Origin of the sequence: Streptococcus sp. S784/96/1, from assembly GCF_902729355.1 — a bacterium.
In the GTDB taxonomy this organism is placed as follows: Bacteria; Bacillota; Bacilli; order Lactobacillales; family Streptococcaceae; genus Streptococcus; species Streptococcus caledonicus.
The window spans coordinates 1-57,671 of the sequence record NZ_CACVCC010000010.1; the positions used below are offsets into that span (position 1 = coordinate 1).

The following is a 57,671-nucleotide window of genomic DNA, read 5'->3' on the forward strand; positions in this document are numbered from 1 at the left end:
TACTTGTATTTTGAATTCAGGTGGATACTTTGTAAATTTACTTCCTTTTTTAGCCATGAGAAAAGAACCTCCTTATAAGAACAGTATAGTACTTTTTATACTGTCCATTATAAGGGGTTCTTTTCAAATCAGTCTTCTTTATTATTAATTTTAATTAGATAACACCTTGTGCTGACATTGCTTCTGCGACTTTGAGGAATCCTGCGATGTTAGCACCTACAACCAAGTTACCTGGAGCGTCGAATTCTTCTGCTGCTGCCGCTACATTTTCATAAATGTCTTTCATGATGTTATAAAGTTTGGCATCCACTTCTTCGAATGTCCAAGCTGTGCGTCCACTGTTTTGAGCCATTTCAAGAGCTGAGACGGCAACACCACCAGCGTTTGCAGCTTTCGCTGGACCAAATGATACGCCTGCTGCGTGGAAAACGTCAATCGCTTCAAGGGTTGATGGCATGTTAGCACCTTCTGCAACTGCGATAACACCGTTACGAACAAGGGCGCGTGCGTCAGCGTCATTTAGTTCGTTTTGAGTTGCACATGGGAATGCAAGGTCAGCTTTGACTGTCCAAATATTATTATCAGATGACGATGGTGTGAAATGAGCGTTTGGATGGTGTTCAATGTATTGAACGATACGAGCGCGCTCTACTTCTTTAAGCTGTTTCAAGGTTGCGACATCAATACCATTTTCATCGTAGATGTATCCTGATGAATCTGAACATGCGACAACCTTAGCACCAAGCTCGTGAAGTTTTTGGATAGCGTAGATAGCCACGTTACCAGAACCTGAGACGATAGCTGTTTTACCAGCAAAGTTTTCACCACGCGCTTTAAGCATTTGCTCAGCAAAGTAAACCACTCCGTAACCAGTTGCTTCTGTACGAGCCAATGACCCACCGTAAGTTAACCCTTTACCAGTCAAGACACCATTTTCGTAACCGTTGAGGCGTTTGTATTGACCAAACATGTAACCAATTTCACGTCCACCAACACCGATATCTCCAGCAGGAACGTCCACATCTGGACCAATGTATTTTTGAAGTTCAGTCATGAAGCTTTGTGTAAAGCGCATCACTTCAAGGTCTGATTTTCCTTTAGGGTCGAAGTTTGATCCACCTTTACCACCACCGATTGGCTGACCAGTCAATGAGTTTTTAAAGATTTGCTCAAATCCAAGGAATTTAATGATGGATTGGTTTACAGATGGGTGGAAACGAAGTCCGCCTTTGTAAGGTCCGATTGCTGATGAGAACTGCACACGGAAACCGCGGTTAACTTGAACTTGACCTTTGTCATCAACCCATGGCACACGGAAAGAAACGATGCGCTCTGGTTCAACTAATCGTTCCAAGATGTTTTCGTCGATATATTTAGGGTATTTATCAAAAACTGGCACCAATGAATCAAAGACTTCTTCAACAGCTTGTAGGAATTCAGCTTCATGTCCATTTTGTGCTTTTACTTTTTCAAAAACGCTAGCAACGTATTCTTGACCTCTTGTCATAATTTGCCTCCATTATCTAAATAATACGATATCTCACACTTTTCAAAGCCTATTGGCTCACGTTTTATAGCAATAAACGAGGTGAGAAAAATAACTACAGTAAATAGTATAAATTTTCAGAATATTTTTGTCAAGTATTTTTGAAAATTTAGCGGAAAAAATCAAAAAGTATGTCAGATTTTCTGACATACCTATGCAAATTATAGACGGATCACTTCGACTTTGTAACCATCTGGATCGGTAATGAAGTAATACTGAACATCTTTACCTGGTAATCCTTTAAGGTCTGTGACGTCATAGCCAGCAGCTTTGTGGGCTGCATGTGACGCTTCAAGGTCTTCGACACCAACAGCCAAGTGACCATAACCGTTGCCAAGTTCATAACCTGGGTGGTCATAGTTGTAAGTCAATTCAAGCTCAAATTCTTCACCTTCTGTTTGCATGTAAACGATGGTAAACTTGTGTTCTGGGAAATCCATGCGGCGGGCTTCAAAGAAAGGAAAAGCAGTTGAGTAAAACTTCAATGATTCTTCCAAGTTTTTAACACGGATACAAGTGTGTAGTAATTTCATAAAATCCTCCTAGTCATAATAACAATATTGTAAAATAATAAGAGTTTTTTGACAACTTTTCAGCATTTTTCTATAATAAAAATAAATTCATTGTATGAAATGATTGACTGTTGTGCTGAGCCGTTTGTTACAAATGTTTCTATGGGGATAACAGATTATTAGTAAGTCACCAAGATGACCGATTAAGTGTTACACCACTTTGTTATTTTAAAACATCACTAAAGGAGAAATGATGAAAACACTTTCGTTAATTATTAGCATTAGTAGTCTTATTTTAGGAATTTTCCTGTTTAACCATCCATTTGCGGCTGTTGGCACAATCGCTTCGGTGATTGCCTTTGTTATTTTTGTAACTGGGCTTAATCAGTTGCGGCTTTATTTTTATTTAACAAAAACGCATCGTTCGCTTCGTTTACTCGTAAAAGCTAGCCTTTCTACACTTGTTGGATTTTTATTGATGACCAGCTCTGCCTTTTTCCGAAGCAATCTTATTCTTTCCATGTTATCGCTATGGTTGCTTATTTTAGGGATTTCACGTTTGATGATGGGGACTAGCTCTCTACAAAATCGTAATGATAAACGGCAAACCTGGGGCATTCTTGGCATCGGGTTACTTCTCTTTATTGCACCAGTCTTTTCTTCTGTTTTTATCGGAAAATTCTTTTCTCTAATTTTTATCATAATTGGTGCTTCGACCATGCTATTGGGCAAACGACTCTAAATGATAAGAATGATATCTATATCATAATGTTCTCGCAAAAGTGTGTTGTTGCGGGAATTTTTTGTTATTGGGTTAAACGGTCTATTTCTTTTGCCAAGAGTAGACTACTAGGAGTATTGTTAACCTCTTTAGCATATTTTGGTAAATTAGGCCAATCAGTTGTAATTAGGTTTTGGAAAGCGTCTAAGACTGTTTTCAGTTTCCTATTTTTAGCGTATATTCCTACTTGGAAATAATCAGCTCGCTTGGCAAAGTCATATTGGTCAAAATCCATTGGGATAATGAGGGATGGAATCGTGTTGGCAATAGCTTTGTAGAAAATCCCTGCTGCTCCATGGTGAATCACATAGTCTATATTGGGCAGATAAGTATCGTAACATGATTTTAATATTTTGTATGTTAAAAACATGAAATCACCACTATTAATCAGATACAAAAAAACTCAAAATGACTGCTAAAAAAGTATGTCTGTTTATCAGTCATGTGACTATTTTTACAGACATACTTTTTTGTATAGGCTACCTTATCTTGCGTATCAAACCTTTAATATTTCTTTAGAATCTTAATAATGGTTATTCCTTTTTGTTTGGTTTAGACAGACTAAAAGCAAGTTTGCTCATCATCAGTAAACCTAAACCAACTAAGACATTCCAAAATGCTGATTCTCCTCCTGTTTTAGGTAATTTTCTGCTAGTGGAGAGTTGAACTGGTAATTCGGATGTTTTACGGTAGTTCACTTCTTGGCTAAGATTCATTTTTGGAGCATTTATCTGATACTGCTCTTGTTCTTGAAGTGCTGATTCGTTATGAGTATCAGTGGTTTCTGAATCTGATTGGATGTCCCGTGCTTTTTGAGCCCCAGCATCTTCTGTACTAATTTTTGGTATTTTATTAGTAGTTTTAGAGTTGTCTTCGTGGTTTGTTTTTGGCAATTGTTCTTCTAATACCGTTACTGTAAACTCTTTTTCTACTGATTGTCCATACTGATCTTTCAAAATGACTTTAAAGGTTACTTTTCCTTTTTTGCCGTATGCAATAGGGACGCTCCAGCTAGCGGTAATACCTTCAGGTAATTCCAAGAGACCGTTCAAATCATAAGTTTCAGAAATGTTGATTGTTTCTTTTCTCAATGTTGCGTTCAGGTGTTTATCGCTTATCACTGTAAAGGTGAAATCTTTTTCATTGACTTTACCATTTCTAAACAGTCTGACCCTAGCGGTTACTTGCTCTGGTTTTGAACTATCTGGAACTGTAATCGGACGAATTAGAGTAGCGCTAACATCCTTAGGTAAATTTAAAATCTGTGTGATGTCATTAAGCTCATCTTTTTTGAAAATTTGTTTAGTCAACTCGGCTGTGATAGATGAGTCTTGGTTAGAGGCTAGTTTAGCGGTTAAAACTTGGGTTGTCTGGCGACCAAAAATGTCTGTTAAGACAATTGTTGTTGTGACTTCACCCTTATCACTAATTGAAGTTTCAAGAATGTCAACCTTAGCATGTTTAGGAACATCAATCAGTTCAGTTATCGTTGTCAACTCATCTGCTGTGATGACTTGTTTTTTCAATGTCGCTGTTAGATCAAATGGTTTTTCACCGATGATGTGTGTTTCTTCTGTAACATTTCCGGCCTTATCAACTGCTTTAATCCGAACGACATAAGTATTAGGGGCTTCTTCCAGTTTATAATAGCTCAAAGGCTTTTCGCTGTCAAAGTCAAACGGTTTACCATTGATGGTGATGATGTTGTTAGGGGCTGTTTCGTCCCAACTCCAAATATTGTCCTCTAGTTCGATTTCAGGAATATCCGTTTCAGCCATCGTTGGCTTTAAGTTGGTTTTAATTGTCGGAGCTTGATTATCCTCTTTAACTGTTAATCTGATTGTTCTCGCATTTTCTTGGTCATCCATCAGTTTGATTTTGATTTCATCATCTTCTTTAACAGCTAATTCATGTTTGAACGGTTTTTCGTTATCACCCTCTTTTTGGTATTGGTAATGGGTTGCGATATTGTTGCCGTTTACGGTTAAGACCCATTTGGGGCCGTTATCTGCGACGGTTCCCTCCAAAACAACACGTCCATTTCGAGCATAGATAGTGCCGTCGATACTAGTTAATGCACCATCAGCCATATTGTCTTCGTCATCGTATAAATCAATCTGATTTTTCAACTGCAAGCGTGGCGCGTGCTCATCGTAGTAGAGGATATTGCCTTCTTCCATGACTAATTTATCGTCTTTATCGTAAATTTTGATATTGATGATGTTAAAGCCTTCTTTGATGAGGACGGGAAAGTCGTCGTAGTGGTATTGCCCAGTTGCTTCGAATCGTTTGCTAAATATTGGAGCATAGTCTTTTGATTGTCCCATCTCGGGATCTGTCGCACTCTTGTTGGTTGTAGTTACGACAGCATAGTGCCCTTCTTGGATAGCCATATTCAAATCATAATAAAGCTTCCCATCTTCTTCGTCAATCTTGCTTCTTCCGGTATATTTACCATACATAGCCCAGTTGAACATGTTGATGTAGGCAGGTTGGTCTTCAATCTCTTTTTCTTCATGGGGTTCTGACTTGATATCCTGATCAAAGAGGGATTTTATGGCTTCGTCTAACAGTGACAATCTACGGTGAGGTTCGTCTTTCTCTTTGTTTAGAATAAATTCTTTTTCTTTCGATGGGTTGCCGGCAAAGTCCATAGCTTGCACTCTCAACCGATAAGCGTCCAATTTATCAACATCTTTGATTTCATAGGTATTCTCTGCGACTTTATCAACAGAAACACTTTTGCCGTCTGCCATGGCAAGTACTTTCCAAATCTTATGATTATCGGTGGTTTTGATGGTAACTTTGCTCTTGTCCTCATTCAGTTCAGCAGTCATGGTAGGGTCAGTATTATCTATCCTAAATGGCAGGTACATTGTTTGAACCGGAGATGAGTCATGGATTTTGGTTCGAATACGGTAGTAATATTGTCCCTCTGGAACCTCCTCATCATCAGCTATTTCAGGATTATAGACTTTCCCTTCCCACCTGAGGTCGGACTCTATTGCAGCATTTGCAGCGTTAGCATGGTTAGCCTCGGTCAACGTGCTGTAGAATAATTTGCGTTTGAAATGTCCTGTTTGAACAACTTGTAGCACCTTGCTACTCTCTTCTTTTCCATCAACGATGGCCACTTCGTAATCACGAACATTTCTCAAGAATGATAAACGAGGCACAACGTTCCGGCTGCTTGCTTCAGAAGTATCACGGCGGTTGGTAAAGGCGATGTTATCAGGGTTTGGAACATCACCTTTATTTTCTACACCTTTTTCAAGATAGCTAACAACATTATGACCTTTTCGGCCTTCGTAGGCTGTGAAAAGTCCAGTTAGCCCGGCTTGGTTAGATTTCTCCCATCTAGGGGCATCAATCGCAGGCTCAGCACTCCAATCGCCCTTGAAGCCAAAGTAAGGTAAGGAGAGTTCAGGATGAGTTTTATCTTTTGGTACAAAGTAAATAAAGCCTTCAACAAAATCATCTTTAACCTGTCCAGTTTTCAGTTTGAAAGTGACAGTTGCAGAACTATTTGGTTGAATTAGTACCTGGTGGTCACTGGTTAACTCCCCGCCATCAACTGCTATAGGGTGAACTTCGTTAATATGTTCTGTAAAGTTTCCTGCCTCATCTTTAGTGAAAATGGAACTGGTGGCTTCGCGCTCAGTTTTGGTTTTCTTGATAACAGTCTCAGACAGAACTTTACTGTGTTTGATGTCAAATTGTTGCGCAGTATCTCCAAAATTGTATAGGGTTGCGGTAAATGTCACCTCATCAGATTTGATTTCTTTCAAGGTGACAACGCCTTTTTTGCCTGTTCCAGTTGCAAATACTTTAGTGGATAAAGCGGCATCAGCATCAACTAGACCAGCACCTTGTACTCTTGGAGAGTATTCCAAATCACCAGTAGTTGAACCGAGATCTTTTAGAGGCTTAGCAGTGTTCATGAGCAAGAGCTTGTTAAGTTCTACATTTGAAAATTCTTTGTAAAATCCTAGACGTTCTTTGCTACCAGTGATGCCTTTAATTTTATCGGAAAGGAGCGCGCTGACTCCTGCAACATATGGAGATGACATAGAGGTTCCTGACATCACACCGTAACTGCCATCGTTGAAAGTCGAACGAATGTCTTGACCTGGAGCGACTAAATCAGGCTTAAGCTCTAAATCGCTGGTCGGTCCCCAGCTAGAAAATCCTGCAATGCGGTCATGTTGTGAGAGCACATAGGGTGATTTTTCGGTAGTGAATCGAAGTTTGATGGTTTTTGTATCACCGATATTGGCGATTGGTTTGACTAATTGTTCACCAGCTTTCCCAGAAACTGAGACATACCAAAAATCAGAAGTTCTAATATGTTCGTAGGACGTAATGAATTTATCTCGATAATCTTCACGGCTAGCATGTAGAGGAGCATTGATCAGAATAGCCCCAATAGCTCCAGCATCTTTTAGACGTTCAGCTTTTTTATAAACAGCATCTTCACCACGATAGATTAAGGCAACCTTTCCTTTAAGCTTGTCTCCTAGTGTTTCAACATCTTTTTGCGTAGCAAGGTTAGCATTAACCAGTTCAACAGTCTGTTCCTGTCTTGGTTTGAGGTCTTGGGTGGCTTTTCCGACATTCCAATGTGGGTAAGATTCCCCATCGACAATCATGTTTTCTGCGTACAGCACCTTGTTTTGAACAGCTCCAACGCCGATAGCTTGAGGAGTTGCTGCAAGAGCAACCATGGCGGCACTATCTTTCATCGCTAAACCACGGTTAGCATAATGGTCATAGGTGCTACTAGAGGTAGAAGAGGAGTAATTTCCGATTGAGGAGACAATAACCACCCCTTTATCCACCGCATTTTTGATTGTTTCACCATGGATATCTCCAGGTAATCCAGACCCCTCAAGTCCCAGGCTTAAGTTAACCACATCTGCCCCGTGTTCAACGGCATCATTAATCGCGTGATCCACTGCATCGTTTGCTCCTGGCGAGATTTTTTGAGTACTGTCAGAAAAGGTTTTGTAGCCAAGCAGTTGCGCATTGGGAGCAACACCGATAACACCGTTAGGATCTTTACTATTTCCTGCTAAGATACCTGCGACATGTTGTCCGTGAGGGTCTGGAACGTCATCCCTTAGTCGAAAATTCCCCTCAGTATAGTTATAACCGTGAGGAATTTTAGCGGTAAAGTCGGTGCTCCCGTCTTTTTTCTCAGACGGTGTTAGTTTGCTAGAAGAAACAGCGTCATCGTCTAATCTCAAGTCTGGATGACTGGTATCGACTCCTGAATCAACCAGTGCGATAATTTTACCCCGCCCATCAACATGGTGTTTTTGACGAACATCTTTCAACTCTTCTAACGCCTCTTTCAATGGTGCTTGATCAGAAGAGACTGTATTTAATTCTGACTCTTCCTTGTTCGGAGTATTAGCTTGTCCAATCTCGTTATTGATCAGAGGTTGTTCAACTTCATCAGCCCATGCCACGGATGTGCTAGCGCATCCGATTACAACAGATGTTGCAACTGCAACAGATATTTTTTTATTCATGATATTCTCATCTTTCTAAGTACCTCCATTCACAGAATAAATTAAGATGATTAAGATTAAAAATTAAGAATTAAATTCCCTTATTCACAACAATTTTATTAAGGCTATTAAAACGAGGGTCTCTTAATTAGACGGTATTGTTCTTCTTTGTGCAGTGTTTTATGACATTTCTTCGGAACTAGAGGGAATAGAGCTAAGCTCAGAAAATATAGCATAATTGTTTACTGGAGTTAAGAAGGGACATATCGTTGAATGAAGAGTCAATGTTCGCCAAAGAAAATCACAATCAGGACATATTTCAGATCAAAGACTGCATATTAAATAGATGTTTTGCATAAAAACTACCCCAAAAGCTTATGCGAACAGTGTTCTAATAGTCTCAATGAGATCAAAGATAAATAGAGCCAAAAGTTACCTCTCTAAGTAATAGCAAGTGCAGCACTCAATTGATATTGCTTAGAAAGTGACTAACTTTTATGCAGGGAATCTGCCTTCTCTAGTTGTTCTCGTGATCTAGATTTAAGGTGTGAATATCGGATACAATCATATTTTACTAAGAAGTTATTTAAATTGTCAAATTTAAATATTTCACTGCTGTATCTGTAGAAATAAGTCAATAAATTGGGTAATTTGTGTAGATTTCCGAACTCTCACTGAAAAAATAACTTCCATAGATTAATAGGGAAACAAAAAAACAAGGATTCCTTCTAAAATTTAAGTAGATTCCTCGTTTTTGGGCTTAATTTTGATTGACTGGTTTCATATTAATCACAAAGATTGATAATGTATCTTATAACATGTAAAAAACAATGGCGATATATTGTAAGGCTGAAGCAAGCAAAATGAAAAGGTGCCAAATCATGTGGAAATAGGGTTTCTTCTTAGCGTAGAAAATAGCTCCAACGGTATAAGATAGTCCTCCTGCTAACATCAGTGCCCAAAAGATGGGACCTGTTTGTTGCAGGATGGCAGGTAGGATAAAGACGACCAACCATCCCATGATAAGATAGAGGGCTAAACTAAATTTTTCATTGATGCGCTTGGCAAAAATTTTGTACAAAATTCCAAAAATTGTGATCCCCCATTGTAAAACGATTATGGCATAACCTAACCAACCATCCAACAAGGACAAGGCTACTGGAGTGTAGGAGCCAGCAATTGCAATGTAAATCATACTGTGATCAATGATCCTCAGAACGTATTTATGGGTCGAGCCATAGGACATGGAATGGTAAATCGTTGACGATAAAAACATTAAAAAGAGGCTAATCACAAAAATAGACATTCCTACCGCAGCTCTCAAATGGTAGGCATTATATGCGTGAATGGCCGTAATTGGCAATAAGGTGAGCATGGCAACAGAACCAATTGCATGAGTGACACTATTAGCCACTTCCTCGCCAAATGAGAGTTGTTTACTGAGTTTTAACGTTCTAGTCATTGTTTTGTCCTTCCATTTCTAAGGTTAATAGCCGAGCTTTGTAATAGAGTTTTAGAGCGTCGCAGGCTGTCTTGATCACCTCAGGAACGTCCCTGTCCGCCTCATTCATGCAAGACGCAAAATCATCGTACATCTCCTGAGAAGAATAAGTTTGCTGCAAGAGGTTAAGGGCTTGACTGATTTCCTGAATGGAAAAGACGTTTTTTAAGAAGGTAATGGCAATCAAGCGAGCCAACTGCTTCTTCTGATATTTTTTCTTAATCGGCTTATCTACATAACCGTGTTTGACATAGTTATTAACCATGGATGCTGTTAACCCTTTATCAGTTAGGCTTGTCTTAACTTGGGTCAATTCATTGACCATCAACAACACTTGATCTAAATAAAGATCAAGATTGGGGAGTTCATGCCAATAAGGAATTTTTGTCATGATATATCCTATCTAGTTTTGATAACTAGATTATACCATTTTATAAAAAAGGTGCAAGAAAAAAGTCGCTAATGAACGACTTTTAGAGCTTTAAAGGCTGTGGGCTTATTTCATCTGATGGCTGTAAAGTAAACTTAGCATACCAGTTAACGTAAAGCCTATTCCAATCCAAAGGAAACTCCAAGGAGAAATACTTGCAGACCAGAGGGTCATGGTCAGAGTTCCTAACGGCATGAGTATGATAGCCACGGTATAGATGGTTGAAATCACGCGTCCCATATAGGCCTTTTCAACGCGCTGTTGAACTTGACTGAAAAAATGGATATTGAATATTGCCATACTGGCTTCAGACAGAAGGTTGCCAGCATAAGATAGGTAAACTGGTAATTCTAGCACAGCTGCAAGTCCAATAATGCAAATACCAAGGCCGCTTATCATTAAAAAAATAAGCATATTGTGTGTCTGATTTGACACTTTTCGAGCTAAAACAGCTCCGATTAAAGCTCCTATGGCTGCCATTGTTAGTAAAGTTGCATAGGCAGTGTCGTGGTTAAGGATTTGATTGCTAAAAGGTAATAGAAAACCTAACATAGCCGCAAATATATTAACCAGAGAAGCGATTAGAAGGAGAAAGAAGACGTCTTGCTTTCTGCAAATATAGGTAAAGCCTTCCCAAATATCACTCAAAATACCTTTAACATCAATCGTTTCTGCTCTGCTATTCTCCTTAGAAGCATCAGGTTGATGGATGAGATAAAGTGCGAGAAAGGATAGCAAAAAAGTGACGCTATCAATGACTAAGGTCATGCGGATACCGACGCATTTTAAAATCCAATAGGCTAATAGCGGGGCAGAAACCTTGATGATTTGGACAGCAGTCTCTAAATCCGAATTATAACGGACCAAATTATTTTTGTCGACAATTTCTGGGACGTAGGCCTTGTATGATGGACTTGAAAAGGATGATGAAATCGCTAATATCACATTAACACCAATAAGGGCATAAAGCATGGCTGTCTGATTTGGTAGAAAGGCGACGAGCAAGCAGACAACTGCTCCTAGCCCATCCGTCCATAATAAAATTTTTCGTCTGCTAAAACGGTCAGAAATGGCACCACCAAATGGATTGAGGATAATTGACACCAATAACTCAGCGATTTGATAAATCCCTAAAAATTGTTGCCCTATGGTTCCCATTGTCGCCATAAAGGTTGTGTTGCCATAGTCGAAAAGAACATCACCAAGTTTATTGATGGCACGGCTAAGTAAGAGTTTTACCGCATTTTGATTCATAAAAATGACCTCCTAAAAATGATAGTTCTAGTCTATCGTCATTTTAGGAGGTTTTGATATTATTTGTAAATATGGGAATACTTTTCGAGTTGACGTTTCAAGTGCTCTTGGTAGGTTTCTTGATGATAAGTAGCTCCTATCCAGTCAAAAATTTGAACTACTTGCCTCATTTGCTACTCACCAGTTTTATCCCCTGAAGCATAGGCTAGCAAACCTTTAAAATAAAGCTGGAGAATACGGTGATAGGCATTACGCTCATTGTCCAACATGGGCATCAGTTTGTCGTGATAATGCTTCGCAGCTGTTAAATCTCCCCTGTCAATACAGATTTCGATAACATTAAGTAGCGTCGCTTCGATAAGATTTCGGTGGGTCGCAATATCTTGGTAAAGTTCTTTACGCTGCAAGACCTCATCAACTAGTCGATACATATAACTTGTTTCATAAAACTTAAAGAGATTGCCAATCAAAATCAATTCAAAAATGGTCCAATTCTCAGTGCAAAAGAGGTGATCACTGACTTGGTCTAGGTCTTCTTGTCTCATCTGACGACTAGGGTTCAAATCACAAATCATCCCACGGAATAAAATAGCATTGAGGCGTGCGACCTTGTTTTCTTGGTCTGCTAATACTTTGTTTTCCTCAGCGACAACCATTTGCTCTAACCGTTTAATGTCTTTACGGTAATGAGCGCGTGCTAGTTGTGACATGAGCTTAATCTGTTCGGCACGCTCATAGTGATTGACTCGCCCCATAAATTCATCTGGTGTCACATTGATTTTTTCTAAGGCATCGAAAAATTTAGTCACGGATAAGTCTGACTCCTCACGCTCAAAGCGGGATAATTGTGAAACCGATAGACCGTCTCCAGCAACTTGTGATAACTTCATTTGCCTATCTAAGCGAAAGGTTCTAAAAATGTCTCCGTAATGTGTCATGTCACCTCCATTGACTAGGCTATCAACAGCCTAATGTCCCATTTTAAACGCTTCTCTTACTCCACCTGCTCGCTCAAGGTCTCCCATTCTTCCATTAAGACCAGTTGTTCTTCCTGAATGGCGTCTAATTCTTTTTGGAGGTCAGCGAGTTGACCGAGATCGTTGGTTGTTAGCATGTCATCATTGATAGCCGTCTCCCGTTGCTCAATGACGTCAAGGCGTCCTTCGATTTCTGCGATGCGTCTTATGAGTTTGCGGAGCTCTTTTTGGTTGGCTTTTTGGCTTTGATAATCGCTGGCACCAGCTGATGGAAGATCTTCTATAACAGCGATATCTTCGCTTGCTAGTCTTACCAACTCCTCCTGCTCTGCTTTTTTCTCCAAATAATAATCGTAATCACCGAGGTATAGGGTTGCGCCAGTTTCAGAGATTTCAAGGACTTTGCTTGCAATTCGGTTAATGAAATAACGGTCATGGCTGACAAAGAGGAGGGTGCCATCAAAGTCAATCAAGGCATTTTCGAGGACCTCTTTACTATCGATATCTAGGTGGTTGGTCGGCTCGTCTAGGATGAGGAAGTTGTTATTCTGCATGGACAATTTGGCGAGTAATAGACGCGCTTTTTCTCCGCCAGAAAGCATGCTAACGGCTTTTTTAACGTCATCTCCTGAAAAGAGAAAGGCTCCCAGACGGCTTCTAATGTCAAGCTCTGGAGTGGTTGGAAAGTCATTCCAGAGTTCATCAAGGACGGTGTTGGCCGGTGTCAGGGATGATTGAGTCTGATCGTAGTAACCTACCTCGACGTTTGCCCCATAGACTGCTTCTCCTTTGATAAAGGGAAGCTTACCGATGACCGATTTGATAAAGGTGGTTTTACCGATACCATTTAGACCGACAACGGCAATAGCATCCATTTTCTTAACATCGAGTGAGATGGGTTCTGCCAAGATGTCCCCGTCATAGCCAATCGCTGTGTCAGTAACCGTTAAGACCACATTTCCAGAGACTTTGTCCGAATGGAAGGTCATGTTGGCTGATTTTTGCCCTGCTGTTGGTTTGTCAAGCCTTGTTATTTTCTCAAGCTGTTTCCGTCTCGCTTGCGCACGTTTGGTGGTTGAGGCGCGGACGATATTACGCTGGACGAAGTCTTCTAACTTTGCAATTTCCTTAGCTTGTTTTTCGTAATTTTTTTCCTCGGTCGCTAATTTTTCAGCTTTAAGGTCCATGAAAGTTGAGTAGTTCCCAACGTAGCGATCCAGGCTATGTGGATTGAGGTCATAGGTGATTGTAGCCACCTTATCCAAGAAATAGCGGTCGTGGCTGACGATAATCAGTGCCCCTTGATAATTGACCAGATAATTTTCCAACCAAGCAATGGTGTCAATGTCTAGGTGGTTGGTCGGTTCGTCCAGAACGAGTAATTCAGGTTTTTCAAGTAGCATTTTAGCGAGGGCAAGGCGCGTGTTTTGGCCACCAGATAGCTCTGAAATGGTCATGTGCCACATGCTCTCATCAAACTTAAAGCCGTTTAAAATCGCTCGGATATTACTTTCATAGGTAAAACCACCATGCAGACGAAAATCCTCAGATAGCTTATCGTAATCTGTCATCAGTTTATCAAGGTCTGAACCGACAACTTCTGCCATTTGTTCTTCCATACGGCGCAGTCGTTTTTCATCTTGCCTAAGGTCATCAAAAACGTGTAGCATTTCATCATAGATGGTATTTTCTGAGACAAAGCGACTGTCTTGGGCAAGATAAGACAAACTCAAGTCACGTTTGGTATTGATCTCCCCAGATGTTGGCGCTTCTTCACCGACTAAGATTTTCAGCAGTGTCGATTTCCCAGCTCCATTTCGTCCAACAAGGGCAATGCGATCACGCTCGTCAACTTGAATATTGATATTATTAAAGAGAACGTCTCCCGAGAAGGAACGTTCTAACTTGTTTCCACTTAAAATAATCATGCTTTTAGTTTACCAAAAAACAAGGAAAAAATCATGGGTTTGTTGAGGAAAAAAGGGATAAAAATTAGTCTAAAGCAGAAGAGCTCAAACCTATTTTTTCTGTATTTTAGTTAATCAGCTAGCCAATCGCTTTTTAAAAGGCCGTAGCAAATATAATCATAAATCTTACCCTTTACTTTCATAGCTTGCCTAAAAGTACCTTCATAGCTCATGCCAGCTTTTTCAATCACACGACCAGAAGCAATATTTTCAGCTAAGAAACCTGCAACAATACGGTCAAAGTCTGCTTGGTCAAAGAGAAAATCTATAACAGCAGCTAGAGCCTTAGTCATCACACCTTGGTTCCAATATTGTTTACTGAGAATGTAGCCAATTTCAGCTTCGTTGACATTGGTTCGTATGGAGACAACACTGATGTCACCGATCACGACTGTCGGATTATCATGCAGGGTTATCGCCCACCGAAATACCTCGCCTGATGAATAATCCTTCACGCGCTCAGTCAGAAATTCTTCTGTATCAGCTAGCGTCTGATGAGTCTCCCAAGGAACGTACTGAGTATTTTCAACATCAGAAGCCCAATTCTGAAACATGGCTTTAGCATCTTCTAATCGCCACCGTCTCAAAATGAGCCGGTTTGTTTTGATTGTCTGGGTACCAATAGGCTTCATAAGGATTCCTCCAAGAAATTTTAGTCTATTTTACTATAGAAACACCGAGTTGTAAATGAACATATATCAATAAAATGTGGTTTTAAATTATCGTTTTCGAGCTTTTTGTATTGTTTACTCTCTCTTCCTATGTTACAATGATCTAGTAAGTTTACTTACACAGAGTAGATGATTCGCGTTAAGTGTGTGTGAATGGGATGTTGTCGCACAACGAAGCCTTATGGCGCGGTGAATCATTGCATCCGCTGTTAATCAAGAACGCTTGATGTAACAGCTCCAATAGAAAAGGAGCCTTTTTAATGAAAACTTTTTTCAAATTGCCTAAACTGACCACGCAACGCCTCGTAACGTTAGCAATGTTAGTTGCCATTGCCTTTGTCATCAGTCAATTTGACATTCGCATTATTCCTAATCAGTTACAATTTACCTTTACATTCTTGGTAAATGCTGTTATTGGGGCTATTGCTGGTCCAATCTGGGGCTTTTTTAGCCTTGCTATTCTAGACTTATCTACTATTTTTCTGTCACCAGATGCAGCTAATTTCTTGCCAGCTTGGACATTGATGGAAGCGACTACGGGTCTTCTCTACGGCCTTTTATTTTATGGAAAAGAGCTGAGCTGGACATCTAAAAAGAATTGGATTTATGTCAGTCTTGCCATATCAATCATCATGTTATTCAGCACCTTTATCATGACTCCATTGCTGTTACAAATTTACTTTAATTATGGATTTGTAGCACAGTATATCGCTGGTCGATGGTTGAAAATCTTTGAACTTCCTATTCGTATCATCGCCACTATGGCCATTCTCCCACAATTACAACGTATCCCTGAATTGCGCAAATTAATGGGACTAACTAAATAAACAAATAAAGAGCGTTCATCCCCGCTCTTTTTTCGTTTAATCCTGCCAGGTGTCTTGATTCTCTTTGAATTTCTTCAATAATTGTAGCCCATCAGATGTGATATAACCTTGTACCTTAGCCACCTTGATTAACTCAGTGTAGTTAGATAGGGTGACCAACTTGACCTCTGCTTCTTCAAAGTTTTTAGCTGCCTTTGGCAATTCATAAGTGAAGATAGCTGCTACACCAAGCACATCGGCGCCTTCACGTTTAGCAGCTGCAACAGCATCAAGCACTGACCCACCAGTTGAAATCAAGTCCTCAATGATGACCATTTTTTGACCTTTAACCACGCGCCCTTCAATCTGATTTCCTGCTCCGTGATCTTTTGGTTGGCTACGGATATAGGCAAACGGCAAATTCATCTTATCAGCAATAATGGCACCGTGAGGAATACCCGCTGTCGCTGTTCCTGCAATCACTTCCACTTCTGGGAAATGTGCTTTGATCTGTTCAACAAAGCCATTTTCAATGAGTGTGCGTGTTTCGGGATAAGACAACGTAATACGATTGTCAGTGTAAATCGGTGACTTGATACCAGAAGCCCAAGTAAACGGCTCCTCAGGTTTCAAATAAACTGCCTTAATATCCAATAAATCTGATGCGATTTGCGCTGCTAATGTCATCATTTCTCCTCCTCTAGCATCTCAATGCTTGATGTAAAGTATTGTTCGATAAAATAAGTCTGTGACTGAATAGCTTCAAGCGTTAGATTTTCTCCTGGAGAGGTTAGTATCCATTTGTCTTCCACATCATCTTTACGATGAATGATGGCCACCAATTCTCCGAAAAAAGTCGTCAAAGGCTGTGAAACATGCTGAGAGATAATGTAAACATCTTGCTCCTCACCATCTCCTGCAAACAATTCAGGAATGTAGCCATAGTTAACAGGATAGCTATTTCCAAAATGATCTCGAAACCCCATAGGTCTATCAATGATGACCTGATAACTCTTTCTAACCATTCCACTCTTCCTTAATCGCTTGGTAAGCCGTCACAGGATCCTCTGCCTGTGTAATCGGTCGTCCTACAACGATATAGTCTGAGCCGATGATTCTCGCTTCGCTTGGTGTCATGACGCGTTTTTGGTCGCCAATAGCAGAACCACTAGGACGAATCCCTGGTGTTAGGCAGACGAAGTTGCTTGATGTAGCAGTTTTGATGGCTTCAACCTCATGAGCTGAGCAGACGACACCATCTAGACCTGCTTCTGCTGTTTTACGAGCGTAGTTGAGGACAGAATCTGTTAGACTGGTCTGAATATTTTGGTCAGCCTGCATTTGTGCTTCAGATGTTGATGTTAATTGTGTCACGGCAATCAAGATTGGTCCTTCTCCCAACCCTTCACGCGCAGCCTGCATCATCTCAACGCCGCCAGCCGCATGAACATTGGTCATATCAACCCCCAATGTTGCCAGCACAGCCATTGCGGAACGCACCGTATTGGGAATATCATGCAGTTTCAAATCAAGAAAGATTCTGTGACCTAGTGACTTGATATAGGTCACAATGTCAGAACCACAGGCATAGTAGAGCTCCATCCCCACTTTGACAAAGAGCTTTTCCTCCTTAGGAAATTGGGCTAGAAATCCCTTAACATCCTCAAACGTTGGGAAGTCAAGGGCAATAACAGGACGATTTTCTCGCATGGACTAGGTTTCCTTTCTACAATAAAAAACCTGTCCCAGAGAGACAAGGTTTACGCCACAATAGACCTAAAGCGACACCAGCTTTAACTCTTTTTCTTTGTCGTACGACCAATCCTCAGAAAGGTCACCTTGTCAACCTCTCTGGATTGACTTAAAGGTTAATTTACTAAATTATAGGTTAGTTTTTGAGGAAAGTCAAGAAAAAATGTGAGATTAAACTATTTTGCGAAACCATTGGGCAATGCGATACCTTGTCAGCAAAGTCAGCAATATCAGAATTGCCAGACAAGGAAATACGAGGTGAATTCCGAGAGAAAACCACGTAGTTGTATCGACTAAATTTAGCGAGCCTAGAATAATGTCGTCTCTAAACCAAGGAGCAACAAAACAGTAATCTTTTGATAATCTTCCACGATATGAGCTTGTAAAATACTATCAAAAATCACGACAGCTAATAAGAGAAACATGCTGATAAATTATAGTTTCAACCCGAACTGCATGGATTTATTAGGACATCATAAAAAACTCTAATGGACAATCGTTTTATCAGAAGCCATTTTTTTATTTATACCTTTCTCACATATACTATACCATGTTTATCACAAAATACAAACGATTACAAGACTGTGTGCAAAAAAGGAGCCCGTTCCTAAGAACGGATCCCCATTAGTCTAGTTAACCATTTTCTCTGCATCTTTGAGTTTAACAGAGACAATCTTAGACACTCCTGATTCCTGCATGGTAACGCCATAAATACTATCAGCAGCTGCCATTGTCCCTTTTCGGTGGGTCACAACGATAAATTGACTATCTTTGTCAAAGCGATTGAGGTAATCGCCAAATCGTTTCACATTTGCTTCATCAAGGGCGGCTTCAACTTCGTCCAAAATCACAAACGGAATCGTTTTAACGCGAATAATTGCAAATAGCAAAGCTAGGGCTGATAGTGCTTTTTCTCCACCCGACATGAGATTTAATGACTGAATTTTTTTACCTGGTGGTTGCACAGAAATTTCTACTCCTGCTGTCAATAAATCTCCCTCTGTCAAGATAAGATCAGCAGTCCCTCCTCCAAACATCTGGGTAAATGTTTGCTTGAAGCTTTCGCGAATGGCTTCAAACGTTGATTTGAAACGCAGTTTAACTTCATCATCCATATCATGAATTGTATCCAGTAGCAAGTTTTTAGCGTGAATCAAATCATCTCTCTGCGTACTTAAGAAAGTTAAACGTTCAGAAACGTCATCATATTGGGCGATAGCATCCAAATTGATTGGACCTAATACTTTGATTTGACGACTGAGATCGGAAAGGTTTTGACGCGCTAAAGCTAGATTTTCCAGTGGATTAGCTTGAATTTTAGCTTCCTCAAAACTCATCTGATAGTCTTCGGTTAATAAACGTGCAAAGCTCTGCAATTTTTCAGAGAGATTAGAAATCTCAGCCTCCAGTTGTGCTTGCTGACGAATCAATCCTTCATTTTTATGACTTGCTTTTTGTAATTGTTCTTCTATATCCTCGAGACTTGCTTCACAGTCTTCAACTTCAAATTTTAGGCGAATCAAAGCTTGTTCAGCTTCAGCGTGGCGCCTACCGGCTTCTTCTAATTGTTTTGACAGAATCGGCAATTGCTCTGTATCAATAGTTGAAGGCGCAGCAGTTATCCAATTTTCCAAAGTAACGATTTCTTGATCTAAAGAGCTAATTTCAGATAAGATACGATTAAGGTTTGCTCGTTCAAAACGCTCTTCACTCATGTACTCTCGTTCTTCAAGACGATATTGCGATAACTGCTGATTGAGTTCGGTCACCTTAGCAGTGATACTATCTTTATCTCTCTTGATTTCTGATAAATTATCAGAAACTTGTTTTTTCTCTTTTTCAATAGCTAAAAGCTGTGCTAATAAGTTCGATTTTTTTTCTTCTAATTCATGAGTGGCTTCTTGATCTGATTGGTTCTGAAGAGCTGTGCATAGCTTACGAACTTGTTCTAAGCGCTCTGATACTTGCTTATAGGCAAACTGGGTAGTCTGTTCTGATAATCTAGCTTTTTCTCCAGAATCTTTAATTTTGACAAGTTTGTCCTCGGCCTCGCGAAGTTCTTTTTGACTCTCTTCAACGATTTTTTCCTGTTGGCGTAAGCTATTTTGTAATGAAGATAATTCTTGCTCTAAAGCATCTAACTCAGGTTTAATAAAAGTCGTTGAATTTTGACGATTAGAACCGCCAGCAAAAGAGCCTCCTGGACGAATTTCAGAACCATCAAGTGTTACCAAACGAACTTGGAAATTGACTAAGCGAGCTGCTGAATTAGCATGATCAATGGTCTCAAAAATAGCCGTTGTTCCCAACAGATTTTCAAAAATAGTAGTTAATCTTGGTTCAAAAGTCACTAAATCATTCGCAAATCCAAGAAATCCATTGGCTGTTTCAAGTTTTTGTCGATTAAAACCTGAAACTTCACGGGATTTAATCGTCGTTAGAGGTAGAAATGTTGCACGTCCAGAGCGATTTTTTTTCAAAAAATCAATACCAGCTTTTGCAGAAGCCTCATTCTCAACAATGATATGTTGACTAGAACCACCAAGAGCAATTTCGATAGCTGTTTGGTAAGTCGTCTCAAATGTCAAGTGTTCACTAACAGCACCGATAATGCCTCCAATCTGAGAGGCGTTTTGCAACACTGCCTTAACGCCAGCAAAAAAGTTGCTGTGATTTTTTTGAATGGCCAAAAGAGACTGCTGACGCGCTTCCTTGTTTTTAACTTGGTCTAATAAGTCAAACATCTTTTGTTGCTGAGTTTGGTAATTGTGTTGAATGTGTTCAAGCTTTTGAGCAACTGTCTGATATTCTATTAAAAGTGTTTGGACCTGATTAACAATTTCTTGGTGCGCATGTTTTTTTAGCTCTTCATCCTCTTCAAGATCTGCTTTTTCAGCTAAAAGTCCTGCAAGTTCAGTTGATTTACTTTCGAGAGCTTGAATTCTATTATCAATTTCAGCTTGTGTGGATGTCAGTGCATTAGAAAGGTCAGCTTCTTTTTCCATGAGCTTGACAAAGTCTTCACGAAGATTTTCTATTAATTGATCTGGATCCGTCGAAAATTTTTCTAGTTGAGACTCTATAGAACAAATTTCAGATTTTTTGATATGCAATTGTTCTGTAATTTCTACCAAGAGAGCTTCTTTTTCAACTTTGGAATGTTCAAGAGACTCTTTATCAGCTTTCATCTGATTGAGACGTTTACCTGCATCAGCCTTTTTCTCTTCATTTTGACTTGATTCAAGTGTTAAAAGATCAATTTGCCTTTGTAAATCTGATTTCAAACGTGTCAAATTCATAAGCTCAGTTTGGTATTCGGAGCTTTGATTATTCAATTCATGACGTTTGGTTTTTAATTTTTGATTTTCTTGTTCTAAATAGTCACGTTGTTGATAATAAGCTGTCAGTTCTTCTTTGGTTTGGGCTAAATCATTTTCCTTGCTCTGCCATTTTTCCCTAAAAGTAATTATATCATGAACAAGGATATCGAGTTGGAGAGCTTTTCGCTCCGTTTCTAATATTTGGAAACGCTTAGCCGTTTCAGCTTGTTTTTCAAGAGGTTTTAGTTGATTATTAAGTTCATAGATAATATCTTCTAAACGGTCGAGATTGTCCTGGGTCTGATTCAGTTTGGACTCAGTCTCTTTCTTGCGAGTTTTGTATTTGAGTACTCCCGCCGCTTCTTCGAAAATTGCACGCCGTTCCTCAGGTTTTGAATTAAAGATAGTTTCCACCCTACCTTGGGAAATAATCGAAAATGAGTCTCTCCCTAGACCTGTATCCATAAAAAGATCATGGATATCTTTAAGACGAACTTTTTTACCATCAATTAGGTAATCGCTATCCCCATTACGATAAATATGGCGCTCAACTCGGATTTCTTCTGGTTTATCAGCAATAAAACCATCTGAATTGTCCAATATTACTGTCACTTCAGCATAATTTAAAGGTTTTCGATTTTGCGTACCAGCAAAGATAACATCTGGCATCTTTCCGCCACGTAAGCTTTTGGCCGAAGATTCCCCCAAGGCCCAACGCAAACTTTCTGTGATGTTTGATTTTCCAGAACCATTTGGTCCAACGACCGCTGTAACCCCTTGATCAAATTCCACTTTAGTTTTATCAGCAAAAGATTTAAATCCTTGCATTTCAATTTTTTTTAGAAACATAATGTCCTCAGTAAGAAAAGTTGTGGTTCAATAACCACTTTGCAATATTATTGTAATTGTTCAAGTGCATTTTTAGCTGCTTCTTGTTCAGCTAATTTTTTCGATTTTCCTTTACCTCTACTTAATTTTTCGCCATTAACTAAAACAACAATCTCAAAGACTTTATCATGAGCTGGACCTGTTTCATTAATAACCTGATAGGTAATCGTTACTTCTCCATTTACTTGAAGCAGTTCTTGTAAGCTGGTTTTATAATCTTTAACGCGTTCATAATTACCAATTTCAACTTGCGGAATCATCACTTGATTTAAGAAGTCTTCAACTTCCGAGATACCTTTATCTAGTAGTAAAGCTCCTAAGAATGCTTCAAACAAATCACCTAAAATTGCTGGTCGATTACGTCCGCCAGTTTTTTCTTCACCACGACCTAACTTGATGTGATGTTCAAAACCACATTGCCGTGAAAATCCAGCCAGTGATTCTTCACGGACAATCGTTGAACGCAATTTTGACATGTCTCCCTCTGGCATATCAGGGTATTTTTTATAAAGATAACGAGATATGGTTAATTGTAGGGCAGCGTCTCCTAAAAATTCCAAGCGTTCATTATGTGAAATATTTAGGGCACGATGCTCGTTAGCATAACTTGTATGAGTAAAAGCAGTTTCTAGAATCGCTTTATTTGTAAAAACGATTCCGAAACGATCATTTAAAAGTTTTTCTAATTTATCCATTTTTATTCCTCTTTTGAAGAAGAGCTACGCAAAGCTGCTTTATAGGTTTGCTCTAATAACATGGTAATTGTCATCGGCCCTACGCCACCAGGGACAGGAGTGATAAGACTAGCTATCTCAGCTACCTCATCAAATTTGACATCTCCAATTAATTTTCCATTTTCATCACGGTTCATGCCTACATCAATGACAACGGCGCCAGATTTCACAAAATCCTTTGTCACAAAATGCCCACGACCAATAGCGACAACTAAAATGTCTGCTGTTTGACAAACTTCTGGTAAATTTTGTGTTTTTGAATGTGTCAGTGTCACTGTTGCATTTTGTTCAATAAGCAAGTGTGCCATAGGTTTTCCAACAATATTGCTACGGCCGATAACAACAGCCGTCTTACCTTCAATCTCTACCTGATATGCCTCAAGCATTTTCATAATACCAGCTGGTGTACATGGGACCATCACCCGATTTCCAGACCAGAGATTTCCCATATTTGTTGGATGAAAACCATCCACATCTTTTTCAGGGTTAATAGCTAATAAAACGTTTTGTTCGTTAATATGTTCTGGCAGGGGTAATTGGACTAAAATACCGTGAAATCGATCATCTTGATTATATTTTTTTACTACATTTAGGAGGGCTTCTTCAGTTGTTGACTCTGGCAAGCGCACAGTCTCACTCAAAAAACCTGCTGCTAGGGCAGAGCGTTCTTTATTACGAACATAGACTTGACTTGCAGGATTATCTCCAACTAAAATCACGACTAGACCTGGAACCACACCGTGCTGACTTTTTAAGAGTTGAACTTTTTTTGATAATTCATGTTGTATCTGCTGAGCCAAACCTTTTCCATCAATTATTTGAGCCATAAACAATCCCCCTTTGAAAGATAAAAGTACTACCATTATATCAAATATTCAGTAAGATTTCATCTGCCAATATCACTTGAATATACTATCATTTATTTTTATTTTTTATGAATTAATATATAATGGCATTATGAAAACTTTTAAAATTTTTTTATTATGCTTTTTTCTATCTATAGTAATTGCTATCTTTATTTATCAAAAAGGAAATATATTGGATACATTTTTCCATTTATTTGGTTTCCTATTCACATCTCCCCTAATATATCCTCTCCCCCTTTATTTGACCTATCTTAACCTTAAATACTTCAAAAAAGCTTTATCAGATACACGCCTATTTGATTTAGCTAGCATGTTTTTAGGAGGATTGTTATCATATTTTCTTATCGTACTCAAGGTTGATACTAAACCATGGCAAGATTGGCACACTCAACTCTATGATTATCAGACCCATTCTCCTATTTATACAGCAGCTTTCCCAACCATTATTGTTCTTTTAGGTCTAGGATTGATCGGTTATATGATTTTAACATCAATTCCTATCAAAAAATGTCCACCTCTTATTCTGGCAATAGGCTTTAGCTTCTCCTACATCGGTCTAATAACCTTAGCCATCTTTGCCATTCAACTTGGTTATCTTAATATTTGGGGAATCGGATTATATCTTTTTAATGTTTATGTGATTTATCTCAGATCCTTTAGGAAAGTCATTATCACTTATCGTCAGAGTAATATTACAGTAAACACACAAAAGAATTGGCAGATAAAATGTCATCAGTTACTACACTCTTCTACCAACTGGCATTTATTAAGTCTATGCTTGATGCTACCAGTTTTAGGAATAGCAATCAGTCTTTTGACCTTATTTGGACAGGAACCTGATTATATGATTAAAGCATGGACTGAAACAAGTGATTGGACCTTATCAACAAAGGTGGCTCCTCCAGATATTTTCTACGATGAGCATTATCTCTGTACCGTTGGGGCATCCGGTCATCGAAAGATTGTCAAACCTATTCGTATGGGCGTTCGTCATGGTCACCGTATTGTGGTTAATCGTCAATTGCTAATTGCAAATGCCTTTGAGCAAATCATTGAAGAGAAAATACCACGTATCCATAAGCTAATTAGGTACATTTACGACACCTACGGTTATTCATTTGCTAAGCATATCAAGTCACCGTGGCAGGCAGACGTTATCTACTTTTTAATGAAACCCTTAGAATGGTTGTTCTTGATGATTATCTATCTTTGTGATTCAAAACCTGAAAACCGTATTGCACTGCAATATATCCCAAAACCAGAAAGATGATAAGCTTTTAATAACTTTAAATGTGAGTACTTTATTCTCAGTGGTCTTATTTTAGCGATAGAAATCCTCAATTCAACTAATCAACCAAATAGCTATCAAATACAACTTATTTTCGATTGTTTTTAGAAATGGTTCGTTTTACAATTAGAGTTACAAGAGCTCTTAATATTATGAATAGAGGTTAATATCTCATGCAAACAATAGGTGACAAAATAAAAAGTTTCAGACTAGCTTCGGGATTAAATCAGACACAATTTGCCGACAACCTAGGTATCTCTAATCAAGCAATCTCTAAATGGGAGACCAATGTTGCTATGCCTGACATTAGTTTACTACCAGAAATCGCTACTATTTTTGGAATTAGCATTGATGACCTTTTTGACTATACTAAGGATAAAATGTATGAGAAAATTGTTAGCCAGCTGGAGAGTGGTTATAGGCTATCGCATCGTGAATTTGAGAATTTTGAGCAATTTTTATTGGATGACCTTCATCAAAATCCATTAGAATATCGAGTAAATCATGAGCTAGCAGCTCTTTACTATTCTCATGGCAATCAACTACGAACTTTAGCTGTTTCTTATGCTAAAAAAGCCTTAGAACTCCAACCAAATAGTCAATTTGATATTAACATTATTAATAATGCTTCTGACGGTGTTCTAACTGACTGGGATACGGGTTCTCATTATCAATTGATTGATTATTATCAAAAAAACATTAAAAACTACCCCAGAAAATAAACGTCTTTATTGGTACTTGCTGGACAATCTTCTGGCTGATGGTCGTATTAGAGAAGCAAAGGACGTTTTATCTGAATCTTATGTACAAAATCCTGACAGTTTAAACGATTTTTATAACGTTTATATTGAAGAGAAGGAAAAAGGTTTTAGTCAAGTTAAAGAAAACTATTTAATTTTAGCAAATCAGTATTCCGATGACTGGCGTATCCTCTTTTCTATTGCCAATGAACTCTGTCGAAACGAAGAGTATCGCTCCGCTATTCCTATCTGGGAAAAAGCTTTTGAAGCACAGGAAAAACCACGCTACACGGATTACTATGAATCCATAGCTCTCTGCTACACCTTCCTTGGAGAACCTGAAAATGCAGTTAAATCCTACCGTAAGGTTTTGGTAGTTCTACGTGATGAATGGGGCTTACGCTTTAGTGCCTACATTGAACGAATCAAAGAGAAGATAGATAAACTGTCCTAGAATTTCAAAAAGCTCCGGTAGGAGCTTTTTACTTATAAAAACTGTCTCTGTAAAATATCATTCACATCTCGAAGGTAGAACAGTTCAGACGCATTTTTCTCCTCATAGAATTGGATAATATCATCCATAGAGTCTGCCAAATCAATTGTTTTAAAATCAGTTTTTGGAACCCACTTGATTTCTCCTTCTTCAGATGATCTGATGTCCCCTTCAAATTCAGTTGCCTTGTAGAGAAATACAAGATAACGGATACCTTCTCCTCTTGTGTGAAAATGCTTGACACCAATCAATCTTGGATTTTTAATGGTCAATCCTGTCTCTTCATAAACTTCTCGGACAACAGATTCGTGTAAACTTTCGCCTTTCTCAATGTGTCCTCCTGGATATGCTGCGCCATCCCAAGCATAGCGGTCTGGATTTCGGATTTGCATGACAACCTCGCCACGCTCATTTTCAATCATACACATATTCGTTAAAATCACTTCTTCGCTTCTTGGCATAGTCACCCCGATATATTAGTTTTTAATATTATACCATAGAAAAAGGCGCTTAACAACGCCTTTTAACTTCCCTTAATAATATTCCCCTTGACGGTAGTTCCATGAGTTAAAGTGGTCTGAGAGGTGCATCATGATTTTATCAATATCAAGCCCTTTACGGATGACCACTGGGCAGTTGTCAATCGAACGGCTACCTGCGCCTTGTTCTGGGATAAGTTTACCATCCTTATCAACCATTGATACCATAACCCCCTGTTCATAGCGCGTTTCTACCGTTTTATCAGGTTGGATAGAAGCGACATAATCATCTGCTTCAATCACAAGGTCAACGGTATTTTCGATACGTTCACCAATACCTTCAACCTTACCACGGTTACCTTTACCAGATGGGTTTGCTGATGAGGCATAAACCATTTTGCCTTCTTTTTCCCACATTTCTTTGGCGATTTGTTCACCAGCCACACCAAACTTAATCACAAAACATGAAGTGCCGCGGACATCAGTCATCAATTCTTCACGACCATCACCGTAAGCCTTTAATTTCTCATAGGCTTCTGGTTTCCAAGGGAGGATACAACCTAGAAGAATGTCTTCATCCCAATGTTTTTGGTAAAAGGCATCAATTTCTGGGGTTAACTGAGCTAGCTCACGGAGCTCTGCCATGCTTCCGCATAAAACAACACCAGGTTTGTTACGGTTACGCTCTTTTGCCTCAAATTTACGCTCAAGGCCAGCACGGTCACTAGTCATGATGATATAGCCGACTTTTGTAGGGGTTACAATACAGCCGCCATCGCCGTTAAGAATATCAAAGCCTTCTTGGTTAAGTTGTCCGTTCCAATGTACGTGTTTAGTCATGATAATTACCTATTTCTTTCTTTTTAATGTGTTGACCATCAGGTTATTCTTACCAATAAGATGGTCGATTTTTTTCATATTCAGCAATGGCATCCGCGTATTCTAGCGTAATACCAATATCATCCAGTCCCTTGAGTAATTTGTTTTTCCAGTCAGCATCAATCTCAAAGGAAAACTCACCAACAGGAGATAGGATTTTTTGATCATAGAGGTTAATGGTCACCTCATCTGTCGGTTGCAGCGCTGCTAATTGTTGACGAACCTCCAAGGGCTGCGCAATGGGTAAAATGCCGTTATTGAGGTCATTATTATAGTGAATGTCCCCAAAGGATCCAGCAATGATTACCTTAAAACCATAATCTGCAAGTGCCCAAGCCGCATGTTCACGAGAGGAGCCAGCCCCAAAATTATCTCCTGTGATTAAAATGGTGGCCTTGCGATAAGGTGGTGTATTAAAGATAAACTCAGGATCCTCAGTATAGTTATCGTCTAGATATCGCCACTCATACATGAGGTATTTGCCAAATCCTTTTTTATCAATCAACTTTAGAAACTGCTTGGGAAGGATTTGGTCTGTGTCAATATTATCATTCATCAAAGGGACCGTAGTTCCTGTATAAATGGTAAATGCTTCCATCGTTTAACTCACCTCCAATGTTCTGACGTCTATAAATTTCCCGGCTATTGCGGCTGCAGCTGCCATGGCTGGGCTACAAAGATGTGTTTTAGCTCCTACACCCTGCCGGTCTTCAAAATTACGATTGCTTGTCGAGGCGCAATGTACACCAGCTGGAACCTTGTCTGGATTCATACCCAGACACATGGAACAGCCAGGATCACGCCATTCAAAGCCCGCTTCGATAAAAATGTTATCTAAACCAAGTTGTTCAGCCGCTTGTTTTACAGGTCTAGATCCAGGAACTACAATAGCTGTGACGCCTTTGGCTACTTTTTTCCCAGCGACAATTTTAGCAGCAATTTGCAAGTCACTGAGGCGGGCATTGGTGCAAGAACCAAGAAAGACATATCCAATGTCTATCCCATCAGCTGTTTGTCCAGGTTTTAAGCCCATGTAGTTATAGGCACGCTCATCATTAAGGTCACGAATGGCTGGAAACGGTTGGTCAAACCGTACCCCCATTGAAGGATTGGTTCCCCAGGTCACCATAGGTACCAACTCTGATACATCCATCTCAATGACCTTATCATACTGGGCATCTGTATCTGAAATCAATGTCTTCCAGTCAGCTATAGCCACTTCAAAATCTTTAGGTCTATGTTTTTTATCTGCTAGATAATCAAAGGTTGTTTGGTCTGGATTCATAATGCCCATTTTAGAACCAAATTCAATAGACATATTGCAGATGGTCATCCGCTCTTCCATCGTCAATCGGTCAATAGCATCACCCGTGTATTCGACCACATAGCCAACTCCTAGAGCTACACCATATTTGGCGATTAAGGCCAGAATATAATCTTTGGCATAGATGCCTTTAGGTGCTGTTCCTGTAAATCTCACCAATAACTTCTTTGGTTTGACTTGCCAGATGGTTTGGGTAGCAAAAACATGCTCCACTTCTGTCGTTCCAATCCCAAAGGCAATGGCTCCGAAAGCACCATGTGTAGCGGTGTGGCTATCTCCACAAACAATGAATTTTCCAGGCTGGGTTAACCCCATCTCTGGACCAATCATATGGACGATTCCTTGATTTGGGGAGCCATGCGGCGCGTGTGGAATCCCAAATTCCTTCACATTTCGAGCAAGAGCGTCCATTTGGGCTTTGGAAATCACATCCCGAATGTCGTGTATATTAACCGTTGGAACGTTGTGGTCAAAAGTCCCGAAGGTCAAGTCTGGTCTACGAACTTGACGTCCTGCTTCTCTTAAGCCATCAAAAGCTTGCGGGCTTGTTACTTCATGAATGTAATGTTGGTCAACGTACATGAGTTGAGGTTCACCCTCTTTACCCGTAATGACATGACGGTCCCATAATTTATCAAAAATAGATTGTCCACTCATAACTTCCCCTTATCCTTGCTTTACGTACCAAAGTCCATAGCAGATCACTGCCTGAATCAAAATCCCTAGGTACCAAGCAAGTTGAAAATACCACTTTCTAGTCTTATGATGAAACATTTCTCCTCCTAACAAGGCTCCTAATCCACCCGCACATAGGGTCATTAGTAATAGGGATTTTTCAGAAATGCGCCATTTATTTGCAACTGATTTATGTTTGTCAATGCCATAAGTCATGAAAACAATTAAGTTCCATATTAACAAAATAACGATTGCTAGCTTCATTCTAAATTACCTATAATGACTGCAGTCATTTCATCAGTTGTAGTAGCTCCGCCCATATCTTTAGTTAATATACCTTGTGCCAATGTTTTTTCAATAGCTCTTTCAATCATCTCTGCACCTGTTTTTTCATCAAAAGACTCACGGAGCATCATGGCAACCGATAAAATCATAGAAATCGGATTGGCAATGCCTTTTCCAGCAATATCTGGAGCCGACCCATGAATAGGTTCATAAAGGCTTGGAGCTGTTGCCGAATGACTAGCTGATGGCATAACACCCAATGTTCCAGGCAAGACCGATGCTTCATCCGATAAAATATCTCCAAAAAGATTTTCTGTAACAATCACATCAAATTGAGCTGGATTTGTTATCATGAGCATAGCTGCGCTATCGACTAATTGATTTTCTAAAATCACATCAGGATAATCTTTTGCGACCTCTTCAGCTACTTTTCGCCATAATTTTGAGGTAGCAAGAACATTTTGTTTATCGATGCTTGTAACCTTTTTGCGCCTTGTCTTAGCTAATTCAAAGGCTTCGACCATGATACGACGAATTTCCTCAGAAGTATAATCGTTGTGGTCACGCGCCCTGTCAGTTTCTAAAATATGCTCACCGAAATAAATTCCGCCAGTCAATTCACGGACAACCACAAAATCTATGTCTTCCAGTCGGTCTGTTTTTAGAGGTGATAGGTGTTTAATAGCATCAAAGATTTTGACAGGTCGAATATTAGCATAGAGACCCAATTCTTTTCGGAGGCTCAAAAGACCTTGTTCTGGTCGAATCGGGCAAGTATCATACTTAGGACTTCCAATTGCTGCAAGTAAAATAGCATCCGCAGCTTTCGCTGCCTCTAATGTCTCACCAGGAAGCGGATGCCCCGTAGCATCAATTCCTGCTCCTCCAAATGGCTGAGCATCTATTTCATAATCAAATCCGATTTTTTCTGCGACAGCTTTTAGAACTTCTAAACCTGCCGCCATGATTTCAGGACCAATTCCGTCCCCTGCTAAGGTTACAATTTTATTTGTCATTCACATACCTTACATTTCTTTTTCTGATAGTCGGTGACCAATTTCACCAGCATTTTCTTTCTGGACAAAGACATTAGCATTGATATAGGCGATTGCACCAGCTTTCATCACATCAAAATCAATTCCTGACGCATTGAATATCGTACCAGTTTCACTATTTTCAATTGAAACCGTAACGCGTGCCTGCGCGTCAATCCCATCTGTAACAGCATCCATATTGTAACTGAGCAATTTGACTTCTTGATGAAAGAACTGGTCAATGGCGTTATAGGTAGCTTCCACCGATCCCTTACCGTCAGCTGTAACGTCAACAAATTCTTGGTCATTATTAACCATAGTAATTACTGCTGTTACCGTGTCATCAGGATTTGAGGCAAGTCTCAAATTGCCAAAATGGAAACCTTCTGGATTTTCAATTTTAGCACCTGCAACAAGAGCAGTAATATCTGCATCCGTAATTTCTTGTTTTTTATCAGCTAAGGCTTTAAATTTAGCAAATAAAACTGAGACTTCATCTTCTTCAAATTCTAAGTCAAGCTCTTTTAATTTCTCAATAAATGCATGACGACCAGATAGTTTTCCAAGTGGAAGTGAATTGCGCTTCACACCAACTAACTCAGGTGTAATAATTTCATAAGTCAATGGATTTTTAAGAACGCCATCCTGATGGATACCAGATTCATGTGAGAAGGCATTACCACCTACAACCGCCTTATTTCGAGGAATTGGAATTCCAGAAAAGCGTGACACCATTTCAGCAGTATTAATGGTTTCTTTTAGAACAATAGCAGAGCTAGCTTGATAATAATCCTCGCGAATACTAAGCGCTACAGCAACTTCCTCAAGAGCCGCATTGCCTGCCCGCTCACCGATTCCATTTAAGGTTCCTTCAATACGACCTGCTCCATTTTTAATAGCAGATAAGGTATTGGCTACTGCCATTCCAAGGTCGTTGTGACAATGCGGACTAAAAATAATCTCTCTATCTGATTTAACATTTTCAATAAGAAACTTAAAGATCTCCCCATATTCTTCAGGTGTTGTAAAACCAACCGTGTCAGGAACATTGATGTAGGTTGCCCCAGCATCAACGGCTGTTTGAACAACCTGAAGAAGAAAATCCAGTTCAGTCCTTGTTGCATCTTCAGGAGAAAATTCAACCACTTCTACCTTAGAACGAGCATAGCTAACATGTTCTTTAATAATGTTTAAAATTTCCTCTTTTGATTTTTTTAATTTAAACTCACGATGTATAGGGCTTGTAGCGATAAAGACATGCATTTGAGGATATTTAGCCTCCTTAATTGCCTCATAACAAGCATCAATATCTGATTTTACAGAACGAGCTAAACCAGATACAGCAGTAGTTTTCATCGTCTTAGCTATTTGCCTAACCGCCTCAAAAGAATCGGGACTAGCTGCTGGGAAACCCGCTTCGATTGCTGAAATTCCCCATTTTTCAAGTTGTTTAGCGATAGCTACTTTTTCCTTTATTGAAAAATTGACTCCTGGAGTTTGTTCTCCGTCTCTTAACGTTGTATCTAAAAATTCTACTTTACGCATCTCAATTACCACTTTCTAAAAACTTAAAAACACCTCACTGGAAACCAAGCGAGGTGTTCACTTCCCGCTTGGTAAGCCAAACAGGACTAATGCTCTTGCACTAGCCCGATATTCTCAATAGCAAAACAGTTGTCATTGTGAATTCCATTTGATTGACTCCTTTGTGTTTCAATTTAATTTAATGAATATTCTATATTTTTCTGATAATTCTGTCAAGTGGAAAATGATAATTATTTTCCTATTTTCTTTAATGAGTATCATACTTTCTCTTTTAAAGCATTATTTCGTTCTAAAAGTGTTATATTCGACTTTCTTTAACATACGAATAGCTAATGTAAAAAGAAGCTGGATTCCAACTTCTTCTACGTTATATCTTATTTACGGTACATTTTGAATTGTAAATAAAGGTCATTGTAAATCCCTAACCATTTTTGACCAAGGTTATCATAAACTTCCAGATTTTCAATGGTTTCTTGGTCTGGGTAGAAGGCCTTATCAGAAGTGATTTCTTCTGGTAAAAGTTCCTTGGCTTTGGTATTAGGTGTCGCATAACCGATATATTCCGCATTCTGTGCAGCGTTTTCAGGAGTTAACATAAAGTTAATAAAAGCATATGCCTCTTTTGGGTGCTTCACAGTCTTAGGAATGACAATATTATCAAACCACAAATTTGACCCTTCGCTTGGAACAACATAGACAAGGTCTTCATTACCATCAAGCATTTCACTAGCTTCTCCAGAGAAGGATACTCCGATGGCTGCATCTCCCTGAATCATATAATGTTTTAGCTCGTCACCAACGATTGCCTTAACGTTAGGTGTTAATTCGTTCAATTTTGCTTCAACAACAGCCAGTTCCACCTTATCTTTACTATTTAAGCTATAGCCAAAACTATTAAGCCCAAATCCCATGACTTCACGAGCTCCATCAACAAGCAAGATATCATTACGATATTCTTCTCGCCACAGATCTTCCCAGTGTTCAGGAGCTTCTTTTAACATCTTCGTATTGTAAACAATACCTACGGTCCCCCAAAAATAAGGAATCGAATAGTCATTTTTAGAATCAAAACTATGCCCCATAAATTCAGAACCAATATTATCTAATCCCTGTATTTTAGCATGATCCAATTTAACTAACAAGTTCTCTTTGATCATCTTATCAATCATATAGTCAGAAGGAACTGCCAAATCATAAGTAGTCCCACCTTGTTTAATCTTTGTATACATGGCTTCATTGGAATCAAAAGTTTCATATTGCACCTTAATTCCAGTTTCTTTTGTAAATTTATCTAGTAACTCAGGATCAATATAATCTCCCCAATTATAGATGACCAATTTATCTGAGGCACTACCACTACTTTGTTTCATGATAAGGCTAAGGCCGAATAGCAGAGCTACAATAGCTAGAATACCACCGATAAACGAATATAATCTACGCATTCTTATTCTCCCTCTCCTGTGAAATGAAATAGTAACCGATAACTAATAGGATACTAAAGAGAAATACAATAGTGGAAAGAGCATTGATTTCAAGTGAAATGCCTTGACGTGCTCGTGAATAGATTTCGACAGAAAGAGTTGAGAAACCATTTCCAGTCACAAAGAAGGTGACAGCAAAATCATCCAGTGAATAGGTAAAAGCCATGAAATACCCTGCAATAATCCCTGGTGTCAGATAAGGCAACATCACTTCTTTCATCATTTGAAAGCGGGTTGCTCCTAAATCATAGGCCGCATTGACCATATCGTAGTTCATTTCTTTCAGACGTGGCAAGACCATTAAAACCACAATCGGAATAGAAAAGGCCACATGACTAAGTAAAACTGAGAGTTCACCTAATTTAAATCCTATAGTCGTAAAAAGAATTAAGAAACTTGCCCCAATCATAACATCTGGTGCTACCATCAAGACATTGTTAGCTGATAACAAACCATTCTGGAAACGGCGTTGTGTCTGATGGATAAAAATAGCTCCAAAAGTTCCAATAATAGTTGCAATAAGAGCTGATAAGAAGGCAAGAAAGAAAGTTTCTACCAAAATCAACATTAAACGACTATCTCCAAACATTGTTTCATAATGTTCGAGTGTCATTCCTGTAAATGCATTCATATCATCACCTGCATTAAAAGAATAAAAGATCAAGTAGGCGATAGGAATATAGAGGATAAGGAAAACAAGTGCAAGATATAGATTTGCTAATTTTTTCATTGTTGTCTCTCCTTTGTCACCCACATTGTTACAATCATAGCAACAATTAAAATCACACCTATGGTCGCTCCCATTCCCCAGTTTTGAGTGGTTAGGAAATGTTGTTCAATAGCGGTTCCTAAGGTAATGACACGATTTCCTCCAATTAAACGCGTCAACATAAAGAGAGATAAGGATGGAATAAAGACTGCTTGAATACCAGAGCGCACCCCATTAAGCGACAAAGGGAAGGTAACTTTTCGAAATGTTTGAGTATTTGTAGCTCCAAGATCACGACTTGCATTTATCAAATTCTCATCAATATCATCAAGAGCATTAAAAATGGGCAAAATCATAAAAGGTAGTTCAATATATGCCGCTACAAAAATAAATGAAAAATCAGTGAATAAAATTTGCTTTGCACCGATTCCCATAAACTCTAGGAAAGCATTAACTCCACCTTGTTGTCCAAAAATTCCCATAAAGGCGTAAGCTTTTAACAAAAGATTAACCCAAGTTGGTAGAATAACCAGCATTAAAAAAAGCTGTTTATGTTTAAGACGGGTCAAAAAGAGCGCTGTTGGGTAAGCAATCAGAAAGGTCGCTAAGGTGACAATAGCAGCATAAATAATTGAATTGAAACTCATTTTGAGATAAGTCCAACTTGAAAAAAAAGTACCATAGTTTGCTAATGTAAAGTTTCCTTCAATATCAAAAAATGATTTCCAGAGTAGTAAGGCAACAGGAGCTAAAACAAAGAAAATAATCCACAGTAAGTAGGGAATTGAAAATGCAATATTAGAGGTTTTCTTCATGACGTTCCTCCTCAATTGCATTGATAAGTCCGTCTTCTACTTCTTCTACTTCTACGTACTCTTCAATACGAGCATCAAATTCCTCTTCTGTTTCATTGAGACGCATGATATGAATATCTTCTGGCTCAAAATCAAGCCCGATTATTTCTCCAACAATAGCCTTACGTGTTGAATGAATCATCCATTCATTTCCAAGATTGTCATAGGCTATAATTTCATAGTGAACACCACGGAAAAGCTGGGTATCTACGGTAACCTGTAATTTTCCTTCTTCAGGAAGAGTGATACGTAAATCTTCTGGACGAATAACAACTTCAACTGGTTCATTTGGTCTCATACCCCCATCAACAGCTTCAAATCGTTTGCCATTAAATTCAACCAAGTAGTCTTCAATCATGACGCCTGACAAAATATTAGATTCACCGATGAAAGTAGCAACAAAGTGGTTGATTGGCTCATCATAAATATCAACTGGTGTTCCAGACTGAACAATCTCACCGTCATTCATGACAAAAATCCAGTCTGACATAGCAAGAGCTTCTTCTTGATCGTGGGTAACAAAAACAAAGGTAATTCCTAAACGTTGTTGCAATTCACGCAATTCATACTGCATTTCTGTACGCAATTTCAGGTCTAGAGCTGACAGTGGCTCATCCAGAAGTACTACACGAGGTTGATTGATAATGGCACGAGCAATGGCGACACGTTGGCGCTGACCACCAGATAATTTATGAATGGAACGCTTTTCATATCCTTCTAAACGTACCATTTTAAGCGCTTCAGCCACACGTTCAGCAATTTCTTTTTTATCAACTTTTTTAATTACTAAAGGAAATGCCACATTCTCTGCTACTGTCATATGAGGGAAGAGGGCATAGTTCTGAAAGACAGTATGCACATCACGTTTATTCGTTGGCACATCATTGATACGTTTACCATCTAAGTAAACATCACCGCTTGTAGCATCTAATAAACCAGCAATAATGTTTAAAATAGTTGATTTACCAGAACCAGAAGCACCAAGTAGAGTATAAAATTTGCCTTCTTCTAGTTCGAAATTAATATTTTTAAGTACTTGAGTACCACTATCTTCAAATATTTTTGTTACATTTTCAAATGCAATAATCGGATTTGTCAATTAACTTTTCCTCTCTATTTATTTAGCTACGCCAATGATACGAACTTCTGGCTCTAGTGTAACACCCGAGTGTTCTTTTACTTTTTCGACAACAGAAGCAATTAGATTTTCATAATCGGTTGCAGTCCCCTTGTCAACATTTACCATAAATCCTGCATGCTTGGTGGACACCTCAACTCCACCAATACGGTACCCACGAAGCCCTGCATCAGAAATTAAAGCACCAGCAAAGTAGCCGTTAGGACGTTTGAACACAGAACCACAGGATGGCAATTCAAGTGGCTGTTTCAACTCACGTAAGTGAGTCAATCGTGCCATTTCTTGGGTAATTTGAGTGTAGTCTCCAGGTTTTAAAGCAAATTTGGCAGATAGAACTATTGCTCCCGACTCTTGAACGGCAGAATGACGATAACTAAACCTTAAGTCTCTAGCTTCCAAGGTTATAATTTCCCCGTCTTTGGTCAATAGCTGAGCTGAAGTTAGCACATGGGCAATTTCACTGCCATAGGCACCAGCATTCATGAAAACAGCTCCGCCTATTGATCCAGGAATACCACAGGCAAACTCAAAGCCTGTCAAGCTATGGCGACTGGCAACTTTAGTTGTCTCAATTAAATTAGCTCCTGCTTCTGCTTCAATAACATATCCAGAAACAGTAATAGTTGCCATTTTTTCTAACATGATAACTATTCCTCGGATACCACCATCACGAACAATTAAATTACTGGCATTTCCTAAAACAGTCCATTCTAAATTATGAGTTTTTGCAAACGTCAACAAGCGTTGCAATTCATATCGTGAACGAGGAAAAGCTAGTAAATCTGCTGGTCCACCAACTTTCGTATAAGTATAATTACTTAAAGGCTCATCAATGCGGACATCAATACCATCTAATTCTTTTTTTATTAAGTTTTTCATCATTTCATCCATACTAAAAAAATCAGCACAAGGCCGATTTTATTATATCAAAATTATGAGTATTTGACGACCAATTGGATGGATAAAATATCTTTAGATAGTTATCGGTAATTTCCTAAAGTAAGTTCCACTGTAGTTTTCGAAGTGATCTTAGTCTAAAACGGATTTTTATGGTGGAATTAAGTCTGATACGTTTGCGTTAGAAATGAGCCTTACTATGACAAAACACAAACACCTTACCCTCTCGGACCGCAATGATATCCAACTTGGCTTAGAGCGCGGTGAAACCTTCAAAGCGATTGGACAAACAACCCTAAAAGATCCTACTACCGTTTCCAAAGAGGTCAAACATAATAGACAAGTCCGCTCTGCTACTAGTGATGGGCTTCCTTGCCCTCTCCTTTATAAAGATCCCTTTATCTATAACGAATGTCCTAAGAGAAGATTAAATTGTGGCTATAAGAAAATCTTCTACCTCGCTAAACAGGCTCAAATACAGTACGAACAAATCCTCCTTGAGGCTCGAGAAGGAACATCTCTCAACTCTCAAACGTTCTGGGAAATGGATAAAGTCATCTCCGATGGTGTCAAAAGGGGGCAGCACATCTATCACATCCTTAAAACGCATCACCTTGATGTCAGCTCCTCAACCGTCTATCGACACATCCGTAAAGGATACCTTTCTATCGCGCCTATTGATTTGGCTAGAGCTGTAAAATTTAAACCAAGACGCAAATCTACACTACCTGCTATCCCTAAAGAAGCTAAAAAAGGGCGTTATTATGACGACTTCCAACAGTATTTGACGCATAGCCAACTAACTTCTTGGTTAGAAATGGACACAGTTATGGGACGGATTGGCGGAAAAGTCCTACTCACCTTCAATGTCTCTTTCTGTAACTTTATCTTCGCTAGACTTTTGGACATTAAAACCGCTCTTGAGGTCGCTAAACACTTCTATGTTATCAAGAACACGCTTTATGAGGCTGATAGAGATTTCTTCGAGGTTTTCCCTGTCATTCTAACCGACAATGGCGGGGAGTTTGCCAAAGTTGATGATATCGAAATGGATATTAGAGGCGAGTTAAAACTGTTCTTTTGCGACCCTAATCACTCTGACCAGAAAGGGAGGATTGAGAAAAATCACACGCTTATTCGCGACATTTTACCCAAGGGAACGTCTTTTGATCACTTAACTCAGGACGATATCAACCTAGTCTGTTCTCATGTCAATAGCGTAAAGCGCGCTGCTTTGAATGGGAAATCTGCTTATGAGCTCTTTACCTTTACCTATGACGAAGAACTAGCGAACCTTCTTGGCGTGTCCTTAATTCCCGCAGAAGACGTCTGCCAGTCGCCAAAATTACTCCAACATAAATTCTAAAAACTAACCTAATATAATCCACTCAAACGTCTCACACTAACTGCCACCTTAGCGGAACTTAATCTGAAACGCTTTCAGATGAGGGAGTGCACCCTTTTTGCCAACTTAATTTGCCTAAAAATGCCATGAAATCAGCCATTATAAAAACCAGTGGAACTTACTCTGACACGGATTTCTACTGTTTTTTTTGATTTTTATTAGACTAACTTCCACTTTAATAGGTAGTGGAAGTTAGTTTGGGAGTTTAGCCTAGATGGTTATTTTTAAATCAGATAAGCCTAATACCACACCTACTCCATCATATCCATCAAAAAATATATAAAACTCAGAAGGAAACTTATCCACCTGAGTCATCATTTAAAAATTACAGAATTTCAACTTATATTCAAAGTCTTCAATAACCCGATTAACGTTGCGTCGTCCCTTATAAATACCGTATCCAAAGAGTAGCATACCTAACAAACCCAAAATGATTAAAATACCACTTAATATAGTCCATACCAGTGAATCTTTATGGAAAAAATAGAACAAGGTACAACCTATACTAGCTATTAGAAACAATAGATTAAACCATCGTCCTAAATTTTCAATCATATGTTTTTGATAGGCTATTTCAGTTTCATATCCTTTAATCAATTCTTGTTCAGTCATTATACTAGTCTCGCAATCTTGTATTTTTATTAGTAAGAAAGTCCAGGGTTAAAGAAACCAGCTAGTACCCCAACAAACGCAATGACAACCAAGAGAAGCATAACTTTGATAGGTGATAAGTTTTTCTTAGCCATCAACCACCAGCAAAGAACGATGAAGATAGCTGTCAATAAACCAGGGTACACAGAATCTAATTGATTTTGAAGAATCAAATATGGTTTTTTAGGATTACCTAATTGGAAAGATGTTTTCACAGATACCCAAGTAGCTGCTACACCACCGATAACCATACCACCAATGATACCAATCGCCTTACGAATGGCTTGACCTTGTGCACCAACAAGAAATTCAACTGCCTTATCTCCAAGTTCATAACCTTTAAAATAAGCAAATTTCATCCCAAAGTAAGCAAGCAAGTTCCAAACTACAGTGTAGAAAATAGCTCCAGCAGGAGAACCATCCGTGGATAGTCCCAAAGCAATGCCCAATAGTACAGGAATTAAAGTACCGACAACAAGTGAGTCACCAATACCTGCTACAGGCCCCATCAAACCAGCACGCATACCATTGATTGTTTCATCATCAACAGATTCACCATTTGCACGAGCTTCTTCAAGACCTGCTGTAATTCCGACAATCAATGTCCCTAATTGTGGCTCAGTATTAAAGAATGCAGTGTAAGTTTGCATTGGTGCTTTTTGATCTTCTTTATTTGGATACAATTCTTCTACGATTGGAAGCATAGAAGTCAAATAACCAAATGTTTGCATGTGTTCTTGAGAGAAACAAGTTAAGTGACCATAGTACCAGTGGTGGAAAGATTTGGTTAAAGTTTTTTTGGAAATTTTACGTTTTTCAGCCATCTTAGATATCCTCCTCTTCATCGTCATCAAATCCAGCACCTGCTACTACTGCTGATGAAGCTTTAATTTTTGCCATATCAATTTCAAAGAAAATAAGTGCAAAGATAAGTGATACTACAGCAGTAGCTACTAGGTTAAGACCAAGTGATGCTGCCAAAGTAAATCCAACAAAGAATGGAACAAAGTCAGTCACTTTATCAACCAATTGTTTTAGCAAGATTGCAATCCCCACACATGGAAGAAGTGCACCAACTGTAAAGAGAGTTTTCATTGCAATGCCATCCATAGGAAGAGCTTCTTGCAATGCAGTTACAGCACTCGCACCTAATTTACACATAATCAATGTTGGGATGAATGAGAAGATTACATGTGAAATCCAAGGATAGAGCCAGTCTACTTTATAAAGTTTTTTATAGTTTCCTTCTTCAACAGCTTTCCAACCAATATGCTGCCAAGCCAAGTTCAATGTGGCAGTTCCGTAAAATAATACAGTACCAATTGTACCTACAAGAGTCCCCATTGATTTAGCAAGGTTTGCTGCTTCTTCAGATGAAGCGCTGATACCTTGAGCATGAATGGCAACCATTGCAAGTGGGATACCAATATAAGATACCGCACGTACGTCTGCTGAAACAGTGCCACCAGGAGTAACTAAGGCAATGTAAACCAATTGCATGGCAACGCCACAGATCACACCTGTCTTAACATCACCAAGAATAAGTCCACAGACGAGACCTCCGACAAGCGGACGACCTAAAGTGTAGTTACCGATACTTGAGCCACCCAAACCAGGCATTGATGCTAAACAGGCAAACAATCCTAGGAGCGCAGCTTGAAACCAAGAAATAGTCATAAGAATTTCTCCATTCTAAAAATTAAAGTATGTTTTAACCTTGTGTTGAGTATTGACTTAGTAGCCAAATTTTGATTTAAAATCTGACCAGTAACCAATTGACACATCTGGTAATAATTGGAATTTTACGCGATATCCAGCTTTTTCAATAGCCTCAATAGCTTCGGCTTCATCAGGAGTGATTGATTGGTTATTACCAAGTTTAATAGCTCCTGGTCTATCGTTAGCAGGACCAACAATAATTTCTTTAACATCACTTGGAACAAATCCTTGATCAACCAATAATTTCTTCATATCAATTGGGTTTTTAGTGATGACAAAGTAACGTGTATCCGAATCTAAAACTTTTTGTGATTTTTCACCGAAAGCATCAACGGTCCAAACAAAAGTTTTTTTATCAGCTGCAGCTCCTTTATAGGCTTGAGTCAAAACTTTGTTGCTTGCTGCAGCGTCATTAACTGCAATCAATCCATCACATGGATATTCTTTTGCCCAACGTGTTACAGTTTGACCATGAATCATACGGTCGTCAATGCGTACAAATGAAACTACCATTTTTTTACCTCGAATGCTCAGCATTCTTTCCCTTCTTTATTTTTTTATGTCTTAAATATCGTCGTCATCAGATTCTTCTGATTGAATTTTAAATTCTTGTAAAGCTGCTGAAGCTTCTGGCAAAACAGCTTGAACAAAGTCAGTGCCATCCAGAACATCTTTCATCATAACAGATGTTATAGCCATTGGAAGATTCATGCCTCCAAGAATAGTTGCTGAACTCAAAAGACCTTTTTCCTCTAAAATATCACAAGCAGTTGTCAATGGACTACCGCCAACAATATCTGCTAGGACAACAACTTGATCTTCAGCCGTTAAAGCAGAAATTGCTTGACGGAATTCACTTGCAAAATCATCAACAGATTTTCCATTTTGCAAGCCAGTTGCAATAACTGAATCCATCTTATCTTCTGCAAACATTGCCAATGAATTTTTAAGTCCTTTAGCAAAGTCACCATGACTAACAAGTATTAGATACTTCATAAAAGATTCCCTCCTTCTTTCTACACTAGTTTACGCTTTTTGACATCGTTTTCAAAGTGTTCAAAATCATCACTTCCAATGACATTTGTAACACATTTTAGTGACATTTGTCACCGTACCAAAAAAGCCTTATCAGCGAAGCACATTTTACTACCAATAAGACTTTATATTTCATAATAATTTAGATTTTATTTAGTAATTAGCACTTGGCCGAATGTGACATAGGGAAGAAGCGACCTCCTACAGAGTTCCATCCTTTTTGGCAAACCAACACCTCCTTTGATTTTTAATTTCTAAGCTGAGTCTGCTACCACTCTTCTATTTCTCAGTAACAGACTTTGATAGTCTCTCCCCAGAGTATCAAAGTCTAGTGGACATTTTCACCTCTGTGGAAGGTACTAGTTATGGCGACTTCGTCGCTTGTAATAATTACAAAAAATACCAATAATGGAACATTGTGAAACGAAAGGAAATAAATTGTCACACTGAGACGAGGTTGGGACAAAAATATCTCAAACTTCTTTTTTTTTGATAGCAATAACAGATTGACGCAGTGGTTGATTGGAAGTCCTAAACCCTTACTGCGCAATCGTTAGCGGCTATCCTATACGAATGTGATGAACGTCGTTCATCTTATTTCCAACCTCCAAAGGTCTTCCAGACCTTCGGAGCTGTGCGGAGGTGGGACAGAAGTCAATTTCTTCGAAATCATGACTTCTGTCCCACTCTCATTTTAAAACGAAATTATAATTATTAGTTCCGAAGCTCTCGGCTGAGTTCCTCTTGAATTTCACCTAAATCACTGTCAATGCTATCTTTTGACAAAGATTGACCAATTAGATAGTCTGCTCTTTCGATTAAATCATTATAAGAGGGAAAATTAGGAGGAGCTTGAGCAGATTCTAAAATATGATTTAAGGTTCTAGACGATAAAGCTGATGTTCCAAAAGTATCGTTTTGTAATATTTCGGAACTTTTCTGACTTGTCATGACAGATTTTAAAACTGAGGCTCCTTGTGACTGGGCGAAAAGATCTTGCTGAGTTTGTTCATCTGCGCTTAACATTTTCAAAAATTCCCATGCTAATTGTGGTTGCTTTGTTTTCGATGAAATACCAAATAGAGACGTCTGCATTTCAGTTGATTTTACAGTAGGCTTACGTGGCATTTCGATACAACTCCATGAAAAGGAAGAATATTTTAAAACATGATAGGGATAAGGTTTATAAGTGCGGTATTCAGCAAGTGTCATAGGCATAAAAGCAACTTTTCCTTTATCAAAATCACTTGGCGCAACCGTATAGTTCCCTGACAATTTTTCCAATTGATGGTACCAAGTAAGAACATCTCGTATCTGAGTTGTATTTATATCCACTTGACTACCATCATTAAGAAATAAAGATATCCCGTTAGCAGCAACCGCATTTTTCCAACTGTAACCGACTGTACCAAATTGATCAATGACCCCGTCTCCATCTGTATCTTTGGTTAATCTCTGACAGAGCTGAAAAAACTCTTCCGTAGTCCAGCCAGATTGTGGTATCTCAATTCCTTGAGATTCTAATAAATCACGATTGATACACATTAATATTGGATTACTCTCAAATGGAAGAGCATATGAGACATCTCTGTATTGACCCGCTTTGATACTAGCAGTATAATACATGCTAGTATCAATTGTGCGACGAATATTTTTTTCTAAATTAAGAAGCGATCCTGTAGATGCTAAAAGGTTAAAGTCATTCTCAGGTATAATAAAAACATCTGGTTGACTCCCTTGTACAATTCGATCTGAGAGCCAATCTGAATAAGCTTCTTTTGTAATGCCACTCTCATATTTGACCCTTACATTTGGATGACCTTCTTCAAAACGTTTAATAACATCATCCAAAAGAGTATTTTCTTGACCACTAGGAACATCCCAGCTACTGCCTGCATAGATACCAATTGATAAAACTTTTGGAGAGGTCCATTTTAGGTATCCAAAAATTAGTATCGCAATGATAAGAGCGCACAGAAAAATAATAAGTTTAATATGTCTTTTAAATCTAATCATTGTAATTTCTAGTCGTTACTCCAGTTTGAACAGCCCAAATGGCAAGCTGAGTTCTATCTCGTAGTTCAAGTTTTGCCAAACAATGCGATAAATAATTTCGAACAGTCCCCTCAGATAAATACAACTTCACTGCAATTTCTTTATTCGATAAACCATTTCCAATCTGCTGAATAATGCGCCACTCAGCTTTTGACAATGTTTTTATTGCCTCTTCGTTAACTTTTAAACAATTAGAAGTTTGTGGTGTAATTTGAGAAAATAATTTAAAAACTTTACTTGCTATATCCGGATTAAGCATTGCATTCCCACTATTTACCGTCAGTATCGCTTGGTGTAAATCTTTTGTTGAAATTCCTTTTAAAATATAACCTGATGCTCCATATTGCAAAGCACTGAAAATAAATTCATCATCATCAAAAGTCGTCAGAATAATAACTTTAACATCTGGAAAATTCTGTTTAACAAATTTAGTACAAACAACACCATCCATATTTGGCATTCGGATATCCATTAAAATAACATCAACTTCTTGTTTTTTGAGATGTTCTAAAACTTCTAGACCATCACCTGCCGTGGCTACCACTTCAATGTCTGGATAAGCAGACAATACAATACTAATAGAATCACGAATCAGCTCTTGATCATCTGCAACTAAGACTTTTATCATAATTCTTCCCCTTTACGTTTTGGTATAAAAACAGTCGTTTGAAAGCCATTTCGGCTATCAAATTGTATCTGACCACCTATAACTGCTAATCTTTCTTGCATTTGGGTTAAGCCATAGCCATATTTAATGTTTTTACAACCAATACCATCATCATTAATTGTAATAACGAAGTTATTTTCTTTACTATACATACCGATTTCAACATGATCTGCATGGCCATGACGGAGTGAGTTTGTTACAGATTCTTGGATGAGTCTAAATATCAAATCTTCTTTTGCTGTATCTAAATCAACTTTTTGCCAATGATAATCTAGAGTAATAGTCATTTTAGAAAGATTCTCATAGTCTTCAATCAATTTCAAAAGTGCTTCTTTTAAACTACCTCGTTCTAAAGCACCTGGACGGAGTTTTTCTAGCGAACGGCGAACATCTTGGATGCCATCTCTAACAACAGTTGAAACACTAATAAGTTGTCTTTTAGCGTGTTCCTTATCCAAATCTAATAAGACTAGGACTGCGTCAATCCCAGCTGAAATTCCAGTTAGAGCATGCCCCAAAGTATCATGAATTTCCCTAGCAATGCGTTTTCTTTCCCTATCTTCTGCCATTTTCTCTGCTAAAGCAATATAATCTTCTAAATGATTATTGGCACGATCAGCCATCCGTAGTTCTTCTTCGATTTTATGATTTTCAGAAACGGAGTACATGATAAACATGACTAAAGAGAGAATAAACACAACCATATTGATGGTTGTCAAACCATTTTTGATAAACAATAAGATAAATTGATATTGAAAGGGAACGAAACTAATATAAGTATCTAGAGATGGGAGCGGAATAAGAATTGATAGCAAATCAAAATTAGATAACAATAACACGCCAAAACTGATGACAATAAATACTGCCCAATAGCGCTGACTTTTCATACTGTAAAAATCTGTATAACTATAAAAAATATCAGAAAAAACTAATAAAATCAGGCCATTATATGAAAATTGCATGGATGAAATCGTTATAATCAGTAACATTATTTCAACAACTGCCATCCAATCTCTATAATCTGAATCAGCAACCAGTAATTGATGCCGCCAGGTTATAACGACTAATAGCAATCCAAAGAAAACTAATGTATACCAAAACATGGTATCGGGCGAACTAGGGATGACTTCAAGTTTTTCTAAAAGTTGGTGACTCAGTTCTTGCTCTATAATATATCGAGTTGAAAATAGATAGACAGAAACAGTAAAAAGAACAGCCAGAATGTTGATGACAACCAAAATAACATCTAGTATTTTAGCATATCTCTGATAACGTAAACTATTCATCATTGCCACCCAGAAATATTGAATGCTTTAATATTATCTTTAGTCACGAGAGTTACAGGTACAACAATATTGTTCCTAAACGGTAAATGCTCCGCTAACCTATAACTGGCTCTGGCGGCCTCCTCCCCAATAGTATGGGGAGATTGGGCAACTGTCGCTTGAACATCATCAGTAGTTTCTAATAGCATTTTAACATTAGGTGAACCATCTACACCATAAACAGTAATGTTATCTAAATTAGCAACTTCTATTGCCGCCAAAGCTCCCAGGGCACTTTGATCATTCAAAGCCATAACAGTATCAAAAAAAATTCCCGAGTCAATAACTTCCTGTACAGCAGGCATAGCAAGTTCTGTTTGTCCTCTAACTTCTTTAGAAGCTACAATATGGTAATCCTTATGACCACTTAAAGTATCAACAAAGCCTTTTATTCTATCACTACCAGAAACAGTTGTTGCATGCTCTAACAGTAAGATTTCTGCACTAGATTTTGTTGCTAAAAGATTCTCAGCACACATCACCCCTGCCTTATAGTTATCAGAAAGAATAGTCGTGTTTGCTATGGTAGAATCTGTTAGGCGACTATCTACAGCGACAACTGAAATTCCTTTATGTCTGGCTTCTTTTAATTTGGCAATAATGGAAGCACTACTACTGTCTACAGGATTAATAATGATGACATCACAATTTTCTCTGATAAAGTAATCAAGCTGTTCTACTTGTTTTTCAACATTCAGAGATGGATCACGTAATATTAGGATGTCTCCACTCTCATCTACTTCTTTCTTGATTTCAGAATGAAGGGCCTTGTAGAAGTCATTGTTCATGGTCATATAGGTCGCACCAATTTTAACACGTTCATCATTCAAGGGTTGAAATTTATAGAGAATATATAGACTGCTAATACAGCAAAGAAAAATAATTGATAGCAAAACGCCTAACCAATGTTTTCTAACTCGTTTCATACTGCACTTTCAACTTTCTATAACAACTCTTCTAAAATCTCTGCTATTCCATCATGATTGTGGTCACTTGTTACTTGTCCAATCATTTCTTGAACTTCTTTAGGACCATTAGCCATGACAAAACCTTTACCTACAGCTTTAAGCATATCTAAATCATTGTAATTATCACCAAAAGCAATCGTATCAGCCATCTCAATTCCATAATGCTGAGCAAATAAGGTGACAGCTCTGCCTTTTTCAATACCTGAAGCCATAACTTCAATATAGTATGGTAAAGAGCGCGCAATGGAAAGCTGAGGAAACAGCTGTTTTAACTTATCTTCAAGAGTAACAATAACTTCAGGTTCTCCCATTAATAGTAATTTATGAACTTCATCTAGATTTTCAATATCTTCTAGAGATACCTCAGTAGAATTTAAAGAAACAACATCTTCTTCACGAGCAATCCAAAAATTACTACGATTTTGAGAAAACCAATAACTTCCACTATAAACATTCCAAGCCACATCAGGTACTTGCTCTTCTAGGAAACGACAAATAGCAACTGCTTCTGACGGTGTCATTACTTTCGAATCAATCACTTTCCCACTAGCATCTTGGACTAAGGCACCATTATAAGAAATAATTGGTGTATCTGGTAAAAAATCTGATATGAGTGGCTTAATGGCCTCTGGCATACGTGCTGAAACTGGTACAAACATATGTCCACTTTTTACTGCCAATATCAGCACTTTTCGTGTTCTAGGTGTTACGACTAGATCTTTATTGATTAATGTACCGTCAATATCACTAAAAATAATTGTCATTGTGTTTCTCCTAAAAATCACTTACATTTACAATTACCAATATCCTTAATTGACTATAGTATACCATTTTATGAAAAGGTTTTCTAGAGTCCAAATATCAATTACAATGACATTTGGGTTGTGAGTTGTATAATAAAATCTCCCCCCCTTATTTGTTTGAGAGGGAGATGTTATGTAGTTTAGCAATTATTGATTTTGTTTACGTTTCAAACCAACAATTGATAGGAATGCTCCTAAAAGTGTAAGCAGGCCTAATCCAAAAGCAGAATCTGTGCCATCATTTGTTTTAGGTAGAGTTCCTTCTGTCTTAATTTCATTAAAGGAGACAGGATTAATCACTCTGCTATCCATATGCAACATAGGTGATAAACTGTCTTTATCAGCGTTGTAGTCTTGAGATAGATTTTCTGGATGGAATTGTTCTGAAGTATCAACTTCTACATTATTAGTGATTTCTTGATTTTTAGAACCTACTTGGTCATCTAGTTCATCATTTAGTTCAGGTTTCGATTGTATTTTTGAATTAAGGTCAGTCACCAAGAAATTTTGAATATCTAATTGTCCGTCCCAAAGTCCCAAACCAACAAATGGCTTGTTAAAGGATTCTTCAACAGATTCAAACTTGTAAACTAGAAATTCTTTCCCATCTACAGATACTTTGATTGTATCCAATGTTTTAATAACATCAATATGATGATAAATACCATCATTGATTGCTACATCCATTGGGACTTCCTGAATAGTATCCCCATAAAAACGATAGAGTCGAACATTATTTCTATCTCCAAATTGAACGGCATATGCATTAGCTGGATCGCTACTTGCAGCAGCTAAAAAGAGGTTAACAATTCCTTTCGTGTACTTAATGTCAACGCCCATTTTATACTCACTAAATGGCAAGACTTGCGTATTCATATAAGCATCGTTAGCAGATTGGTTAGTATCAGAAAGTGTCTCACCATCAATATACCATTTACCACCAACAGCTTTCAAAGCCGGTAAATTGGTGTTAAAATTATCCTCAAAAAGATCAATCATAAAGTCTTCGTATAGAGATGGATTTTCTTTAGAAGTTGCCCGAACAAGAACCTGACCTTTTTTAAGTCCTGTTAACACAGCCTTGTTACCTTCTATAGATAAAGAAGCAATGCTACTGTCACTCACTGTCCATGCTAAATCTTGAGAAGCGACTGCTGGCATGATGTACGCCTTAAGAGGCAATTTCTCTCCCACTGTCACTCGAGTCACTTTTGGACTAGCTGCAATGACATCAAGTGCTGTCGTCACCTCTTTTTTATTTTTCCAAATGCTTGTCAATGGGTAAAGAGCAATATCTGCCTTAGAGCTATCTCCTTCTGAGAAAACATTTACCCCAAGGCTAGTAGGAGAAGGGAAAATTTGGTTTGCTCCTGCTACCGTGTTGCCTTTAGCAAATACTTCCACACTTGATCGGTCTACAAAAAGATGTAAATCAATACTACCATCTGCATGACGAGTTACTTTTTGTTGGTCAATTTGAGCAAATTTATTGGTCAAAATAATCCCAGATTGACTTCTATCAATAGAAAGCATTTCAGTAGCCATATCATAAACCACTTTTGTCGCTTCATCATCACCTACACGTAATTTAAAACCTAGGCGGCTTGTATTTTCACCTGGTTTGAAGTGAGCGACAATTTCATAAGTATCTCCAACAAATTCTTTGAACAAGTCATTAGTCTCAGTAACTGTTGCATTGGTATATGTAATAGCCTTACTAACTTCTCTAAGGCTTTCGTACGCTTTAATAGGTGTCTGAGTTAAGACATAACGGTCACCATCTTTTTTAAGTCCCAAAGATAAATTTAGATTAAAAGTACCATTAAAATCTTGATCAACAGTATCTGCTACAAGATTGCAATAATCATCCCAAGTGTTCATCCAGTTTAACTCAATAACTTCAGGAATCGTTGGATTTGAACTTGTTCCAAAGTCTTGAACATAGTAAGTCATCGCTGCATAAGAATCCTTACCAAAGTTCATGATTTCATCTTTGGTTCCATAGCTAGAATCTGGTATGAATCGCCATCCTCCATCAACCTGTTTAAAATCACCAACTTTATAATGGCGTCCACCACGAGAAAGGACCCATTTTAAGCTACCGTCATCTGCTTTTAACGGATATAAATCTGGACATTCCGTATGTAAATCTGGATAAGTGGATTCAACTTTCCAATCCGATAAATTATCTGAAGAGTAAATACGAAGTGGTCCGCCTGCAATTACCATAAACCACTGATTTTCCCATCGAAAAACTTTAGGGTCACGAAAATCACGGTTATTCAATGGATCATTAGACCAATCTGCAGCAATTTTATCTGATTTTTGCCAAGTCTTTCCTTCATCTGTACTATAAGCTAATTTAATACGTTGCCCTTCACCATTTACAGTAATTAAAGCAACGAGACCACCTTTTCCTTCTTCAAAAAGTCCAGAGGTGTTTTTATCATCCACTACAATAGATCCTGAGAACATAGTACCATTGGCATCTGGATAAAGCGCAATCGGCTGTTCTTCCCATGCCAATAAATCTTTGCTGGTTGCATGTGCCCAGTGCATTGGTCCCCACTTGGTATCATCATGGAACTGATAAAAGAGATGATAAGTGCCATTATAGTAAACCAATCCATTTGGATCGTTAGCCCAACCATCTTTAACAGAGTAATGGAATTGGCCACGATGAAGCTCATTGTAGTACACCTCATCTGCTTGACGACGGTGAACATTGAGACGATAAGTCAAATTAACAGGTTGACCAGACGCTGTTAGGAGTTGGCTTGTAACAGTAAAATAATTTGCACCTACTTCCAGTGGAATATTTTTCAAATCATTATAAACAACGCCCTTAGAATCTTGAACAGTTACCGTTGTCCCAGCTTGCTTAGATAATACTTCTAAATTTACCGTTTTTGCATCATTTTTCACATATTGAATATGCGTTGCTTCTTTTTGGAAAAACTGACCTTTGTTTTCAACAGTTCCTTCTGCTGATGTTACTACAATATCTTCAATGAATGGTAGTTCTGAGTCCCTCAATGATGTATAAAAGGTATTTTGGAAAATCATCTCACCATTCCAGTTTAGCAAGCCAAAATAGCCTTCTGAGATTGAGGTTGTTTGCCCTTTGTCATTTCTTTGAAGAGTAAAGTCACTCAAATTGGCAATTAATTCATCATTAACATAGTAAGACAACCATTCATCCGTAGCCACTACTTTTAAATGGTATTTATTATCTGGAGTAGCTGTCACTTCTTTATCATCTATAAGATTCGCTTCGGCCCAGCGCCATAGTCTTGCTTTACGACTATTAGCATCTAAATTTACTGTATAATTTTTTAGATTATCAGGATTATTATTTGAACGGAAAGTCAAGGAGGCTGCTCCTTCATTTTTTAAGAAAGTTACATCTGTTTCAAAAATAAAGTTTTTCCCTTGTGATTCAGTATAAAGAAAGTTATCCCCTTTACCAACAGCATTGCTATAAAGTCCATCTTCTTGTACTTTCCAGACCTCATCATCATACGACAAGTTTTCAAGGTTAGTCTGATAGCCAGTTGTAGCTGGTGTTACAGCAGTCCTTGAAGGCTCTTTAGTGTCAGTCACTACCAATTTGGGCTCGCTATCTTCTTCAGTGTTGACAGGATTAACCTCTGTTTCAGATGGTGCTGTCTCTAATTCTCCTTCTTCAGAAATAGCCTCTTCAGAGGTACTAACAGCTAATTCCGTTGTAGATGTCTCTGCCAAAACTTCGTTCTTTGGTTCTTCCTTAACAAGTGGCTCACTAACTTCTGGTTCTGATTGGACAACCAGTGGTTCTGAGTTTGTAGATACTGCTGTTTCAGCTGCAACATGCTCGACTGAATTTGCTAGTAGCAAAGCAGTCAATAAAGCGGAACAACCATAAACCCAAATTTTTCCACGTTTGTGCATATACCAGTTTTTACATTGCATTTCTGATAAGAACTTCATAGTTATTTCTCCTTATAAATTTCTCTCCATCATATAGGAAGCGTTTTCAATCTATATTTTCATTATATACTGCCAAAAATTTATATTCAATAGACAGATGTCACTGAAAATGATGACATCTGTCATGTCTTATCTAGATATTAGTTCTAAATTAAAAACGAGGATTTCTCCTCGCTTTTAATTGATTATCACAGTTTTAAAACACATTGCTATATTAATTAAAATTAAAAAAGTATGTCTTCGAGGCAGTAGTTATAATTCCATTATTACTCCATTTGTATATTATAGAAGATGTTTTTTATAAAGCAACCTTACTCTTTTCGTAGCAAATACCCTCTTACCTGGCTAATGAAGTATAACGATCCCGTAACCACATAGAGAGTTTTGGGAGCTAGATTACCAGCAACGGAGTTAATCCATAATTTATAATCTTCAATCCGAGAGTATTCATCTGGATACTGTTCTAATTTGAGACTATTTGGATAGTCAAAACTCGTAACCGTTAAGCTATCAAACAGGGAAAGTTGTTTGAGCATCGTTGTAATAGGCTTTGTATCAATAGCTGCAAATAGGATATGAATGTGATAATCAGAATAATTTTCTTTCAAAAGATCAACTAAAACAGCAATACTTTCATCATTATGAGCCCCGTCAATCATGAGATTATCACGCATCAATTCGGTTCGTCCCAACCAACGTGCTTGAGCTAAAGCTTTCCTTATGACCTCTAGATTGATTTTTGAAAAAGCTGGCGCTAACAAGAAACTCGTCATCATAGCTAGACTAGCGTTAGCCACTTGGTGTTGTCCAGGCATTGCAAGTCGAACTGCTGACAATTGTAGGTCTTCGTAAGAAAAGTCAAAAGCAGAGCTTTTCCCAAAAGCAAAAAAATCTTTATTTAATTGGTAAGTTGGACATGATAGTTTCTCAGACGTTTCTTTAAAAACCTCCAACACTTCTGCCTTATCCTCAGCAAATATAAAAGGAACCCCTTTTTTGAGAACTCCAACTTTTTGAGTAGCAATTTCTCGATACGTATTGCCAAGAATGTTTTGGTGGTCAAGACCAATCGAGGGGCAAACAACTGCAAGTGGTGTAAACACATTGGTCGAATCGTGGAGCCCACCTAGACCAGCTTCAATAACCGCAATGTCAACAGGGTGCATTTGTCCAAAATAGACAAACATCATCGTTGTAATGATTTCAAACTCAGTTGCAGATTTTAAATCTGTTTCAAGAGGAAGACGATCGACAACAGGTTTTATAATCTCAGCCAATTTGACCAAATCTTCCTTAGAAATCATTTCTCCATTTACAGAAATACGTTCTCTAAAGTCCATGATGTAAGGGGAAGTAAAAGTACCAACTTCATAGCCGGCTGTGGTAAAAATATTTTGGAGATAATTTGTTGTAGAACCTTTGCCATTTGTACCTACAACATGAATACCTTTAAGTTTTTTCTGAGGATTGCCAAGTTCATTGAGCATCCATTCCATACGTTTCACGCCGGGTTTGATTCCAAATTTTAATTGACCGTGAATCCAGTCCAATGTCTCTTCATAAGTCATATATTTCATAGTTTTAGTATAGCAAAAAGACTAGCACTAGGCTAGTCTTCTAAAATTCAATTAGAATTTTTTGCGTTTACGCGCTGCTTCGGATTTACGTTTACGTTTTACAGATGGTTTTTCATAGTGCTCACGTTTACGAGCCTCTTGAAGAGTACCAGCTTTAGTAACCGCACGTTTGAAACGACGAAGTGCATCGTCTAAAGATTCATTTTTACGAACGACTGTTTTTGACATAGATTTCACCTCCTCAAGATAATGTAACGATTGATTTACGTTCTCAATTATTTTAACACAGGGTTATATATGTGTCAAACTTTTTTTACTGCTGCTGCTAATTTTCCATAGAGAATGTAATCAACTTGCTTCAAATCCTTGATTGTCCGACAATCTAAGGAACACATAATGAGACGTAAATCGTCTTTCCATCCGTTAATGATAGCAATCACTTCTTCCACTGAATGCGTCTCAACTAATTCTAAAACGATTCGTGATAGTCCAACCGTTTTAGCCCCTAAGACAAAGCACTTAATCATGTCCAATGGATGTCTAACACCACCTGAAGCCAAAATTTCGACCTCATCTGTTAAGGCTTTCAAATTTAGCAAAGCCCGACCTGTCGTCTGTCCCCACTCATTAAGATAATCTCGATTTCCCCCACGCTGATTTTCAATATAGGCAAAACTTGTCCCGCCACGCCCTGAGATATCAAACGTTTTAATCCCTTTAGATATGGCAAAGCGAACAGTTTTTTCATCCATCCCAAATCCGACTTCTTTGAGAATAATAGGTGCATTTAACTCAGTAGCATAGCTTTCTAAGTTTTTTTTCCAAGAGCGAAACTCTCGCTCCCCTTCTGGCATGAGTAATTCCTGCATGAGATTGACATGAACTTGCAGAAAGAGTGGTTCCATCTGCTCAATGGCTTTTCGCCCAAGTTCAACAGGCTTATCAATTCCAATATTTGTCGCAAGGAGTAAATTTGGAAATTCCTCACGAAAATCAAAGGAATCTGGATGCACATTTTTTAGCGCAGCTGAGTAAGAGCCAGTTACCATGAGAATCCCTGTCGCTGCTGCCACCTGAGCCAGTTTGCGATTGACCTGCCCAGCTTTTGCCGAACCACCTGTCATGGCATTGATATAAAAAGGAAAGTTCCAATCACGACCAGCAAAATGTGTCGTCAAGTCAATCTCAGCTAAATTGTAGCTAGGAAGTGAGCAATGAATCAGCTCAATGTCATCAAAGCTATTATAAGGTGCTTGATACTTTAGGGCATATTTAATATGGTCATCTTTACGATTGGTCATTGGTCACCTCTATCCAGTAGCGTTTTGTCTCTGAGCCAACTGATGGATCGATGTAAGTATTGTCATAGTTTCCACCATTAGCAAGAATCGTTTTTTCTGACGCTACATTGTTGACATCACAAGTGACAAGCGCTCGCTTGATTCCTAACTTAGCAGCTTTTTTTAAAGCTAGTCTCAACTGTTCCTTAGCATAGCCTTTTCTTCGCTCGCAAGGACGAATAGAATAGCCAATGTGTCCAGCAAAATTGACCAAGAAAGGCTGACTAAGATTGTGTCTGATATTGCAGATACCGACCATTTTGTTATCTGCTTGACGAATACAAAGAAAAGTTGACGAAGGGACACGCTTTTCTTCTAATCCTTCCCCTTTTGCAATAGCCCTGACATGATCTAACCATTCGGTTAAGTCAGCCATTTCTCCTAATCTAGCTCCACCATGCAAGTGTTCATTTGCTTGAAAAAATTCCGACTTATAAGCTGACACTTCTTCTAGCCAGTCTACACTTGGTACGATTAACACTAACTCTTTCATAGGTTCCTTTCTTGATGTAAAAGCTCAATACCGACAGATGCCCATCGTTCAATCAGAAGCTCGCTATCTTTTTTTGAAAAACTGTAAGCAATACCACAATCACCCCCGCCAGAGCCAGAAGATTTGGTGATGGCATCTAATCCATTTTCAGATTCTTTTAGCGCTTTTAATTTGTCAATGTAAATGGCAGAGCTTAGTGACAATAACAGGTCTGAAACGGTTTGTAAACTCATTTTAAGAAGATTGTGATTACCTGTCTGCAAAGCTTCTTTGGTTTTCAGAACAGCAACCTGTGTCTGATTCAGATAATCCAATGTAATGACTGATTTAACTTGGTTAATCATATCTTTTGAAATTGCTGGTTGCCTGGTCCAACCGACTAAAAAATCAGCATGGATGCGTGGCGTCAGCCTCTCGATTGTGTAACCCCAATCCATTGCCATCAGCTCAAAGAGAGATTTGACTGAAATCTGATCTGCTATTTTTTCACGGTTAAAGGATGTATAAGCTACCAAATCATCGTAGGCTATACAGGCAATATCTCCCATAGAACCATTATCACCACGCTTAAGCAAGGTATAGGCTGACAGTTTGAATAGTTCATCTACCGTTAAGGGGATATCAAAATGCTGAGCCAGAGCTTTGATGGTTAATACCGTCACTGAACCACTCGAACCAATTCCAAACTTGAGACTATCTTTTTCCAGTTTACCTGTAATTACCAACGAAAAAGAAGACAATGGCTGACCATGGAACGTTTCAAGCGTTCTCACACTCTCTTGGATGAGGGCGTAATTGTTATCTGGAGACATATTCACTTGATAGTCAAACATGTCTGACATAATTGAAATCTGCTCAGCATCAGTAACTGTTGCTGTCATATAGATGGGAATATTCTTGATGATAGCTGTCTGTCCTGGTGTCAAAACGCTGTATTCACCAGCAATGTAAAGTTTTCCGCCAGTTTGAACTGTAGTCATCATAACTCCTTCGTCCGAGAGACAATGATTTGATAGTCTTTAGAAAAATGCTCCGCCAATCGCTCTAAATCTTCTTCTAAGCATAATACCTTGACATTTGGACCAGCATCCATTGTGAAATAGCAGCGCTCCCCTTCTTGGCGAAGCTCCTTGACCCTCCCCATTGCTTGATAAGTTTTTTCTGTTAAGTAGGAAAAGGCAGGGCTAGCAGTTTGTGTCGTTTCGTGCATACGAAGGGCATTGGCTTCCGTTAATTGCCCCACTTTTTCAAAATCATTCTCAGCCAGATAGGTCAGCATATCCTTGTAATCTTGCTCGGATTGCTTAATCCAGTCTGGGAAACTTGTTGAGGTCTCTGTACACAACTTCATCCCTTCTCGGCTAGAAATGGATTTGCGTTGGTCATTAAGAACGAGCATGATCATGGCTAATTTAAGGTCAGTTTTAACACGATAAACATCACCAGAATCCTTGTCCCAAGCAGCAAGTGGTCCAAAGAATGAACGCGATGAAGACCCTGAGGCGAATTTTGCAATCTGTGCCAGCTCAGCTTGTGTTTTCCCAGATTCAAATAGGTCATTTGCTGCTTTGACTAGCGCTGACAAACCTGAGGAACTTGAAGATAGACCTGCTGCTGTCGGCATATTGTTCCAAGTTTCGATTTTGATATATTGAGACTTATCTTTACGAAAGAGGTCTAGAACTTTTGAGACTTTAGTTAATTCTTTTTCCCCTTGCATAACATTGTCAATATACATGACGTCTGCGTCAACATTTTCCAAAAAACTTAACTTGGTCTCCGTATACATATTTTCTAAAGTCAATGAAATACTAGACGTTGAAGGAACCATCTTCTCGGCGTCAGCTTTTCCCCAATATTTTATGATGGCAATATTTGCGTAAGATTTGACGCTTACAGGCTTTCTATCCATGTGTTTATAGCTCCTTCTTCTTCTAATTTTTGTACCAAACTTTTAGCCTGTTCTTTCGTCTCTGCCAAAGCGATAATACAACCACCTAGACCACCACCAGACATCTTAGCACCTAGGGCGCCGTTGTCAATAGCGAAGCTGACTAAGTGATCTGCCTCTGGACTTGATACCGAGAGTTCTTTAAGGTTAACATGTGCTTCTGACATAACAGAGCCCAATTTCATTAGGTCCTTAGATAAGATAGCTGCTTCTGCCTTTTCCACTAAATCGCCTAACCGATGCAAATAAATAAGTGCTTTTTCTTCTAAGGCTTCTACAGCTTGAACAGCCTCCCTCGTATGTCCATGAATGCCGGTATCAGCAATAATTAAGTACGCTCCTAAATCGATTTTAATTTGTGAAAAACCAACATT

The 57,671-nt window shown here is 38.5% G+C and carries 52 protein-coding genes and 1 riboswitch (1 of these 53 running past the window's edge); of the genes, 6 read left to right on the forward strand and 46 right to left on the reverse strand.

Features of this window, described 5'->3' with window-relative positions:
- Window positions 1–154: 154 nt before the first annotated feature.
- Both gdhA and gloA read right to left on the reverse strand, forming a co-directional pair.
- Window positions 155–1,507 (reverse strand): NADP-specific glutamate dehydrogenase, encoded by a 1,353-nt coding sequence (gene gdhA / locus GZ996_RS04885; RefSeq protein WP_162011464.1) that lies wholly within the window; start codon window positions 1,505–1,507, stop codon window positions 155–157.
- Between the two features lie 200 nt (window positions 1,508–1,707).
- Window positions 1,708–2,079 (reverse strand): lactoylglutathione lyase, encoded by a 372-nt coding sequence (gene gloA, locus GZ996_RS04890; RefSeq protein ID WP_162011465.1) that lies wholly within the window; start codon window positions 2,077–2,079, stop codon window positions 1,708–1,710.
- 232 nt (window positions 2,080–2,311) lie between these two features.
- Here gloA and GZ996_RS04895 point away from each other — a divergent pair, with 232 nt between their 5' ends.
- On the forward strand, window positions 2,312–2,800 hold the full coding sequence (locus GZ996_RS04895; protein ID WP_162011466.1) for a DUF308 domain-containing protein: 489 nt from the start codon (window positions 2,312–2,314) through the stop codon (window positions 2,798–2,800).
- Window positions 2,801–2,864: 64 nt separating this feature from the next.
- On the opposite strand, the gene GZ996_RS04900 is transcribed toward GZ996_RS04895, so the two are convergent.
- The 8 genes from GZ996_RS04900 to GZ996_RS04935 form a co-directional block, all read right to left on the reverse strand.
- Window positions 2,865–3,209 carry a glycosyltransferase gene (locus tag GZ996_RS04900; protein ID WP_161978913.1) on the reverse strand — a complete coding sequence of 115 codons (345 nt, stop codon included), beginning with the start codon at window positions 3,207–3,209 and terminating at the stop codon, window positions 2,865–2,867.
- A 163-nt stretch (window positions 3,210–3,372) separates the two neighbouring features.
- Window positions 3,373–8,373, reverse strand: coding sequence for a S8 family serine peptidase (locus GZ996_RS04905; RefSeq protein ID WP_161978914.1), 5,001 nt, complete (start codon window positions 8,371–8,373; stop codon window positions 3,373–3,375).
- A gap of 790 nt (window positions 8,374–9,163) precedes the next feature.
- Complete coding sequence (gene trhA, locus GZ996_RS04910) at window positions 9,164–9,814, reverse strand: PAQR family membrane homeostasis protein TrhA (protein WP_156805221.1); 651 nt, start codon at window positions 9,812–9,814, stop codon at window positions 9,164–9,166.
- Entirely contained in the window at window positions 9,807–10,247 is a 441-nt protein-coding gene (locus tag GZ996_RS04915; protein WP_380433856.1) for a DUF1836 domain-containing protein, read from the reverse strand. Before GZ996_RS04915 ends, trhA begins: the two co-directional genes overlap by 8 nt.
- A 102-nt stretch (window positions 10,248–10,349) precedes the next feature.
- Window positions 10,350–11,537 carry an MFS transporter gene (locus tag GZ996_RS04920; RefSeq protein WP_162011467.1) on the reverse strand — a complete coding sequence of 396 codons (1,188 nt, stop codon included), beginning with the start codon at window positions 11,535–11,537 and terminating at the stop codon, window positions 10,350–10,352.
- 173 nt (window positions 11,538–11,710) lie between these two features.
- A complete protein-coding gene (locus GZ996_RS04925) occupies window positions 11,711–12,475 on the reverse strand; it encodes an Rgg/GadR/MutR family transcriptional regulator (protein ID WP_238386396.1) in 765 nt (254 codons plus the stop codon).
- 56 nt (window positions 12,476–12,531) lie between these two features.
- Window positions 12,532–14,442, reverse strand: coding sequence for an ABC transporter ATP-binding protein (locus tag GZ996_RS04930; protein ID WP_162011468.1), 1,911 nt, complete (start codon window positions 14,440–14,442; stop codon window positions 12,532–12,534).
- A gap of 110 nt (window positions 14,443–14,552) precedes the next feature.
- Window positions 14,553–15,113 (reverse strand): GNAT family N-acetyltransferase, encoded by a 561-nt coding sequence (locus GZ996_RS04935; RefSeq protein WP_162011469.1) that lies wholly within the window; start codon window positions 15,111–15,113, stop codon window positions 14,553–14,555.
- 158 nt (window positions 15,114–15,271) lie between these two features.
- Window positions 15,272–15,363, forward strand: a riboswitch (THF riboswitch).
- A gap of 49 nt (window positions 15,364–15,412) precedes the next feature.
- Between GZ996_RS04935 and GZ996_RS04940 the strand changes: the two genes are divergently transcribed.
- Window positions 15,413–15,979, forward strand: coding sequence for a folate family ECF transporter S component (locus GZ996_RS04940; protein ID WP_162011470.1), 567 nt, complete (start codon window positions 15,413–15,415; stop codon window positions 15,977–15,979).
- A gap of 36 nt (window positions 15,980–16,015) precedes the next feature.
- On the opposite strand, the gene pyrE is transcribed toward GZ996_RS04940, so the two are convergent.
- The 6 genes from pyrE to GZ996_RS04970 form a co-directional block, all read right to left on the reverse strand.
- Window positions 16,016–16,645 carry an orotate phosphoribosyltransferase gene (gene pyrE / locus GZ996_RS04945; RefSeq protein WP_162011488.1) on the reverse strand — a complete coding sequence of 210 codons (630 nt, stop codon included), beginning with the start codon at window positions 16,643–16,645 and terminating at the stop codon, window positions 16,016–16,018.
- On the reverse strand, window positions 16,645–16,983 hold the full coding sequence (locus GZ996_RS04950) for an inorganic diphosphatase (protein WP_161978918.1): 339 nt from the start codon (window positions 16,981–16,983) through the stop codon (window positions 16,645–16,647). The genes pyrE and GZ996_RS04950 overlap by 1 nt, the downstream gene beginning before the upstream one ends.
- Entirely contained in the window at window positions 16,976–17,668 is a 693-nt protein-coding gene (gene pyrF / locus GZ996_RS04955) for an orotidine-5'-phosphate decarboxylase (protein ID WP_162011471.1), read from the reverse strand. The genes GZ996_RS04950 and pyrF overlap by 8 nt, the downstream gene beginning before the upstream one ends.
- Before the next feature lie 671 nt (window positions 17,669–18,339).
- Window positions 18,340–21,879 carry a chromosome segregation protein SMC gene (gene smc, locus GZ996_RS04960; RefSeq protein ID WP_162011472.1) on the reverse strand — a complete coding sequence of 1,180 codons (3,540 nt, stop codon included), beginning with the start codon at window positions 21,877–21,879 and terminating at the stop codon, window positions 18,340–18,342.
- Window positions 21,880–21,926: 47 nt separating this feature from the next.
- Window positions 21,927–22,613 (reverse strand): ribonuclease III, encoded by a 687-nt coding sequence (gene rnc, locus GZ996_RS04965; protein WP_162011473.1) that lies wholly within the window; start codon window positions 22,611–22,613, stop codon window positions 21,927–21,929.
- Between the two features lie 2 nt (window positions 22,614–22,615).
- The gene (locus GZ996_RS04970) at window positions 22,616–23,479 is read right to left on the reverse strand and encodes a bifunctional methylenetetrahydrofolate dehydrogenase/methenyltetrahydrofolate cyclohydrolase (protein WP_162011474.1); all 864 of its coding nucleotides are present in this window, start codon (window positions 23,477–23,479) and stop codon (window positions 22,616–22,618) included.
- Window positions 23,480–23,609: 130 nt separating this feature from the next.
- On the opposite strand from GZ996_RS04970, the gene GZ996_RS04975 reads away from it, so the two are divergent.
- The 3 genes from GZ996_RS04975 (at window position 23,610) to GZ996_RS11870 (ending at window position 26,000) form a co-directional block, all read left to right on the forward strand.
- Window positions 23,610–24,788: a DUF6688 domain-containing protein gene (locus GZ996_RS04975; RefSeq protein WP_338014793.1), complete on the forward strand. Its 1,179-nt coding sequence runs from the start codon at window positions 23,610–23,612 to the stop codon at window positions 24,786–24,788.
- A 191-nt stretch (window positions 24,789–24,979) separates the two neighbouring features.
- Complete coding sequence (locus tag GZ996_RS11865; RefSeq protein WP_232323165.1) at window positions 24,980–25,528, forward strand: helix-turn-helix domain-containing protein; 549 nt, start codon at window positions 24,980–24,982, stop codon at window positions 25,526–25,528.
- Window positions 25,485–26,000 (forward strand): tetratricopeptide repeat protein, encoded by a 516-nt coding sequence (locus GZ996_RS11870; protein WP_238386397.1) that lies wholly within the window; start codon window positions 25,485–25,487, stop codon window positions 25,998–26,000. Before GZ996_RS11865 ends, GZ996_RS11870 begins: the two co-directional genes overlap by 44 nt.
- Before the next feature lie 32 nt (window positions 26,001–26,032).
- Here GZ996_RS11870 and GZ996_RS04985 read toward each other — a convergent pair whose 3' ends face one another.
- The 12 genes from GZ996_RS04985 to murB all read right to left on the reverse strand — a co-directional run bounded on the left by GZ996_RS04985 (window position 26,033) and on the right by murB (window position 37,324).
- Complete coding sequence (locus GZ996_RS04985; RefSeq protein WP_156805233.1) at window positions 26,033–26,500, reverse strand: 8-oxo-dGTP diphosphatase; 468 nt, start codon at window positions 26,498–26,500, stop codon at window positions 26,033–26,035.
- A 72-nt stretch (window positions 26,501–26,572) separates the two neighbouring features.
- Complete coding sequence (locus GZ996_RS04990) at window positions 26,573–27,358, reverse strand: L-threonylcarbamoyladenylate synthase (RefSeq protein WP_156805234.1); 786 nt, start codon at window positions 27,356–27,358, stop codon at window positions 26,573–26,575.
- A 49-nt stretch (window positions 27,359–27,407) separates the two neighbouring features.
- Window positions 27,408–27,995 carry a 3-isopropylmalate dehydratase small subunit gene (gene leuD / locus GZ996_RS04995; protein ID WP_162011476.1) on the reverse strand — a complete coding sequence of 196 codons (588 nt, stop codon included), beginning with the start codon at window positions 27,993–27,995 and terminating at the stop codon, window positions 27,408–27,410.
- A 3-nt stretch (window positions 27,996–27,998) separates the two neighbouring features.
- A complete protein-coding gene (leuC, locus tag GZ996_RS05000; protein ID WP_162011477.1) occupies window positions 27,999–29,378 on the reverse strand; it encodes a 3-isopropylmalate dehydratase large subunit in 1,380 nt (459 codons plus the stop codon).
- 9 nt (window positions 29,379–29,387) lie between these two features.
- The gene (locus tag GZ996_RS05005; RefSeq protein WP_156805237.1) at window positions 29,388–29,660 is read right to left on the reverse strand and encodes a DUF1294 domain-containing protein; all 273 of its coding nucleotides are present in this window, start codon (window positions 29,658–29,660) and stop codon (window positions 29,388–29,390) included.
- Window positions 29,657–30,697: a 3-isopropylmalate dehydrogenase gene (gene leuB / locus GZ996_RS05010; protein ID WP_162011478.1), complete on the reverse strand. Its 1,041-nt coding sequence runs from the start codon at window positions 30,695–30,697 to the stop codon at window positions 29,657–29,659. The genes GZ996_RS05005 and leuB overlap by 4 nt, the downstream gene beginning before the upstream one ends.
- 9 nt (window positions 30,698–30,706) lie before the next feature.
- The gene (locus GZ996_RS05015; RefSeq protein ID WP_161980821.1) at window positions 30,707–32,260 is read right to left on the reverse strand and encodes a 2-isopropylmalate synthase; all 1,554 of its coding nucleotides are present in this window, start codon (window positions 32,258–32,260) and stop codon (window positions 30,707–30,709) included.
- A gap of 374 nt (window positions 32,261–32,634) precedes the next feature.
- Window positions 32,635–33,702: an ABC transporter substrate-binding protein gene (locus tag GZ996_RS05020; protein ID WP_161980822.1), complete on the reverse strand. Its 1,068-nt coding sequence runs from the start codon at window positions 33,700–33,702 to the stop codon at window positions 32,635–32,637.
- Entirely contained in the window at window positions 33,695–34,471 is a 777-nt protein-coding gene (locus GZ996_RS05025) for an ABC transporter permease (RefSeq protein ID WP_156805241.1), read from the reverse strand. The genes GZ996_RS05020 and GZ996_RS05025 overlap by 8 nt, the downstream gene beginning before the upstream one ends.
- Window positions 34,468–35,265, reverse strand: coding sequence for an ABC transporter permease (locus GZ996_RS05030; RefSeq protein WP_156805242.1), 798 nt, complete (start codon window positions 35,263–35,265; stop codon window positions 34,468–34,470). Before GZ996_RS05030 ends, GZ996_RS05025 begins: the two co-directional genes overlap by 4 nt.
- The gene (locus GZ996_RS05035) at window positions 35,249–36,403 is read right to left on the reverse strand and encodes an ABC transporter ATP-binding protein (RefSeq protein WP_156805243.1); all 1,155 of its coding nucleotides are present in this window, start codon (window positions 36,401–36,403) and stop codon (window positions 35,249–35,251) included. Before GZ996_RS05035 ends, GZ996_RS05030 begins: the two co-directional genes overlap by 17 nt.
- A gap of 18 nt (window positions 36,404–36,421) precedes the next feature.
- A complete protein-coding gene (gene murB, locus GZ996_RS05040; protein WP_162011489.1) occupies window positions 36,422–37,324 on the reverse strand; it encodes a UDP-N-acetylmuramate dehydrogenase in 903 nt (300 codons plus the stop codon).
- A 214-nt stretch (window positions 37,325–37,538) separates the two neighbouring features.
- Between murB and GZ996_RS05045 the strand changes: the two genes are divergently transcribed.
- Complete coding sequence (locus tag GZ996_RS05045; RefSeq protein WP_161980824.1) at window positions 37,539–38,705, forward strand: IS30 family transposase; 1,167 nt, start codon at window positions 37,539–37,541, stop codon at window positions 38,703–38,705.
- 357 nt (window positions 38,706–39,062) lie between these two features.
- Here the strand turns inward: GZ996_RS05045 and GZ996_RS05050 are convergent, their stop codons facing one another.
- The 18 genes from GZ996_RS05050 to mvk all read right to left on the reverse strand — a co-directional run.
- Window positions 39,063–39,356, reverse strand: a complete 294-nt coding sequence (locus tag GZ996_RS05050) for a DUF202 domain-containing protein (RefSeq protein ID WP_161980825.1) — start codon at window positions 39,354–39,356, stop codon at window positions 39,063–39,065.
- Window positions 39,357–39,385: 29 nt separating this feature from the next.
- Window positions 39,386–40,219, reverse strand: coding sequence for a PTS system mannose/fructose/sorbose family transporter subunit IID (locus GZ996_RS05055; protein WP_156805246.1), 834 nt, complete (start codon window positions 40,217–40,219; stop codon window positions 39,386–39,388).
- 1 nt (window position 40,220) lies between these two features.
- Window positions 40,221–41,072 carry a PTS mannose/fructose/sorbose/N-acetylgalactosamine transporter subunit IIC gene (locus tag GZ996_RS05060; RefSeq protein WP_162011479.1) on the reverse strand — a complete coding sequence of 284 codons (852 nt, stop codon included), beginning with the start codon at window positions 41,070–41,072 and terminating at the stop codon, window positions 40,221–40,223.
- A gap of 57 nt (window positions 41,073–41,129) precedes the next feature.
- A complete protein-coding gene (locus GZ996_RS05065; RefSeq protein WP_161978931.1) occupies window positions 41,130–41,627 on the reverse strand; it encodes a PTS system mannose/fructose/N-acetylgalactosamine-transporter subunit IIB in 498 nt (165 codons plus the stop codon).
- 51 nt (window positions 41,628–41,678) lie between these two features.
- Window positions 41,679–42,110 (reverse strand): PTS sugar transporter subunit IIA, encoded by a 432-nt coding sequence (locus tag GZ996_RS05070; protein WP_156805249.1) that lies wholly within the window; start codon window positions 42,108–42,110, stop codon window positions 41,679–41,681.
- A gap of 753 nt (window positions 42,111–42,863) precedes the next feature.
- The gene (locus tag GZ996_RS05075; RefSeq protein WP_162011480.1) at window positions 42,864–44,165 is read right to left on the reverse strand and encodes an ABC transporter substrate-binding protein; all 1,302 of its coding nucleotides are present in this window, start codon (window positions 44,163–44,165) and stop codon (window positions 42,864–42,866) included.
- Window positions 44,158–44,832, reverse strand: coding sequence for a response regulator transcription factor (locus tag GZ996_RS05080; protein WP_156805251.1), 675 nt, complete (start codon window positions 44,830–44,832; stop codon window positions 44,158–44,160). Before GZ996_RS05080 ends, GZ996_RS05075 begins: the two co-directional genes overlap by 8 nt.
- Window positions 44,829–46,157 carry a sensor histidine kinase gene (locus GZ996_RS05085; RefSeq protein WP_161980645.1) on the reverse strand — a complete coding sequence of 443 codons (1,329 nt, stop codon included), beginning with the start codon at window positions 46,155–46,157 and terminating at the stop codon, window positions 44,829–44,831. The genes GZ996_RS05080 and GZ996_RS05085 overlap by 4 nt, the downstream gene beginning before the upstream one ends.
- The gene (locus GZ996_RS05090) at window positions 46,157–47,122 is read right to left on the reverse strand and encodes a substrate-binding domain-containing protein (RefSeq protein WP_161978442.1); all 966 of its coding nucleotides are present in this window, start codon (window positions 47,120–47,122) and stop codon (window positions 46,157–46,159) included. The genes GZ996_RS05085 and GZ996_RS05090 overlap by 1 nt, the downstream gene beginning before the upstream one ends.
- Before the next feature lie 17 nt (window positions 47,123–47,139).
- Window positions 47,140–47,928 (reverse strand): Cof-type HAD-IIB family hydrolase, encoded by a 789-nt coding sequence (locus GZ996_RS05095; RefSeq protein WP_161978443.1) that lies wholly within the window; start codon window positions 47,926–47,928, stop codon window positions 47,140–47,142.
- A gap of 186 nt (window positions 47,929–48,114) precedes the next feature.
- On the reverse strand, window positions 48,115–51,936 hold the full coding sequence (locus tag GZ996_RS05100; protein WP_162011481.1) for a GH32 C-terminal domain-containing protein: 3,822 nt from the start codon (window positions 51,934–51,936) through the stop codon (window positions 48,115–48,117).
- 311 nt (window positions 51,937–52,247) lie between these two features.
- A complete protein-coding gene (locus tag GZ996_RS05105) occupies window positions 52,248–53,504 on the reverse strand; it encodes a bifunctional folylpolyglutamate synthase/dihydrofolate synthase (RefSeq protein WP_162011490.1) in 1,257 nt (418 codons plus the stop codon).
- Between the two features lie 60 nt (window positions 53,505–53,564).
- Window positions 53,565–53,741, reverse strand: a complete 177-nt coding sequence (rpsU, locus tag GZ996_RS05110) for a 30S ribosomal protein S21 (protein WP_027973330.1) — start codon at window positions 53,739–53,741, stop codon at window positions 53,565–53,567.
- Between the two features lie 74 nt (window positions 53,742–53,815).
- Window positions 53,816–54,814 (reverse strand): type 2 isopentenyl-diphosphate Delta-isomerase, encoded by a 999-nt coding sequence (fni, locus tag GZ996_RS05115; protein ID WP_156805256.1) that lies wholly within the window; start codon window positions 54,812–54,814, stop codon window positions 53,816–53,818.
- Window positions 54,801–55,346 (reverse strand): GNAT family N-acetyltransferase, encoded by a 546-nt coding sequence (locus GZ996_RS05120; RefSeq protein WP_162011482.1) that lies wholly within the window; start codon window positions 55,344–55,346, stop codon window positions 54,801–54,803. Before GZ996_RS05120 ends, fni begins: the two co-directional genes overlap by 14 nt.
- Window positions 55,343–56,326: a phosphomevalonate kinase gene (locus GZ996_RS05125; RefSeq protein WP_156805258.1), complete on the reverse strand. Its 984-nt coding sequence runs from the start codon at window positions 56,324–56,326 to the stop codon at window positions 55,343–55,345. The genes GZ996_RS05120 and GZ996_RS05125 overlap by 4 nt, the downstream gene beginning before the upstream one ends.
- Window positions 56,326–57,258, reverse strand: a complete 933-nt coding sequence (mvaD, locus tag GZ996_RS05130) for a diphosphomevalonate decarboxylase (RefSeq protein ID WP_156805259.1) — start codon at window positions 57,256–57,258, stop codon at window positions 56,326–56,328. Before mvaD ends, GZ996_RS05125 begins: the two co-directional genes overlap by 1 nt.
- Window positions 57,240–57,671: the 3' end of a mevalonate kinase gene (mvk, locus tag GZ996_RS05135; RefSeq protein ID WP_338014794.1), read on the reverse strand. The gene runs 453 nt beyond the window's last position; only the last 432 of its 885 coding nucleotides appear in the window; its start codon lies beyond the right edge, outside the window — the gene reads right to left on this strand; the stop codon is at window positions 57,240–57,242. The genes mvaD and mvk overlap by 19 nt, the downstream gene beginning before the upstream one ends.

What these genes read in the sequence shown, in the direction of transcription:
- GZ996_RS05100 (WP_162011481.1), bottom strand. Translation starts at nt 51,936, where the DNA reads ATGAAGTTCTTATCAGAAATGCAATGTAAAAACTGGTATATGCACAAA.
- GZ996_RS05085 (WP_161980645.1), bottom strand. Translation starts at nt 46,157, where the DNA reads ATGAATAGTTTACGTTATCAGAGATATGCTAAAATACTAGATGTTATT.
- leuD (WP_162011476.1), bottom strand. Translation starts at nt 27,995, where the DNA reads ATGGAAGCATTTACCATTTATACAGGAACTACGGTCCCTTTGATGAAT.
- rnc (WP_162011473.1), bottom strand. Translation starts at nt 22,613, where the DNA reads ATGGATAAATTAGAAAAACTTTTAAATGATCGTTTCGGAATCGTTTTT.
- gloA (WP_162011465.1), bottom strand. Translation starts at nt 2,079, where the DNA reads ATGAAATTACTACACACTTGTATCCGTGTTAAAAACTTGGAAGAATCA.
- mvaD (WP_156805259.1), bottom strand. Translation starts at nt 57,258, where the DNA reads ATGGATAGAAAGCCTGTAAGCGTCAAATCTTACGCAAATATTGCCATC.
- GZ996_RS04905 (WP_161978914.1), bottom strand. Translation starts at nt 8,373, where the DNA reads ATGAATAAAAAAATATCTGTTGCAGTTGCAACATCTGTTGTAATCGGA.
- GZ996_RS05045 (WP_161980824.1), top strand. Translation starts at nt 37,539, where the DNA reads ATGACAAAACACAAACACCTTACCCTCTCGGACCGCAATGATATCCAA.
- GZ996_RS04925 (WP_238386396.1), bottom strand. Translation starts at nt 12,475, where the DNA reads ATGACACATTACGGAGACATTTTTAGAACCTTTCGCTTAGATAGGCAA.
- GZ996_RS04940 (WP_162011470.1), top strand. Translation starts at nt 15,413, where the DNA reads ATGAAAACTTTTTTCAAATTGCCTAAACTGACCACGCAACGCCTCGTA.
- GZ996_RS05125 (WP_156805258.1), bottom strand. Translation starts at nt 56,326, where the DNA reads ATGACTACAGTTCAAACTGGCGGAAAACTTTACATTGCTGGTGAATAC.
- GZ996_RS05060 (WP_162011479.1), bottom strand. Translation starts at nt 41,072, where the DNA reads ATGACTATTTCTTGGTTTCAAGCTGCGCTCCTAGGATTGTTTGCCTGT.
- GZ996_RS11865 (WP_232323165.1), top strand. Translation starts at nt 24,980, where the DNA reads ATGCAAACAATAGGTGACAAAATAAAAAGTTTCAGACTAGCTTCGGGA.
- GZ996_RS05075 (WP_162011480.1), bottom strand. Translation starts at nt 44,165, where the DNA reads ATGATTAGATTTAAAAGACATATTAAACTTATTATTTTTCTGTGCGCT.
- gdhA (WP_162011464.1), bottom strand. Translation starts at nt 1,507, where the DNA reads ATGACAAGAGGTCAAGAATACGTTGCTAGCGTTTTTGAAAAAGTAAAA.
- pyrF (WP_162011471.1), bottom strand. Translation starts at nt 17,668, where the DNA reads ATGCGAGAAAATCGTCCTGTTATTGCCCTTGACTTCCCAACGTTTGAG.
- GZ996_RS05065 (WP_161978931.1), bottom strand. Translation starts at nt 41,627, where the DNA reads ATGGTAGTTTCATTTGTACGCATTGACGACCGTATGATTCATGGTCAA.
- GZ996_RS05055 (WP_156805246.1), bottom strand. Translation starts at nt 40,219, where the DNA reads ATGGCTGAAAAACGTAAAATTTCCAAAAAAACTTTAACCAAATCTTTC.
- GZ996_RS05015 (WP_161980821.1), bottom strand. Translation starts at nt 32,260, where the DNA reads ATGCGTAAAGTAGAATTTTTAGATACAACGTTAAGAGACGGAGAACAA.
- GZ996_RS04970 (WP_162011474.1), bottom strand. Translation starts at nt 23,479, where the DNA reads ATGGCTCAAATAATTGATGGAAAAGGTTTGGCTCAGCAGATACAACAT.
- GZ996_RS04895 (WP_162011466.1), top strand. Translation starts at nt 2,312, where the DNA reads ATGAAAACACTTTCGTTAATTATTAGCATTAGTAGTCTTATTTTAGGA.
- GZ996_RS05005 (WP_156805237.1), bottom strand. Translation starts at nt 29,660, where the DNA reads ATGAAGCTAGCAATCGTTATTTTGTTAATATGGAACTTAATTGTTTTC.
- leuB (WP_162011478.1), bottom strand. Translation starts at nt 30,697, where the DNA reads ATGACAAATAAAATTGTAACCTTAGCAGGGGACGGAATTGGTCCTGAA.
- GZ996_RS04920 (WP_162011467.1), bottom strand. Translation starts at nt 11,537, where the DNA reads ATGAATCAAAATGCGGTAAAACTCTTACTTAGCCGTGCCATCAATAAA.
- GZ996_RS04985 (WP_156805233.1), bottom strand. Translation starts at nt 26,500, where the DNA reads ATGCCAAGAAGCGAAGAAGTGATTTTAACGAATATGTGTATGATTGAA.
- GZ996_RS05050 (WP_161980825.1), bottom strand. Translation starts at nt 39,356, where the DNA reads ATGACTGAACAAGAATTGATTAAAGGATATGAAACTGAAATAGCCTAT.
- GZ996_RS05095 (WP_161978443.1), bottom strand. Translation starts at nt 47,928, where the DNA reads ATGACAATTATTTTTAGTGATATTGACGGTACATTAATCAATAAAGAT.
- GZ996_RS05105 (WP_162011490.1), bottom strand. Translation starts at nt 53,504, where the DNA reads ATGACTTATGAAGAGACATTGGACTGGATTCACGGTCAATTAAAATTT.
- fni (WP_156805256.1), bottom strand. Translation starts at nt 54,814, where the DNA reads ATGACCAATCGTAAAGATGACCATATTAAATATGCCCTAAAGTATCAA.
- leuC (WP_162011477.1), bottom strand. Translation starts at nt 29,378, where the DNA reads ATGAGTGGACAATCTATTTTTGATAAATTATGGGACCGTCATGTCATT.
- GZ996_RS05070 (WP_156805249.1), bottom strand. Translation starts at nt 42,110, where the DNA reads ATGAAGTATCTAATACTTGTTAGTCATGGTGACTTTGCTAAAGGACTT.
- murB (WP_162011489.1), bottom strand. Translation starts at nt 37,324, where the DNA reads ATGATGAAAAACTTAATAAAAAAAGAATTAGATGGTATTGATGTCCGC.
- rpsU (WP_027973330.1), bottom strand. Translation starts at nt 53,741, where the DNA reads ATGTCAAAAACAGTCGTTCGTAAAAATGAATCTTTAGACGATGCACTT.
- trhA (WP_156805221.1), bottom strand. Translation starts at nt 9,814, where the DNA reads ATGACTAGAACGTTAAAACTCAGTAAACAACTCTCATTTGGCGAGGAA.
- GZ996_RS04930 (WP_162011468.1), bottom strand. Translation starts at nt 14,442, where the DNA reads ATGATTATTTTAAGTGGAAACAAGTTAGAACGTTCCTTCTCGGGAGAC.
- smc (WP_162011472.1), bottom strand. Translation starts at nt 21,879, where the DNA reads ATGTTTCTAAAAAAAATTGAAATGCAAGGATTTAAATCTTTTGCTGAT.
- GZ996_RS05020 (WP_161980822.1), bottom strand. Translation starts at nt 33,702, where the DNA reads ATGCGTAGATTATATTCGTTTATCGGTGGTATTCTAGCTATTGTAGCT.
- GZ996_RS04990 (WP_156805234.1), bottom strand. Translation starts at nt 27,358, where the DNA reads ATGACTAAACACGTACATTGGAACGGACAACTTAACCAAGAAGGCTTT.
- GZ996_RS05120 (WP_162011482.1), bottom strand. Translation starts at nt 55,346, where the DNA reads ATGAAAGAGTTAGTGTTAATCGTACCAAGTGTAGACTGGCTAGAAGAA.
- GZ996_RS04935 (WP_162011469.1), bottom strand. Translation starts at nt 15,113, where the DNA reads ATGAAGCCTATTGGTACCCAGACAATCAAAACAAACCGGCTCATTTTG.
- GZ996_RS05025 (WP_156805241.1), bottom strand. Translation starts at nt 34,471, where the DNA reads ATGAAAAAATTAGCAAATCTATATCTTGCACTTGTTTTCCTTATCCTC.
- GZ996_RS05090 (WP_161978442.1), bottom strand. Translation starts at nt 47,122, where the DNA reads ATGAAACGAGTTAGAAAACATTGGTTAGGCGTTTTGCTATCAATTATT.
- GZ996_RS05030 (WP_156805242.1), bottom strand. Translation starts at nt 35,265, where the DNA reads ATGAAGAAAACCTCTAATATTGCATTTTCAATTCCCTACTTACTGTGG.
- GZ996_RS04900 (WP_161978913.1), bottom strand. Translation starts at nt 3,209, where the DNA reads ATGTTTTTAACATACAAAATATTAAAATCATGTTACGATACTTATCTG.
- GZ996_RS04950 (WP_161978918.1), bottom strand. Translation starts at nt 16,983, where the DNA reads ATGGTTAGAAAGAGTTATCAGGTCATCATTGATAGACCTATGGGGTTT.
- GZ996_RS05080 (WP_156805251.1), bottom strand. Translation starts at nt 44,832, where the DNA reads ATGATAAAAGTCTTAGTTGCAGATGATCAAGAGCTGATTCGTGATTCT.
- pyrE (WP_162011488.1), bottom strand. Translation starts at nt 16,645, where the DNA reads ATGACATTAGCAGCGCAAATCGCATCAGATTTATTGGATATTAAGGCA.
- GZ996_RS04975 (WP_338014793.1), top strand. Translation starts at nt 23,610, where the DNA reads ATGAAAACTTTTAAAATTTTTTTATTATGCTTTTTTCTATCTATAGTA.